Genomic DNA, 57,671 nt, shown 5'->3' on the forward strand with positions numbered 1-57,671 from the left:
GGCCAGCGGTGCCGGAAGCCAGTGCAAGCGCATGCTCGACACCGCAGCGTTTGGCAATCTCGGCCTCAAACGCATCTACCTCGGGGCCCAGCGGAGCGACCCAACCGGAGTGCAGCGCGCGGACGACAGCCTGCTCTTCTGCTTCAGTGACTGTCGCAAGCGAAAGAAAAATCCGCTCATTGGACTTATTAGCGGCGGAGTTTGTCATTACTACTGAACCTTTCGGACGCGGTTGAGAACCTCGATGAGCTGGTTGTACAGGCTGTCGCGAGCAAAACATTTCTCGCCTAGCTCGCGGTTGCGCTGTCCCGCTGCGCGCATTTCATCGCGGTCGGAGATGATCTCAGCGAATCGCTTGGCCGCTGTCGGAATGTCCCGAGAGAGACGCCAACCGGCGTCGTGCTCAGTCGCTGCTTCCTCCAGCCAACCACCGTGGTTGAACACCACCGGGCGCGATGCAGCCATGGCGTCGAAGACCTTGTTTAGCGAGTTACCCTCCAGACAGGGGTCATCGCGCAGCGGCGACAGTGCGATATCGGCGGCAGAGACATACTTCGCGACATCTTCCTTCGGCTGGCGGCCGAGGAACATGGCATCGGCATCGAGGCCAGCGTTCTTGGCGCGCTGGTACAACGCGTCTGAGTCACTTCCCTGTCCCAGCAGGACAAAGCGCACGTTCTCCACGCCATCACGACGCAGCTGCGCCGCCAGGTCAACAAGCCACTCCAGCTGGTAGGACATGCCAAAACCACCGGCATAGACGGCAACCACGTCATCGCCCCAGCCCTGCTCCTTACGGAAAGCCGCGCGCTGCTCGTTTGGAATATCAAAGCGCTCAAAGTCCGACGCATTCGGAATGACGGTCACACGCTTCTTCGGCGCCACTTCCTTAACACCATCGGCCATTGACGGCGACAGCGCCACGACCTCGCTCGATGCCGCATAAAACGCCTTTTCCAGCTGCTTGGCCAGGAAAATCGCCACCGGATTATTGAGGTACCCCAACTTAATCGGCACCTCTGGCCACAGGTCACGAATCTCCGCTACTAACGGCGCACGCTGGGTAAACTTCGCCACAATTCCCGGTACCGCCACAGTCAGCGGAGTCGAGGACGCGTAAACCACGTCGGCAGGCACACGTGCAGAAACCACGGAGGCACGCACCAGGAAGTTCAGAAAACTGGTGATACGCTCGCGCTTCGACATTTCATTGCGGTACGGAATCGCTAGACGACGCACGTGGATGCCATCAACAGTTTTATCCATGGCCTCATCGCGACCACAGATCATTGTCACCTCGTGGCCTGCGGCGGCCATTCGGCGGGCGAACTCGTAGGGACGGGAACCACCCGGCTCACCGGGGAGAACAAAGTGCTGGTGGATATAAGTGATTCGCATTGTTTAGCTTTCCTCGATTACGTCGACGGGGAGTTCTTCGTTGGTGGTTGATGGATTTTTCTGGTCTCCGCTTGGCTGCATCAGCGCCACTGCTGCAACAACGGCTGCTGCAAAGTAGACAATTGCGCTGGTCCACGCGAGGCCGAGGGCATCTCCGAGGAGAATGCCAATCGGGTAACAAACGACAGCGATGACTGCGGAAATGAGCTCCACTCGGCCGATTCGGCGGGGATTGTCGCTGCCAAGAATTTCACCGCACAGGTGTCGGTAGCAGCCGAGCACCACAGCCGCGATAGTCAGTGGCAGCACCAGCTCTTGGGCAGGCTCAAATTCATGGCCAAATACCGGCACGATGAGGAAGTAAAGCGCCACACCACCGAGCGCACCAAGTGCGCCGTACGCTGCAGTGACGATGCCAAGGTGTCGGAGCACACGAGACGGGGTGAGTTCGCGCCCCCTCTGGTCGCTGGTGCGCTGATCGGCGACCGACTGCGCGACCCAATACAGCGGCTCTGTCGCCGTCGCCACGACCACGAAAAGGCCTAACGACGCCGGCGAAGCCAGCGCCGGCAGTAAAACGCGCCCCAAGCGTGTCGTCGTCAGTGGCCCCAGACCCGATGCGATGAACGGGGCATTTGTACGAGCCGTCTCGACAACTCCGCCAACACGAGAATCGGTATACTCGCGTGACTTCGCCAGCGACCAGATTGCCAGGGGCAGCGCCGGGAAAATGTAGGCCGCAGCCCACCAGCGCCAGTCCTCGACTCCTGCAAAATACAATGCAGTGCTAATCAGCAGTACTGAGCCTTGGAAACAGACGAATACCGCGACGAAGAAGGACACCCGATGGCGGCTGATAGCCATGGCACGAACCATGGAAAATGACACGGTGACCAAGGCGACAACGCCGGCCATTGCCGTCCACGGCCCGTAGACGACACCTGCAATGACACAGGCAATCAGAGCGACCACAGCCATGGCAATCCCGCTCGGAATGAGACCGTGATCGTGATCATCGCGGCGCAGCAAAAGCCGGTCGGCGCCGAAACCGACAAATGGTGCCACGATATAGGCAAACTGCAAAACGGTGGCGACCTCACCTCGACCGGTGGGTCCTAGTACTCGCGCGGAAAGAATACTGACCACAAAAGCGACGATTGCGGCGAGCGCTGAAGCTGCCGAAATCGTCGCAACTGTCCGAACTCTTTGCGCCAGCTGCCCGGAACTAGAGGAGCTGGTGGTTGTCACGGTGTGGAGTCTTCCTAACTATTTTGTATTCAAACCAGTGTCAGCAAGTGCTTGCGCACCGCTGAGATGCACCGCAGTACTGTTTTCCGAGCCACCGTGCTCTGCAAGCCAACGACGTGCAGCATCGTGATCATGTGTGCACGGGAGAATCTGCGAATTCAGCTGTTCCGGCTCAACACGTACCTCAGTGATTAGCGGATGACGGTCACCAATCTTGGGAATCTCACGGTCATCGACCAAGTCCTCAGAAATCTTTTCACCGTCACGAAGACCCGTATAGACGATCTCTACGTCTGCGTCATGGAGCTTGATGAGGTTCTCCGCCAGCTCAGCAATCCTGACCGGCTTGCCCATCTCCAGCACCAGTGTTTCACCGGACTCTGCAATAACGGTAGCCTGCAGCACCAGCTGCGATGCCTCCGGAATGGTCATGAAGTAGCGCTGAACATCAGGATGCGTCACCGTAACCGGCCCGCCCTCTTCAATCTGACGCTGGAAAGTCGTGATGACCGAACCTCGCGAGCCAAACACGTTACCGAAGCGGACGGATGCCCAGACACCTTCATGGGTACGCCCCATTTGCGCAGTCAGGCGCTCCGCAGCACGCTTGGACTCCCCCAGAATCGAGGCCGGGTTCGCAGCCTTGTCCGTGGAAATATTAATAACGGTCGACACATTGGCCGCAGCCGCTGCATCCAGCACATTCTGAGTACCGATGACATTGGTCTGTACTGCTTCTGCAGGGTAGCTCTCCAGCAGTGGCAAATGCTTCAGAGCCGCAGCATGGTAGACAACATCGGGCTTGCGCTCGGTGAAGATCTGCGTCAGCATTTCCGCGTCACGGATATCAGCCAGGACGGTATCGGAGCCGTCGAGAAGCGCCGAACCCGTCAGCGACAGCTGCGTGGAATGCAAACCGCCCTCATCGCGATCCAGCATGATCAGTTCTGCCGGCTCAAAGCGGTGAACCTGTCGGCAGATTTCAGAGCCGATAGAGCCACCAGCACCCGTGACCAGTACCTTCTTACCGCGAATAATGGAAGCGACCCTGGATTCATCCAGGTGCAGCGGCTGACGGCCGATGAGGTCGGCGATGTTAATTTCGCGCACCTGCGAGGTAGCGACAGCACCACGGTGGCGCGAGTACTCCTCCACCGGCGGCAGAATGAGCAGACGCAGCGACGATTCCTCACAGATATGGTTGAGGACGTTGATGCACTCCGTGGACAGTGGTTCATCAGTAGCGATGATGACTGACTCCGCCGAAGTCCGCGATGCGACTTCGCTCAGCTGATCAATGCCACGAATCACGCGGAGACCATGGATGCGAGAAATATGGTTCTCGCCGTTGTCTTCGGGATCGACGATTCCGACCAAGTGGAAACGGTTCTCACGGGAGATACCGGAATCCGTAAGGCTGTTGATAAAGAACTTGGCTCGCCGGCCTGCACCGAGAACAATCAAGCGGTCATCCGTCTGGCGGGAGCCAAAGTTGTCGGTAATCCAGCGAGCGAGAGTACGGGTATAGATACTTGCCAAAGTTGCGACACAGCCACCGGCAAACGGAACGTACCACGCAATTTCCGGGAAGGTCTTCAGGATTTGTGCCAAACCAGTGGCTGCGGTAGCGCCGCCCATGCTGATGCTCAGCAGAACAATATCTTCAGTTCGACTGCCGGGCCATACGCGCTGCGGGTTGGTGTACTCCCCGAGCAGCAGGCCAAGCAGGACAATGACTACCACGGCGACAGCGACAACCAAAAAATTAGTGCCTGATATCTCGGAGAAAGATACCAATTCACCGCGGACGATTCCGTTAGCGGCGGACAGCGCAACCAGCCAGGCGAGTACATCAAATACACACCAGGCGAGCTGCTTCCAGTCTCGGATAAACATATTTAGGCCTTTTACTACTGGTTAAAATCTAAACGCACGACGCGTACCTCAGACTTGGCATAATATGCGATATGAACTACGTTTACAGCCCCCAATAGATATACCCACCCCTTCAATCGGGTAGCCAAAAAGCCACCCTTTTCACCCATCATTCTCCCTGGTAAAACAACGTTTCATCAACTATTTACCGAAGCTTCAATCTGTTTACATTCATATAACTAGCTGTACAAACTAACTTCTAACGTAACCACTTCCCGACGATTGCAATTAATGCAAAATCATCTCTTTATTGAGATACTTATTCAAGGAAGTATTTGCGTAAATACTCAAACAATCGTTTTTGACAAAAGGGTTACACTTTCCCCGTGAGTACCTCATCCATGCGTCGGACACGCTCCTTCATCATCCGGAAGCCTTGCCTAGCTGCACTGATTACTGCCGTTTCAGTTCTAACGGTGATGGCGCTGTTGCTTGCTACCCTGATGCTGGTTCAAAACCGGATGAGTCAGACACAGCAGGCCACACAGTTCTGGCAGGCCTATAAAAACGGCGTAGACCTGCCCAAATAAAAGCACTCTTACATGCGCCCCTATTAAATGCGCAACCAGTATGCGTATTATTGATATATGTCGTCGCCCGCCACACCAGAACCCCAATCCCCCACAACCAAACCGCCTTCTAAAGCTGGCAAGAGTCACCGCATGTCCTGGCATCGCAAGGCCGGTATGCCGGTACGCTGGTGGTTCGCTGCCATCATTGTGGCCGCATTATTCCACCCATTTGTCACCGATGGGCGCTGGCTGTTGGTGCACCTCTTTACCCTCGGCGCCGTCACCAACTCCATCCTTATCTGGAGCCGCCACTTCACCGAGAAGCTACTGAAAATCGACGTGCCCGATGGCAATCGACATATTCAGTTAGCAAGGATTTACCTGCTCAACGCGGGTATTGTCGCAACGGTCGTCGGCAAGCTGGGCGATTGGTGGCAAGTGACCACCGCCGGCGCGGCGGTCGTCGGCGTCGCCGTCGCATGGCATGCGATTTCCCTCGGACGCGACCTGATGGCGAAGCGCGATCGACCATTTGCCATTTCCGTCGCGCACTACGTCGCGTCCGCATGCCTACTCCCCATCGGCGCTGCGCTCGGCGCTATCCTCGCCTCCCCAAAGGGGGACACGCTTCACGACGACCTCCTGCTCGCCCACGAAGCCATCAACCTCATTGGCTTCCTCGGGCTCGCGGCCTGCGGCACGCTCATCACCATGTTTCCAGCGCTGTGGCGAACCCAGATGTCACCGCATTCCCGCCCGAAGCTGGCACTAGCAGTACAGCTCATAGGTATCGCGACTACCACAATCGGTGCACTGACCAGCATCAACTGGCTCGCTTCGGTTGGCATTGGCATCATCACTATCGGCTGGATCATCGCCGCTATCCCGTGGGCGCACAACGTCATGGCTGTCGCTAAAGACCCCCGCGACCGCCTCAGCTACCCGGCGCTGTCTGTTGCGGCTGCGGTCGTCTGGCTGATTGGCACACTCACAGTCGCCACAGTCAAGGCGCTTGACGACAGCTTCGTAATCTCATCCCTTACGCTGCCGCTGATAATCGGTTTCGGCGCACAATTGCTTATCGGCATGATGAGCCAACTCTTGCCCGCCACCATCGGCGGAGGTGCTGGCCCAGTCTCTGCCGGTATGAAGGAACTTGACCGCGCAGGTGCGTTCCGATGGGCGACTATTAATATCGGCCTGGCTCTGTGGCTGTTGCCACTGCCATCGTGGATCAAGGTGGCGGTGTCCGCGCTGGTCTCTCTTGCGCTGGTGTCGTACTTGCCACTTGTTGGCCGCGCGGCAAAGGCGCAGATTGGTGCATTGAAGGCGCGTCGACAGGCAATGGCGAACAAGGAGCCGTCGCCGAAGCCGGTCGAACTGCAGGCAACCGCGCGTCGCCTCGGAGCTCAAACCACCGCTGCCCTGGCAGTATTGGGGCTGGTGGTGACCGTCGGCGTCGCCTTGAGCGGTGGCGTCGGTAGCAGTGCAAGTAGCACTGAAGCTGCCAGCGATGTCACACCCACCGGGGAGACAGTCGAGGTCACCGTCACCGCCCGCGATATGACCTATAGCCCGAACGTCATCGAGGCCAATCCCGGTGACCGCCTGGTCATCACCCTGGTCAACGCCGACTCCCAGGTCCATGATCTGCGCCTGGCCACCGGCGAGGACACCGGACGTGTCGCCCCTGGCAACTCCGCCACCATTGAAGTGCCGGTTGTTCCCGGTGACATTGACGGTTGGTGCACCATTGCCGGGCACCGTCAGATGGGCATGACCCTCACAGTCAATACAGGTAGCACTGACCATTCAAACCACAATGGACATGGCAACCACACCGGACATGCCACTCCCGGCGCACTCGGCACAGTAGGCGAGCAACCCGGCCCGGATTCCCCCACCATCAACCCGCTATTAGAGCCCGCCGAGGACACCACAGTTCACCACGTCACGCTGCGGGCCAGCGAATTCACCGGTTATGCCGCCCCGGGTGTCGAGCAGCAGCACTGGGTCTACAACGGCAAACCGTTGGGTCCGACTCTGCGCGGCAAGGTGGGCGACGAGTTCGTCGTCACGCTCATTAATGACGGCACGATGAGCCATTCCATCGACTTCCACGCGGGCATTGTCTCGCCGGATGAGCCGATGCGAGACATTGCCCCTGGCGAGAAGCTTGAGTACCGCTTCCGTGCCGACCGCGCGGGCATCTGGATGTACCACTGCGCGACCATGCCCATGTCGATGCATATCGCCGCCGGCATGCACGGTGCGGTCATCATTGACCCGCCGAACCTCGCAGAAGTCGACCACGAGGTCCTGCTGGTGCAGTCCGAAAGCTACTGGGGCGAAGCCGGTCCCGATGCCGACAAGACCATGGTCGAGGACCCCGATATCTACAAGTTCAACGGCTACCCCGACCAGTATCTCACCCACCCAATTCGTATTCGCGCAGGTGAAACCGTGCGTTTCTGGGTACTTGCCGCAGGCCCCAACAAGGGCACGAGCTTCCACATCGTCGGCACGCAGTTCCACCGCGTGTACAAAGAGGGAACGCTTTTGCTTGACGACGGCGTGGGCGGCGCCCAAGCCCTTGACCTCGGTGCCGCGCAGGGTGGTTATGTTGAGGCCGAATTCCCGGAGCCGGGCACGTACCGCTTCGTTGACCACCAAATGGTGCATGCCGAAATGGGGGCGCGCGGCGACATAGTGGTGAACTAGTTCAAGGTGCTTCCAATAACTACAGGTGTGCCAGCTCACACCTGCAGAGACACCGGAGTTTACAGCTTGATTGGAGCATCCTCCGGCTCCACCGCGCGAGGCAGGTTGGACTCGCCCATCAGGTACTGGTCCACAGCCTCGGCGCAGGCGCGGCCTTCGGCGATAGCCCACACGATTAAGCTGGCACCACGGCCATTGTCACCGGCCACGAACACCGGACCGTCGAAGTTCTGCTCGATGTCGCTGCGCACGGCGAGGTAGTCGTCGTCACGCATCATCACACCGCGATCGGTGAACTGAATACCCAGCTCATGAGGCAGGCCCCCGCGCTCTGGGCCGGAGAAGCCCAGAGCGATGAGAACCAGGTCGGCGTCGAGCTCGAAATCCGTATCTTCCATGGGCACACGCTTTCCGTCAATGACCTCAACCTCGTTAGCAGACAGGCCGGTTACGTGGCCGTCCTCGCCGTGGAAGGAGACGGTGTTGACATTGAAGACGCGCTTGCCGAGAGTCTCACCGGTGACGCGGGCGTTGAGTCCGAGCGCCTCGGTAACCTCTGGTGGCTCGGAACCAGTGATGGTGTACTCGCCCTCTTCGTGAGCGGTGGCCACACGCCAGACCAGCGGATACATCGGCCATGGTGTCGACGCTGCACGGGACTTCGGGGCACGCGGGCGGATGTCGAACTGTGTGACGGACGCAGCGCCCTGACGCAGCGCGGTACCGAAGCAGTCGATGCCGGTGTCACCACCACCGATGACGACGACCTTCTTGCCCTTGGCATCAATTGGCGGGGTGTCTAGCTCGCCTGCGGCAACGCGGTTGGCGCCCGGCAGGTACTCCATAGCCTGATAGATACCCTCGAGGCCACGGCCATCGACGGGCAGATCACGGGGCAGAGTTGCGCCGGTAGCCAGAACAACTGCGTCGAATTCTGCCAGGTCAGCGGCTGTCGGTGAGACGTTGGTGCGGAACTCGGTGCCCTCGATCTCCATCTGCTCAAGGCGCCGGTCGAGGAAGCGCTGCTCCATCTTGTAGTCCGGCACGCCGTAGCGCATCAGACCACCAATCTTGTCGTCACGCTCGAAGACCGTGACATCGTGCCCGGCGCGAGTGAGCTGCTGTGCAGCCGCAAGACCCGCCGGGCCGGAGCCGATGACAGCAATGTGCTGGCCAGTGTCGAAAGTCGGCACAACCGGCTGCACCCAGCCCTCATCGAAACCTCGCTCGACGATAGCCAACTCGATGTTCTTGATGGTCACGGCATCGTCGTTAATGCCGAGCACACAACCACCCTCGCACGGAGCCGGGCATAGGCGTCCGGTCCACTCTGGGAAGTTGTTGGTGGCGTGCAAGCGCTCGAAAGCCTCGTGCCAGCGGTTCTGACGAACCAGGTCATTCCACTCCGGAATGATGTTGCCCAGCGGGCAGGCCGCGTGACAAAACGGCACGCCACAGTCCATGCAGCGGGTGGCCTGCTGTTGCACCTGCCCTTTGCGCTGTTCCTCGTAGACCTCTTTCCAGTCCATAAGGCGCAGCGGAACCGGGCGATGAGCAGGCTCTTCGCGCTGGAATTTCATGAAACCCTTCGGATCAGCCATTGCTTACTGCCTCCATGATTGCCTCGTTGATATCGGCGTCGTTGCCCTTTGCCTTCGCGACTACGTCGAGAATTCGGGCGTAATCACGCGGCATGATTTTGATGAACTGTGCGGATGGGAACCGAGTCTTGGAACCCGTGAGCTTGCGGTGCTTCGCCAGCGTGACCTCCAGCCAGCTGATGTCCTCATCACCCAGCGGCACGATATCGACCAACTCGGTGTTGATGTTCGCCCGCGTTGCCTCGTTATCCAGCAGGTAGGCGATACCGCCACTCATGCCGGCACCGAAGTTATGCCCCACTGGTCCTGCCACTACGACGCGGCCACCGGTCATGTACTCACATCCGTGGTTACCGATACCCTCGACCACGGCCGTCGCACCGGAGTTACGTACGCAGAAGCGCTCGCCGACGGTGCCGCGAACGAAGATCTCACCACTGGTAGCACCGAAACCAATGACGTTACCGGCAATGGTGTCGGTAGCCAGATCCGCGGTCGGCGGAGCCGAACGTGAAGGCCGGACCACAATCTTGCCGCCACACAGCCCCTTGCCCACAAAGTCGTTGGCATCGCCCTCCAGCTTGATGGTCACACCGGCCGGCAGGAACGCACCCAGCGAGTTACCGGCGGAACCGAGCAGGTTGACGACGATGGAGTCGTCGGCAAGCCCCTGCTTACCTGCGACCTTGGTGACTTCGTACCCGAGCCGCGTGCCCACGGAACGGTTCACATTGCTGATGGCGTGGTGCAATGCCACTGGCGTCGGCGCCAACCCATTCGCGCGCGCCGTGCGCAGTGCGGGCTGCGCTTCGTCGATGAGGCGCTCGTCCAACGCGCCCTCGAGGCCGTGGTCCTGCGCCTTCGTGCAGTAGGAATCCTGGTCCGCAAAGAAGGGGCTCTCCGCAACGTGCAGGATTCGCTCCAGGTCTAGCTTTGCGACGCGCGGAAGGTTGTCGAGATCCTTGCGCGGACGCAGGCACTCGGCATGTCCGACCGCTTCGTCGATGGTGCGAAAGCCTAGCTCAGCGAGGTATTCACGGACCTGCTGGGCGATGAAGGTGAAGAAGTTGACCACGTGCTCGGCACGTCCGGTGAACTTGCTCCGCAAGTTCGGATTCTGGGTGGCAATACCGACTGGGCAGGTGTCCAGGTGGCAGACGCGCATCATGACGCAGCCCTCAACCACCAGCGGAGCGGTGGCAAAGCCGAACTCCTCAGCACCCAGCAGCATCGCGACCACAACATCGCGGCCGGTCTTGAGCTGACCGTCGCACTGCACGCGGATGCGGTCACGCAGCCCGTTGAGCATCAGGGTCTGCTGAGTTTCAGCGAGCCCCAGCTCCCACGGACCACCGGCGTGCTTGAGGCTGGTCAGCGGCGAGGCACCGGTTCCGCCATCATGGCCGGAAATCAGCACGACGTCGGCATGCGCCTTCGACACACCAGCCGCGACGGTACCCACGCCCTGCTCAGAGACGAGCTTGACGTGAATGCGAGCCCGCGGATTGGCGTTCTTGAGGTCGTAAATGAGCTGCGCCAAATCCTCAATCGAGTAGATGTCGTGGTGCGGCGGCGGCGAGATTAGGCCCACGCCCGGGGTGGTGATGCGGACTTCCGCAATCCACGGGTAGACCTTGTTCGGTGGCAGCTGACCACCTTCGCCGGGCTTTGCACCTTGGGCCATCTTAATCTGGATGTCGGTGCAGTTGGACAGGTAATGGCTGGTCACACCAAATCGACCCGATGCGACCTGCTTGATGGCAGAGCGCTTCCAGTCACCGTTGGCCTCCATCTCGAAACGGTCCGGGTCCTCGCCGCCCTCACCGGAGTTGGACATGCCACCCAGGCGGTTCATGGCGATAGCCAGCGTCTCGTGCGCCTCCGCGGAGATGGAACCGTAGCTCATCGCACCAGTGGAAAAACGCTTGACGATGCTGGAAATCGGCTCGACCTCATCGATATCGATTGGCTCGCGGTCCGAGGCAAACTCGAGCATGCCACGCAGCGTAGCCAGCTGCTTCGTCTGCTCATCGACCTTGTTGGTGTAGTCGCGGAAGACCGCGTACTGACCAGTGCGGGTGGCATGCTGCAGCGTGTAGATGGTCTCCGGGTTGAACAGGTGGTACTCGCCTTCGCGACGCCACTTGTACTCGCCGCCGAGATCCAGCTCGCGGTGTGCTTGCTCTTCCGGACGCGGCAGGAATGCGCTGCGGTGGCGAGCGGCAACATCTTCTGCGACCTCGTCGAGGCCAATGCCCTCCAGCGGAGAAACAGCGCCGGTGAAGTACTCGTCCAAGAACTCCTGCGACAGACCGACGGTGTCAGCCAACTGAGCACCACGGTAGGACTGCAGCGAGGCGATACCCATCTTGGACATGACCTTCAGCACTCCCTTGGAGGCTGCCTTGCAGTAATTTGAGCAGGCCTGATCCAGCGTCAAATCACCGAGCTGATCCTTCATGCGCAGCTCATCGATGGTTTCGAAGGCCATGTACGGATTGATGGCATCGGCACCGAAGCCCAACAGCATGGCCATGTGGTGCACCTCGCGGGCGTCGCCAGCCTCAATGATGAGGCTGGCGCGCGTGCGAGTGCGTTCCTCCACCAGGTGGTGATGTACCGCAGAGGTCAGCAGCAGTGATGGGATGGGCGCAAAGCGCTCGTTGGACTCACGGTCAGACAGCACAATCAGTCGCGCACCACGGTCAATGGCCTCGGAGACCTCACGGCGAACGCGGCGGATAGCGTTGCGCAAGCCACGGCCACCGCGGGCGACCGGGTACAGGCCGGAGATGACCTCGGCGCGGAACTCGGAGTACTCCTCGTTCTTGCCCGCCTGGCACAGGGTGACAAAGTCGTGGTTGTCCAGGATTGGATGTTCGAGCCGGATGCGACGGGCGGCATCGGCAGTGGGCTCCAGGATGTTGGTCTCTGCACCCAGCAACGTATTCATGCTGGTGATGGACTTTTCGCGCAGCGAGTCCAGCGGCGGATTGGTCACCTGTGCAAACCGCTGCGAGAAGAAGTCGAACAACATGCGAGGACGGTTGGACAGCGCCGCAATCGGCGTATCCGAGCCCATCGAGCCTAGGCCCTCCGCACCGGTGAGGGCCATCGGGCGGATGATTAGGTCCACGTCTTCCTCGGTGATGCCGAAGACGCGCTGGCGCAACACCGCGCGAGCATGCGGCATGTACTGGTAGCGCTCTCGTGGCAGATCAGTGATGTCGACCAGCCCCTCTTTGACCCATTCCTCGTACGGACCAGTGGCGGCCAGTGTGGACTTAATCTCCTTGTCCTCAATGATTCGACCGGCCTTCATATCGACCAAGAACATCCGGCCTGGCTGCACGCGAGTTCGCTGCACAATCTGCTCCGGTGGGATGTCCAGGACACCGGCCTCGGAAGCCATGACCACCAGGCCCTCGTCGGTAACCCAGATGCGCCCCGGGCGCAGACCATTGCGGTCCAGGGTGGCACCGACGACCTGGCCGTCGGTAAAGCAGATGGCGGCAGGGCCATCCCACGGCTCCATCAGGCAAGCGTGGTACTCGTAGAAGGCGCGGACCTGCGGGCTGAGGTTATCGTCGTGCTCCCAGGCCTGCGGAACCATCATCATGACCGCATGCGGGAGACTGCGACCCCCGAGATGTAGGAGCTCCAGAGCCTCGTCGAAACGCGCGGTGTCAGAACCGTTGGGGTCGCACACCGGCAGTGCGCGATCGATGTTGCCCAGCTTGCCGGAACGAATCAGCGCCTCGCGGGCACGCATCCAGTTCTCATTACCGCGCACGGTGTTGATCTCACCGTTGTGAGCGACGTAGCGGTACGGGTGCGCCAGCGGCCAGGACGGGAAAGTGTTGGTAGAAAAGCGCGAGTGCACGATGGCGAGCGCAGAGGTGACTTCCTTCTGCTGCAGGTCAAGGTAGAAATCCTTTAACTGCGGTGTAGTCAGCATGCCCTTGTAGACAATCGTGCGGCTGGACAGCGACGGAAAGTACACGGTGTCGCCACCGGAGCCCTCACCAGCGCCCTGTTCACCCAGCTCGCGCTCGCAGCGCTTACGCAGGAAGAACATCTTGCGGTCGAGGTCAATATCGCTGAGCTGGCGGCCCTCGTGGTTCTTCGCGGTGACGAAGAGCTGACGCAGCACTGGCATAGCCTGGCGAGCCATTTGGCCAAGCCCCTCAGCGTTAATCGGCACATCGCGCCATGCCAGGATCTCAATGCCCTCTTCGGCGCAGATGTCCTCAATAGCGCGGATGGCGTCGAGAGTAGCCATGCGCAACTGCGGCAGAAATGCGATACCGGTGGCGTAGGTGCCAGCCGGTGGCAAAATGACGCCTTCTTTACTCAGCTCAGCGCGGTAATAGGCATCCGGAACCTGAATGAGAATGCCGGCACCGTCGCCAGTGGTCTTCTCGGCACCAGCAGCACCGCGGTGGTCGAGGTTGACCAGTGCCTGAATGCCCTTTTCCACAATGTCGTGGGTCTGGCGGCCGTAAATGTCGGCGACAAAGGCCACGCCACACGCATCGTGCTCGTTCGACGGATGGTAGAGGCCTTCCCTCTGGTGACCACGAGGCAATGTGGTCGTTGTTTCATTCAGAGTCATGGCTGTCATGGCTGTCATAGTTGTTTTCCCCTTATAGGTGCAATGTGCCAATTGGGGGACACGGGTTATCTATATTTCCAACTGCTTTAACAATGCACTTTCATCTAGGCGTATCGCAATACGTAATAAGGTAATTAAGGAAATTTATCCACCCCCGAAGGAGCTAGGCCGGCTTGCTATTTCGAATAAAACCGGGCTTTTACTACCCGTTTTAATCTCATAACCCCCTAATTGAGCCATCACCCCCGCAAACTGCGCACAGTTGTTCGATTCCTTGCCGAATCCCGCACATACCTAATCCGCTCTCACCGCTATGGTTAATCCATGCTCGCCAACCGTCGTCTCCGCTCACCACTGCAGGGCATCGCCCTCCTCGTCGGCGCAGTGGCAATCCTCAGCGGCTGCGCAGCTCCCACAGCCCCGACCCCAGAGAGCCAGTCGCACAGCCCCGCACCGGCACCCGCATTTACGCCCGAGCCAGCGGAACCCGCACCTGAGGCATCCCTCGCCCCTGAGGCTCCCGAGGCCCCCGACGCCCCCGACATCCCTGCGCCCGCCGCATCGCCTACCGACGGCATCCGTAGCGCCCTCAATCAACTGGAGATAAAAGGACGTGCGCCGAAAACCGGCTACACACGCGACCAATTTGGGCAGCGTTGGAGTGATGATGTCTCTGCAGAGTTTGGACACAATGGATGCGACACCCGGAACGACATTTTGAATCGTGACCTTATTAATAAGGAGTACAAACCAAATACTCGCGATTGCGTCGTCCTTTCAGGGCAATTACTCGACCCCTACACCGGCACGGTGATCGAGTTCCAACGTGGCCGCGACACTTCTTCCGCCGTCCAAATTGACCACGTCGTGGCTTTGAGCGACGCCTGGCAAAAGGGCGCACAGCAACTCTCACCCGAAGTCCGGCAGGACTTTGCCAATGATCCTATCAACCTCTTGGCTGTCGACGGTTCAGCTAATCAGCAAAAGCGGGATAGCGATGCCGCATCCTGGGTACCCGCCAACAAGCCATTTCGCTGCCAGTATGCCGCTCGCCAGGTGGCGGTAAAGCACAAATACAACCTGTGGGTCACCGAGTCGGAGCACGAAGCCATGAACCGCTGGCTCTCCACCTGCACACCAGCGGACGAGCCAGCATTGGCTGCCCTAACCCCGAATTAGGGCAACCCCTCCCAGCGCTCGCCAGTGCCACACCTCTAGGCTCGAGCGAACGAACATGTCGCCTATTTAGCTACGTGCTCGTAACCCACCCCTCGCAGTCGCGAACAATCCTCTGTTTCTAGAGGATTCTTAGCCCCCTAATTTCTGGGGGCGACCGCTATTCACTCACTGCCCGCCCCTCAAACAAGCCAGTTGAGATTCCCTGGGCCATACAGTGCCAAAGACGTCAATACCGAAATTGATTTTGTTACTGCAGTGTTATCATTTCGTTATAATCGTCCCTTTTGAGGGGTTCGTAACTGTTTGATAACGCTGTATCCTCGAATTCACACGCAAGAAGGTGTCCGCCGTAAAGCGCTGCGCACACCAACTGCATATTTCTACTTTTCTTCGCCGAAACTACTTTTTGTCGCGGCACGGGTTTGTTAAAGTCTGGTTGTTACAAAATCACACTATCGTGACTGGTGGTGTCAATGTGACTGAAGAGTCGCTTGGCGCTATTAATCGCTTGTCCATCATCTTGGAGGATTCTCACTCATGGCAGCTGAAATGAAGGCTCCGCAAGTACCACTTGGGCTCCAAATCAAGGCTCTTGCCCAGTCGGTTGCGCCACTCCTGCGTACCGGCGCCCTGCATATGACCCCGAAGACGGCACCGAAGATGCTCGACTACCTGCGTCGCTTGAAGTTTTCCGCCGCCAGCCTGATTTCCATGGGGGCGCTGCGCTACCCAGACCGCATTGCCCTTGTCGATGATGACGGCGAGCTGACCTACTCCCAGCTGCTGGACAACTCCCACGCACTGGCTCGCGCCTTGATGGACCGTGGCATGACCCAGAAGTCCAGCTTCGGCGTTATCGCACGTAACGGCCGCGGCATTATTCTGCCAATGGCTATCAAGGGATTCATCGGCTCCGAAATTATGCTGATGAACATCGGCTCCGGCCCGACTCAGATTCGCGGTGTCATTGACCAGAACAAGGCCAAGTTCCTCTTCGTCGATGACGAGTTCCTGGGCAACCTTCCGGAAGACCTGGACGATGTCACCGTCGTTATCACTTCCGTCACCAAGCCGGAGACCCGCAAGATCGCGCGCAAGAACTTCGTGTTCATGGAAGACCTCATCGAAGAAGGTCGTACGTCGAACACCAAGTTCGATCCGAAGCCAGAGCAGGGACGCATCATCATTATGTCCTCCGGTACCACCGGTATCCCGAAGGGTGTCCTGCGCAATGAGCCAAAGACGCCAGCAACTGTGGGCGCAATTGCCGAGCGCATCCCGTGGCGCCGCAACATGGTCATTCACCAATCTGCATCCATGTTCCACGCCTGGGGCTGGGCAAATGTGCTGATTGGTCTGGCTACTGGCTCGACCATTGTCACCATGCGCGTCTTCGACCCGAAGAAGGCTGTCGACCAGTGTGAACAGTACGGCTGTAACGGCATGATTTCCGCAGCCTTCTTCCTGCGCCAGATCAAGGACGTTCTGGATGAGGAGCCGAACCGCAAGATTGGCCCGTTCAGCTTCATCGTTTCCTCTGGTAACGCCATCCCAGGTTGGCTCGTATCCGCGCTGACTCACCGCTTCGGTCCGGTTATCTGTAACTTCTACGGCTCCACCGAGGCCGGTCTGTGCTCCATCGCATCTGGTGCTGACCTCGCAGCCCGCCCGGATTCCGCAGGTCGACCGGCAATTGGCGCCAAGGTTCGCATCCTGGATGACGACGGCAAGGATGTCGAGCCGGGTGAGGTCGGCATGATCCACACCGCTCAGGAGCTCTCCTTCATCGGTTACCTGAACAAGAAGGACAAGTTCACCACCGTCGATGGTCTGTTCCAGATTGGTGACCTCGGTCGTATCGACCAGGACGGTTACCTGTACATCTGCGGCCGCTCCGACGACATGGTGATTAAGGGTGGCGAGAACATCTTCCCGCGCGAGGTCGAAGAAATCCTCGGCCCAGTGCCGGGCATTGCCGACGTCTACTGCCACGGCTCCAACGAGAACGACGAGATTTTCGCTGACCTGTTCCTCTACGTTGTCCGCGAGGAAACTGAGGCAGGTAGGAATCTCAGCGAGGAGATGCTGCGCGAGTACGTCCGCGAAACTCTGGCAGAGCACTCCACTCCGGATCGTGTCTTCTTCGTCGACTCCCTGCCGCGCAACGCTATCGGCAAGGTTGTCCCGCGCGAGGTCAAGGCCATGCACGAGCGCCTGAACCTGGACGCTCAGTAAGAAGCTCGCAGTTAGGCCCGCGGGCGCACCTGGATTTCATCCACGTTTGCGTCCGCACCGGCATCAACGGCCAGACGTACTGCGGCTGCGATCGATTCCGGTCGCATGTACTTCGTGCCGTCGTAACGCCAATCCGCATCATCGCGGTGCCAATTCGACTGCAGCTGCACCTGCATATCGGTATCGACGCGCCCGGGGTGCACGGAGCTGACACGCACTGCGCCGCGTTCTTCCTCGCGCAGCGCATCGGTGAAGGCACGCAGCGCGAACTTCGACGCTGCGTACGGCGAAGTACCAGCTGACGCGCGGAACCCGGAGCCCGAGTTGATGGTCACCAACGTGCCCTCCGCCTTGCGTAGCGCCGGCAACAGCTGGCGAGTCAGGTCGGCGACGGCGACGACGTTGATGTCCATAATCCGCGACCAGTCCGCACGCGAAACATCCGCCACATCCCCATCGACGTACACACCCGCCGAGTGCACCAGCACATCTAGCCCGCGCTCACCGAGCGTCTCCAGCAACTTCGCCACTTCCGCGTTCACGGCGTCGGCATCACCCAGGTCAGCAACGAATACGCTTGCCGACGGCAACTGCGACGCCACCTTCTCGGCAGACTCAGCACTGGTAGCGCCCACAATGACGTGGTGATCACGGGAGAGATCCTTGGCAACCGCCAGGCCGATACCACGGCTTGCGCCCGTGACCAGGGCAATCTTGGTATCAGCGGCAATATCGATGCTCATGCACGGCTCCTTTATTTAGTCGGTATGTACTTGACTTTGGTTTTGGGCTTACTTCTTCGGCTTGGCCCCGCCCACCTGGTCGATGGGGGTGACCTGCAGGAAGTCGATGTTGACGTGGTTCGGACGGGTGGCTGCAAACACAATGATGTCGGCAATATCGTCGGCGGTCAGCGACTCAACGCCGTCGTAGACCGCTGCGGCCTTGGTCTCGTCGCCGTCGAAACGCACAAGTGAGAAGTCAGTGTGGACGCGACCCGGGTCGATTTCGGTGACGCGCACGCCGTCGGCGGCAACCTCCTGGCGCAGGACTTCCACCAGGGCGCGCTCCGCGTGCTTGGCTGCGTTGTAGCCGGCACCACCGGTGTAGACCTGACGGCCCGCGATCGAGCCAACGGTGAGCACAATGCCGCTAGTGGTCTTCAGTGCAGGCAACAGCGCGCGGGTAACACGCAGCGTTCCCAGCACGTTGACGTCGTACATCCAGCGCCACTTTTCCTCGACAGCGCCCTCGACCGACTCCATGCCCCAGGCGCCACCGGCGTTGTTAACCAGCACGTCAACGCGTGGTTCGGCCTTAGCCAGCGCCGCCACATCCTCATCGGAGGTGACATCGACCTTGTAGACCGTCGCTTCACCACCGGCAGCGCGGATCTCCTCCGCGACCGCCTCGAGCTTGTCCTCGCGGCGGGCTCCCAGCACAACGCGAAAACCTTCGGCTGCGAACTGCTTCGCAGTGGCCGCACCAATACCGGAGGAAGCACCGGTAACAACAGCTACTTTCTGGCCATTGGTTGAAGTTTCAGAGGTCATGGGGGCTCATCTCCTTGCTGCATGCGTCTACTGATATTCCCGACTGTAGTCATATGCCGCGCTCTCGTGCTGAAGACTGCGGATGCTTCACACCTGATGTTCCACGTGAAACCTAGATAAAACTGTTCAGGAATTTTTCCGATTCACCCCATACGCCGCCACCAAAACCGCGATACTGGTTTCATGTCTGACCAGCCTCACTTCCCACATCTTCTCTCTCCTCTCGATGTCGGTCCTCTAACTCTGCGCAATCGCATCATCATGGGGTCAATGCACTCCGGCCTGGAAGACCGCACCCGTGACATTCCCAAGCTGGCCGCCTACCTGGGGCGTCGCGCCGAAGGTGGCGTGGGACTCATCGTCACCGGCGGTTATGCTCCCAACATCGAAGGCTGGCTGACTCCAGCCGGTTCGATGATGGCGTCGAAGCGTATGGCGGACAATCACCGCCGCGTTACTGACCTCGTGCACTCCCACGGCAGCCACATTGTGCTGCAGGTTCTGCACGCCGGTCGTTACGGTTACAGCCCGCTGGCTCGCTCCGCTGACACCGGCCAGTCGCCAATTAGCCCGTTTAAGGCTCACCGCCTCACCGGTTTTGATGTCTCGCGCACCATCCGCGCTTATGTCCGCGCTGCGAAGCTCGCGAAGCGTGCCGGCTACGACGGCATCGAGATTATGGGGTCTGAGGGGTACCTGCTCAACCAGTTCCTGGCCGAGCGCACTAACCACCGCTCGGACAACTGGGGTGGCAGCGCCGAGGCTCGCATGCGTCTGCCCATCGAAATTGTCCGCCGCATTCGCGCCGAAGTGGGTGAAGACTTCCTGCTTCAGTACCGCATTTCGCTGCTTGACCTGGTGGAAGACGGCCAGACCTGGTCCGAGACCACCGAGCTCGCACAGCGTCTGGTCGAAGCTGGCGTCGATGTCTTCAACACCGGTATCGGCTGGCACGAAGCACGCGTTCCCACCATTGTCACGTCCGTGCCGCGCGCCGCATTCACAGATCTGACGGGTCGTCTCCGTTCGCTTGTCGACGTCCCGGTGGCAGCCTCCAACCGAATTAATCGCCCCGAGGTTGCGGAGAAGATCCTCGCTGACGGCAACGCGGACCTGATTTCCATGGCCCGCCCGCTGCTGGCTGACCCGGACTTCGCCATCAAGGCCGGCGATGGCCGAGCTGACCAAATCAACACCTGTATCGCCTGTAACCAGGCTTGTCTGGACCACACCTTCGCGGCCAAGCGCTCCACCTGTTTGGTCAACCCGAAGGCAGCCTACGAAACCGAGCTGGTTTCCGTGCCGGTTGCGAAGGACAAGGCCAAGCGCGTCGCCGTCATCGGCGCTGGTGTGGCTGGTCTCGCCTTCGCGGAGGCCGCAGCTCAGCGCGGTCACCACCCGGAGATTTTCGAGGCCGCCGACCAGATTGGTGGCCAGTTCAACCTCGCCGCACAAATCCCGGGCAAGGAGGACTACGGCGAGACGCTGAGGTACTTCTCCCGCCGCCTGGAGGTGCTCGAAGTTCCGGTTCACCTGAACACGCGTGCCGACGTCGACGAGCTCAAGACCAAGTTCGACCACGTAATTGTGGCCACGGGTGTCACCCCACGTATCCCGGGCATTGACGGTATCGACCACGAGAAGGTCATCCGTTACGACGAGCTGCTCTCGGGTGCGAAGCAGGCCGGCAACAAGGTGGCCGTCATCGGTGCTGGTGGTATCGGTGTGGACGTATGTGAGTACCTTACTCGCAAGCCGAACCAGACCATCGAGGCCTGGAAGGATGCCTGGGGCGTCGGTGACCCGGCGGAGTTCCGCGCGGGCCTGACTAAGCCGGGCACGGTCTCCGGCGCGGCTGAGGAGTTTGAGGTTGAGCGCGAGGTACACCTGCTGCAGCGCAAGACCTCCCGCATCGGTAAGGGTCTTGGCAAGACCACTGGCTGGGTTCACCGTGCGGAAATCAAGAAGGCCGGTGTTAAGCAGTACACCGGTGTAACCTACAACCGCATTGATGACGATGGCCTGCACATCACCATCGATGAAAAGCCACAGGTTATCGCGGTTGACAACGTGATTGTCTGTACTGGTCAGGTATCCAATCTGGACTGCCTGGGCGGTAAGGACCGCGAGAGCGTCACCGGTGATAACTCCAATGTCACCATTATCGGTGGCGCAGACGTGGCCGCTGAGCTGGACGCAAAGCGTGCCATCCGCCAGGCTGTCGAGGTCGCGCTAGCGCTGTAAGTCCTAGCACTGTAAGTCTACGCCTCGTAGCGGTCGGTGTAGGCGCGCTGCTCGAACTCGAAGCGGCCCGGGTGAGCCGGAAACTCGCCCGGGGCACCAATGGCCAACAGCAGCGCCACCGCCACATCGGTGTCACCGGCACCGATAGCTTCCTTGACCCCCTGCTCGCTAAAGCCTGTCATCGGAGAGCTGGCCCAACCAAAGGCACTGGCGGTGACCATGGCGAAGGAGGCCGCAATCATGGCGTCGCGGATTGCGAACTCGCGGGAGAGGCCCTTTTCCTCGCGGGCCTCGTGGAAGGAGATCATCGTGGCCTCCCGCTCGGCGGCGGCAACCTCATCCCACAGGCCAGCGGCCTTGTTGGCCTCGACCAGACGCGGAATACCGCGCTTCCAGCCGGTTGGCTCACCAATGAAGGCCAGCAGCAGCGGTGCGTTGGCAACCTGCTGCTGGCCACCTGCAGCTTCCACTACCTTCTGACGCACCTCAGGGTCCTCGATACGCACGATTGCGCGGGACTGAATGTTAAAAGCGCTGGGAGCTTCCAGGGATAGCTCGAGGAGGCGGCGCACGTCGGCGTCGTCAAGCGGCTCGTCAGCGTAGACGCGCGTGGCACGGCGGTTGCGGATGATGTTCTCAAATTCGGTGGCGAACTGGTCGCGCGGAGAATGCGAAGTCATGCATTAGAGATTAGCGGTTCGCCAACCTTCGAGTTCGAGTAGCCAGCGCTTCATTTCGCGGCCACCGGCATAGGATCCGAAGGACCCCGCTCCCCCGCTGGCGGGAACCACGCGGTGACAGGGAATCAGAATACCCAGTGGATTGGTGGCACAGGCCGACCCGGCGGCTCTAGCGGCACGGGGAGAACCGGCCATCTCGGCGAGCTCGCCGTAGGTTACGACCTGGCCATACGGTACATCGCGCAGTGCGGTCAGAGCACGAGCGCGGAAAGAATCCTGGGTGAATAAGTCGCAGTCCAGCGGCAGCGCGAACTCACGGCGCTGCCCGGCAAAGTACTCGCGGAACTGCTGCGCGGCCAGTTCCGCCACCGCCTGCGCTTCGGGGTCGGCGGCGCTGGGGTCGTCGTCAAGCACGGGGCCTAACAGATTGACTTCGACGACCCCGCGGACGGAGGTGGCGATTCCAAGCGCGCCAAAAGGCGTCTCCACCTGGGCAATCGCCATGAAACCTCCTACTTAGCCCTTGTTGGCCTGGAACCAGTCCAGCAGCTCGTCCCACTCCTTCTCGTGACCGGAGCGGAAGTACCCACCGTAGCCTACGCCCTTGCCACCAGCCGGCTGAGCCTGGCGCTTTTCAATCTTTTCAGCAGAGCTCATCACATTGGTGATTAGGTCTGCCGAGGACTCCTCAGTCCAATAGTCATCCGGAACGCGGATGGACAGGAACGGCTGCGTAGCCTTGGAGAAGCGGTTAGCGAAGTCGAACTCGGAGTCGTCGAAGAAGTAGCCTTCCTTACGAGCCCAGCGAGCCCACTGACGCATGACACCGTTCGGCGGCTCCACTGCCAGACGCCATGCCGATGCCGGGATGTGACCGGTGATGAAACCGCTGATTGGGCCGAGGATGTTGAAGGTGAAGAATGCGCGGACCTTGCCCGCCACGGACGGCACCTTGGAAATGCGCATACCGCGGCAGTTGACCAGCGCAGCTGCATCGTAGGTGCCCTCGGAGCCGGCGTAGGCGATGCCGTGACCACCAACCGCGTGGCCGACAGCGAAGTGCGGCATGTCCGGGTAGGTCTCCTTGGCCCACTCGATCACACCCGGAATGTCCTTGGTGATCCAGTCCGACATACGGATGTCTTCATTGTTCAGGTCAGTCTTCAGAGCGGACTGGCCAATTCCGCGGTAGTCATAGGTGATGACGCCGTAGCCCTTTTCTGCCACGGTCTCAGCGAAACGGTGGTAGAAACCCTGCGGCACACCAGTACCGGAGTGAACGGTGATGATGCCGTTCGAAATGTTCTCCGGGTTCTCCTTCGGACGGAACATGGTTCCGCGCAGCAGGACGCGGTCATTAGCCGGAATAATGATGTCCTGGCGAGGGCACGGCTCCGGCAACTTTGGGCTCTTCGCGGAAAAACCGATATTTCCTGTGGGAGTAGTTGAGGCTTCGGAGGTCATTTATGCAGTTCCTTCGAGTGGACTTAAACAGTGCATGATTTTGTATACACAATCTTAAAGTGTAAGACGCATCACTTTCAGCACTTTCGTGGAATTTAGCTCACTTTGGGTACTGCTGAGTCATTTGCTCCCCTACCGAGCGTTCTATCGAGCAGCCTCGCGCGCGTTACAACTGCACATCCCCATAGGCGCGTTCATCCTCAATTGGCTCCAAATGCGAGGAGATATGCACACCTGGGAAGCGCTCCCGCAGCTCATCCTCCATCGCGGTGAGCACATCGTGACCGTGCTCCACGCTCCACGCGCCCGGCACCAGCACATGGAACTCAATGAACTGCTGATGCCCCGACACGCGAGTGCGGATCTCGTGGACGTCGATACCCCGGCTCCGGTCGCGGTGCGAAGCCAGAATCTCGTCCACTGCCTCGCGGTCCTCGCCCTCCATGGCCTTATCCATCAGGCCGCCGCCGGAATCACGCAACAGCTTGTAGCCGGTGACCAGGATGTTTACCGCCACGGCCAGCGCGATCAGCGGGTCGAGCCACCACAGGCCGGTAATCCACACCAGCGCCACGCCAGCAAGCACGCCGACGGAGGTCCACACATCGGTCATCAGATGCTTGCCGTCGGCGGTCAGCGCCAGGGAGTTGTGCTGGCGCCCCGCCCTCATCAGAATCAGTGCCACGACACCATTAATCACCGAAGCAATTACGGTCACGATGAGGCCCAGGCCAATTTGCTCAATCGGCTGCGGGTTCACCAAACGCTCGATAGAGACATAAATAATGGCCGCCGCCGCCACGAAAATCATGGCACCTTCCAGCCCAGCCGAGAAGTACTCCGCCTTGGAATGGCCGAACTCATGGTCGCGGTCTGCAGGTCGCGCGATAACCTTGAGCACAATAATTGCGACAATTGCCGCAACCAGATTGACAATCGACTCCGTCGCGTCGGAAAGCAGGCCCACCGATCCAGTCAGAGCGTAGCCCCAAAACTTCAGCGCGATGGTGACGACCGCCGCCCCCACTGAAAGCCAACCAAAACGAGATAAATCCTGCATATGCAGGCACTTTACTCGCCCTCCCGGAGTCACTACCAGTTCTATGAGCACCGATTTCCAGTTCAATTTGCAGAACATTTCTGCAGGCCTGCCGTTCGCGTCGCAGCTTTCTTCGCTTGCCGACGCCGTGCGCGACCACGACGTGGTAGTCCAGGCCCCACCGGGCACCGGCAAGACCACGCTGGTTCCACCCGCGGTGGCCAACACCCTGGGCGGCCGCATTGTGGTCACGGCTCCCCGGCGCGTGGCGGTGCGCTCGGCGGCGCGGCGGTTGGCGCAGCTGTCGGGCACGAAGCTCGGTGCGGAAGTTGGCTACTCGGTGCGTGGCGACGCCAAGGTTTCCCGCGCCACCCGCGTGGAATTTGTCACTCCCGGAGTGCTGCTGCGCCGCCTGCTGCGCGACGGCGATGTGGACGCCAGCGCGGTGCTCATTGATGAGGTACACGAGCGCGGCTTGGATACCGATTTAGTGCTGGCGATGGTGCGCGACTTGCGGGATATCCGCGATGACCTGCGTCTTGTCGCTATGTCGGCAACGGTGGACGCGCCGAAGTTCGCGACCCTGCTCGGCGGCTCCACCCCGGCTCCCATCGTGGCTGCGGAGGCGGCAATCCACCCGCTGGATATTCGCTACTCGCCCTTCCCACAGCGACTGGATGCACGCGGTGTGACCGACGATTTCCTGCAGCACGTGGCAGCGCAGGCCAGGACACTGGTGGAGGAAGTCACCGGTGATGTCCTGGTTTTCCTCCCCGGCATCCGCGAGGTGGAACGCTGCGCAGGCTATATCGCCGACGCCTCAGATGCGACAGTGCTAACGCTGCACGGCCAGCAGAGCTCCGAGGAGCAGGACCGCGTGTTCCGTCGACAAGCGGGCGGTAGGCGCGTGATTGTATCCACCGCAATCGCGGAATCATCCGTGACCGTGCCGAGCGTGCGCGCCGTCGTCGACGCCTGCCTCGCGCGCGGACCGCGACTCGACATCGCACGCGGTTTCTCCGGCCTGGTCACCAGCTCGTGCGCTCAGTCCTCGGCGAACCAGCGCGCGGGCCGTGCGGGACGTGAGGGCCCGGGCATCGTGGTGCGTTGCATCTCCCAGTCGGAGTTCGCGTCCCTCCCCGCCTGGCCCGCGCCGGAAATCGAGGTCGCCGACCTTACCCAAGCGCTCCTCGATGCCGCCGCGTGGGGCACACCGGGGATGCAGGGACTCAAGCTTCTCGACGCCCCACCACCCCACCACGCGGAGGCTGCAAACCGCATTCTCGCTGGCCTGGGCGCTGTTGATGAGACCGGTGACATCACGGAGCTAGGCCGCACCCTGGCTACCCTGCCGGTGCATCCGCGCATGGGACGCGCGCTACTGACCGCCACAGCCATGATGCCGGAGCACGTCGACACGATTGCGCGCGCAGTGGAAAAACTCACCGATGCCCGCGGTCTGGCCAAGCAGGTGCGCCGCATTGAGCTCGAAACTGAAGCACCCGCCAACCTGCTGCCCTCGGACATCCCCGCGCTGGTCACCGCTCTGGCCTGGCCGGATTTCATCGGGCGGCGCCGCAGTGCGAACTCCGACGAGTACCTCTTCACCGGCGGCACCGCAGCGGAGCTGGCACGCGGTTCCGACCTGCACGGCCACGAGTGGATTGCGGCCGCCGACATCTCGCGGCTCTCCCATGGCCGCGCGATAATCCGCGCCGGTGAGGCAATCGATCTGGAGATCGCCATGCTCGCCGCGGGTCACCTCGCCCGCACGGAGACCACGGCGCGCGTCGAACAGGGCCGCGTTCGCGCCCGCGAGCGCGACCTGCTCGGCGCCATCGAACTTTCCTCCCGCCAGGTCTCTCCGACGCCCGAGCAGTGCATCGCCGCCAACTCCGCTTGGCTTGCCAACGCGCTTGCCGACGCCATCCCCAACCTCGACCGCGACACCGAACAGCTCCGCCGCCGCATGGCCTTTCTCCACACACATCGCGGTGACCCGTGGCCGGATGTCTCCCCCGCAGGGCTCGCGGCCCAGGCCGAGTTCCTTTTCGCTGGTGAGTTGGACCGTCCGACCCCACCCACATTGGATGCCGAGCACCTGCGCCGTCTGCTGCCCTGGCCGGAGGCCACGGACTTCGACAGGCTGGTGCCCGAGCGCCTGGAGGTCCCATCCGGTTCGAAGATTCGCCTGGAGTACCCGGAGGACCCCACGGACGAAGAGGCGCAGATTGTGCTGGCTGTGAAGTTGCAGGAGTGCTTTGGCCTGGCGGAGACCCCACAAATATTGGAAAAGCCGGTGACAATGCACTTGCTGTCACCGGCTCAGCGACCACTCGCGGTCACTGGAGACTTGGAAAGTTTCTGGAATGGCGCCTACGCTCAGGTCCGCTCCGAGATGCGGGGCCGCTACCCCAAGCACCCATGGCCCGAGAACCCGTGGGAGGAGCAGGCTACTGCGAGAACGAAGCGCCGTCGTTAAGCAACTGCCTGTACCCGCACGCGACTGGGATTGCACCAGAGGTAGATTGCGTAGCCCAGGCAGGTGAAGAAGAGCACGCCACCCATGATTCCCTGCATGTTGCCGTAGAACCACTGCCCCACGCCCGCGGCGTGACCGAAGTCGTTGCCCACGAAGACCTTGTACGGCGCCCACCAGTTGGCAATCATGAACAGGGTGCCGACAACGATGTGCCCAATCTCGCGGACGAAGAGCACCAGCGGCACGAAGACCATGACAATCGACCAGTGGTGGCTGACCGCGTACGGTCCGGCGAAGCTGACTGCCAGCGCAACGAAACCGAGGGCTGCGACCTCATAGCCATTGCGGTGGTAGATCCACGCCACGAAAGCGGCGGCGATGGCACCAAAGAGGAAGAAACCGTAAATGCCGACATCGAGCGCAGTGCCCTCCACCCCGGCGCGGGCGAGCAGACCGCTGAATGCCTGGTTGGCCTCATAGGCTGGGGCGCCACCGCGGTTGCCGGCGAAGAACTCATCTGTCCAGAAGTAGATGGACTCTTCAAAGCGCACAGCGAAACCAATAGCGACGGTCGCCAGGAACCAGCAGAAGCTCTTGGCCACGTCCGCAAAGTCACGGCGCATGAGGAACACCAGCGCATACGCCGCGGGGGTGATCTTGATACCCGCTGCGATACCCACGCCGAGTCCACGCAGCTTCTTGGGCAAAAAGCCCAGCACATCGGAGACCACCAGCAGCGCGAGGAAGACGTTAATCTGTCCGAAGAGCACGTTGGCGCGCAGCGGGTCGAGCAGCAACACAACACCGAGCAGGCAGGTGGCCATCAGCTTCGGGCGTTCAGAACCGAGGCGAGTGAAAACCATCCACAGCATCGCCCACACCGCTGCCATCGTGGCAAGCGTCCAGATGATCTGCAGGGTCACCGGTCCCGCCCAGGTCAGCGGGTAAAACAGCAGCGCCGCAAACGGTGGGTAGATGAAGCGGAAACCCGATCTGGTGGGAAACTCTGGTGAGTAGAGATCCTGGTCTCGTCGTAAAGCCCAGCCGGCGTCTTGGAAGACCTCGAGGTCCATCATGTAGGCAGTTGCCGCAAGATAGATGAAGTCGATGACAACGACCAGCGACACCAGCCCAAATACAATTGCTAAAATCCGTCGCTGCATAACGGAAAGCGTCGAGAGTCTGTCCATGAGCATGATTCGACACTACCGCACTGTTCTTCCTACTCAGGCCTTAGAGTGGGAGGTATGTTCGTGGAAAACTATCGCATGGTTCGCTCCGAGATTGACGACGCTTGCCGACGAGCCGGGCGCCAGCCCTCCGAGGTCCGCCTGTTGCCCGTCAGCAAGACTGTGCCTGTCGACGCCCTGGTGGAATCCTGGCCGGAGCTCGCGGCAGCCGGCTGCACTGGCCTGGCGGAAAACCGCGTCCAGGAAGCGGTGGCCAAGGCGGAGGCATTCCGGGAAGCTTTCGGCGAGAAGGCACCACATATGGCCATCATTGGTCCACTGCAGACGAATAAGGCCGGCCACTTGGTCAGCTGTGCCGATGAGTTTCAGGCTCTGGATCGCCCGAAGGTGGCCGGGGCGCTGCAGCGCCGCTTGGCTGATGCCGAGCGCACGCTTGATGTGCTGATTCAGGTCAATGTCTCCCGCGAGCCGCAGAAGTCGGGGCTGGCGCCGAGCCACGCAGCGGAGTTTGTCCGCATGTTCGGGCCCGATGGCGATTACCCGAACCTGCGTCTGCGCGGGTTTATGACCATCGCGGCCCAGAATGATCCGAATGTGCGCGAGACCTTCGCGGAGCTGCGCCAGCTGCGCGACAGTCTGCTCGGTGATTTGCCGGAGGGTGTCAGCCTCGATGAACTGTCGATGGGCATGTCCGGCGACTACCGCGACGCCATCGCTGAGGGGGCGACCACCGTGCGTGTGGGACGCGCGATCTTCGGTGAACGCGTGTATCGCAAATAGAGGCCGCGAAATAGAGGTAATCTCAGTGCCATGAGTTCTCATGTCTCCCCGTGCTCCCGTCGTCGTTTCCTCCTGGGAACTGCCGCCACTGCAGCTGGCGCACTCGTAGCCGCCTGTGCACCGAAGTCTGAAGTTGAGAAGGTCGCCGCTGCCGACATTCCGGTTGGCGGCGGTGTGGTTATCGGCAATTACGTCGTCACGCAGCCGGAGGAGGGCAAGTTCGCCGCTTTCTCCAGTTCGTGCCCGCACCAGAACGGTCGCATCACTGAGGTCAGCAATGGTGTGATGATTTGCCCGAACCACAACTCCCACTTTGATATTGCTACTGGTCAGGTTGTTTCTGGCCCGTCGCGTAAGCCCGCGGGCCAGGCGTCGCTATCGGCCAACGGCACTGAGCTGATTGTGGGTCAGAAGTAGGCTCCGGAAGCAGATTAGTAATCGGTGGAGTCAAGGCCTAAAAGGTCTGCGCCTGCCGGTGCCAGCTGGAATCGCAGCGGGCGGCGACTCGTCGGCGTTGCCAGCCCTTTCGCCTCTAATTCGGCGAGATACTTTCGGGCTGTCCGCTTTTCCTTACCGATGGTGTCTGCGACGTGTTCGAGCTTGATTCCATAATCGGGTCCGAACAGCCGAACCTGTGCCAGGACAAACAACGTGCCAATTTCGTTGTCTGTCAGCGACAAAGACAGTTCCTGCTCTGGCGAATTGGTTAGCTCCGCTATCCGCCGTTCAAGCCTCTCGCACTGGTGGGACTTCACCTGCAGCTCTTCCAGCAGATACTGCTGTGCATTCAGAATGACATCAGCCATCACCTCGACGAAGAATGTAACTTCGCCCCGGTTCATTGGGTCTTCCGTAGTGGTAAAAGCCTTGTAATACTTCGCTTTATCCTCAGCGAGTTGACGAGAAATAGTCAGCGCTGTGGCGGTTGAGAGTGTCTCCCGCAATGCCACTGACAGTAGGAAACGTCCCATCCGGCCGTTGCCATCATAAAACGGGTGAACGAATTCGAACATGAAATGGCTTGCCAAGAGTCGGATAAGCCGATTGTCCTCTGAGGAATTCACAGTTTCCAGGAACTCATTGAGAAGTTGGTGAATAGCAGCTTCACTCTCAACACCGCGGTGGACCTGTCGTTGCCCATCGGTAATTGTGACCGTTGATGCTCTAAAGAGTTCACCGTCTAACTCATCCTCGGCGGCAATTTCATCGCCGAGAAGTTGATTGTATTGCTGCCGGATTCCTGTGAGCGTTGTCGGAAACTCAATCCGCTCATCATTGGCCAGCCGAAAATAGAGCTGACTGAACTCATGGAACCGCTTGTGCTGGGTTCCGGAAGTGTTGTCCAACGCTTCGGCAACTTCTCGCCGTGTGGAGTGGATTCCCTCAATCTCATTGGTGGCTACCACCTCGGCCAGGAGAAGATTGAAGAGATAGTGCGTCCGCGCAGCACCCGGTAGGCGATTCCACAACTGTGAAATCTGCAGCTCTAACGACAGAATCTTTTCAACCTTGGCTGCGAGATCGCTTGTAATGCAGCAAAAGAGCGGCCACTGCCCCAGCGGAAAGTTCCACTGAATCGTCGACGGGGAGTCTTTGCGTAACTGGTATTCGCTCTCCACTGCCTGCTCCGCTTCATTCGCAGACATGTGGAAGATCCTCTTAAGCGGATAGTGCTTCACGACGAGTCTCCCCCCCCCCTCTCTTTCCAATGCTTTTTACATGATGCTTTCTACATATAGTGCCCTAAAAACTAACCCTTAATGCAAAAAACAGCGATTTTTTACATTAAGGGTTCTTTTCGTGGTGTCTAAATGCACTTCGCTGCCGGTTGTGCCCCTACCGCCGCGGCTTCAGCCCCGCCACAGCACAGGCGCCCGCGATGAAGGACAGCACCACCAGCCACGGAATCAGCCCTGCCCACTCGAAGCGGCTGAACACCATGCCGGATACCCAACCGACAATGGACGAGCCCGCGTAGTAGCTGAACAGGTACATGGATGAGGCCTCGGCGCGGTCGCGCTGCGCCACCAGCCCCACGCCGGACGAGGATAGCGAGTGCGCCACGAAGAACGAGGCCGTGAAAATCAGCACGCCCACAATCAGTGCGGGCAGCCACGGCAGCAGCGCCAGCCCCAGGCCTACGCACGCAGCCAGAGTCGCAATGGCGATGAGGCGACGGCGGCTCACCGTCTTCGCCCACACGCCCGCGCGTGCCGACGACCACGTGCCCGACAGGTAGAGAATAAATACGAACCCTGCCAGCGCCGGGGAGAGCCCGAACTTATCGCCCAGTCGGAAACCCAGGTAGTTGTACAGGGAGACAAACGAGCCCATAAACAGGAATGCCAGGGCGCAAAGCGCGAGGATGCGCGGGTCGCGCAAGTGCCGCGCAATGGCCTGCCCCTCCCCCGCAAACGACAGTTTCTTCGGCTGGAACCTGCGCTGCTGTGGCAGAAAATACCAGGTCAGGATGGCGAAGATGAACGCCACCGTCGCCGAGACCGCAATCGCCACCCGCCAGGAGGCGAACTCCAACACAATGGATGGGATGATACGGCCGAGGAGGCCACCGACCGTCGTGCCCGAGATATACAGCCCCATCACGCGACTGACATGGTCGGCGTGGACTTCCTCACTGACATAAGCCATTGCCACCGCGGGCACACCGGCAATGACAATGCCCTGCAACAGGCGCAGCGCAATCATCGAACCGATGCCCGGCGCGATTGATACCACGAGCCCCAGCAACGTTGCCACAAATGCGCTGATGACAATCACACGTCTGCGTCCAAAGCGTTCGGACAATATGGACACCGGGATAATCGCACAGGCCAGGCCACCAGTGGTGGCGGATACCGTCAGTGCGGCGGTGGCTGGGTCGACCGATAGCTCGTCGGAAAGCGTGGGCAGTAGCGCCTGCGTTGCGTAGAGCGCTTGGAACGATGCCAGGCCGGCGAAGAGCACGGCGACGAGCGCGCGGCGGAATCCAGGATCTTCTGGCCGTAGTCCTTCGATCTGTTCGGGGTTTTCGTTAGCGCTAGTCACTTGTCCTACGTTAGCCCTCCCTCCAAACCCCTCGCTGGATACCCGGATCTGAAAAACCTTTTTAATTCGCGCGCGGTATCGCGTTCGTTTTATTAGTTTCGTAGGCATGACTACTTCTCCTGCACAGCCGCAAAGTCGCAACCACGACCGCGAGTACGACATCGTCGTCTACGGTGCCACGGGTTTCGTGGGCCGCTTGATTGTGGACTATCTGGCTAACCACGCCGGTCAGACGAAGGTGGCGCTCGCGGGCAGGAATGCCCAGAAGCTTGCCGACGTCGCGGAGAACGCAGGCGTATCGGACTGGCCGGTCATTGTTGCGGATGCCGCCGACCAGCAGGCGGTGGCAAAGCTTGCGGCCAGTACAAAGGTGGTGCTGACCGTTGTTGGACCGTACGCGAAGTACGGTCGCACCCTGGTGGCCGAGTGCGCCAAGGCCGGCACTCACTATGTCGACCTGTGTGGCGAGGTGCTGTTCGTCCACGACTCCATCGCGAACAATCACGAGGTAGCGCAGCAGACCGGGGCGAAGATTGTCCACTCCTGTGGCTTCGACTCGATTCCCTCCGATGTCGCTGTCCGGGAGCTCCACGAGGCGGCCCACACCAAGCTCGGTGAGACGACCCTGCTGTTCAAGCATGTCAAGGGTGGTGTCTCCGGCGGAACTATCGATTCGGTTCGCGTTCAAATTGAACAGGCCAAGAAGGATCCCAAGCTGCGTCGCATCATCGCCGATCAGTACGCGCTGGCTGAGCCGGGCCCCGACCAGGGTAAGTTCGGCGTCGACCTGCGCCCGGCGCGCTTCCGCCGCCACTGGCGAGCTCCCTTCTTCATGGCGCCTTTCAATACCCGCGTTGTTCAGCGCTCAGCGATGCTGGCGGATTACGGTGATTCCTTCCGCTACCGCGAGCTGCTCAATGTCGGCCGCGGTCCGAAAGCTTTCGTGCGCGCGAATGCTTTCGCAGCTGTCTGCAGGTTGGCACTGGCAGCGCTGGCATTTGGGCCGACGGCCAAGCTTATCGATAAGAAGTTGCCGAAGCCGGGCGAGGGTCCGAGCGCTGAAGCACAGGCCGAGGGTCGCTTCACCATCGAGGCCTACACAGTCGATACCTCCGGCATTCACTGGCGCTCCAGGGTGTCGCTTGAGGAAGACCCAGGGTACGCAGGCACCGCCATGATGATTTCCAGCGCCGCCCTCGCACTCGTTCACGACGATCTGCCGGACACCACCGGCGTGCTCACTCCTACCGTCGCGCTTGGCGACGCTCTGTCCCGCCGTCTCCGCGTCGGCGGCATGACCATTGAGGCGGTGCAGGCTCGATGATTGGTGGCCTGACCGGTACTTTTGCGAATCTCACCCGCGGACCGAAGCTGCCGACTGTAGGTGGCGGTCGCGCGTTAGTGACCGGCGCTTCCTCCGGAATCGGTTGGGCATGCGCGGAGGCACTGGTCAGGGCCGGTTTCGAGGTCATTGGCACGTCCCGCAGAGGCGCCGAGGCACCACACCCCGAGGGCGTGCAGATGGTGGCGCTCGACATGTCCAGCGCAGACGATATCGCTGCCGTGGTCGCCCACGGGCCTTACGACGTCGTCGTTGCCAATGCCGGCGAGAGTCAGTCGGGCGCTTTCGAGGAACTACCCCGCGAAGCGCTTGAGCGCCTCTTCCAGGTCAATGTTCTAGGACAGGTGGAGCTGTTACAGCAGCTGCTGCCCGGCATGCGTGGGGCCGGTCGTGGCCGAATCGTACTGATTGGCTCGATGCTCGGCGGGCTGCCACTGTCCTACCGTTCTTCCTACGTGGCGACCAAGGCCGCTATCCGCGGCTTTGGACTCTCGCTGCGCGGTGAAGTCGCGCAGTTCGGTATCGGCGTGACCGTTGTCGAGCCGGGTGCCATAAACACCGGTATTTCTGCACGTCGGACGACATATAGCGATGAGGGTTCCGTTTACGCTGCTGATGTCCACCGCATGCTGACGAAGTTGAATGCCAATGAGGAAGGGGGCATTCCCGCTTCCGAGATTGCGGAGGTGGTCATGCGCGAGGTGGCTGCCGAGCGACCTTTGGCCCTGGTGGCGCGGGGGTCGTCGGCAAGCGTGGCTGTGCCCTTGATGCGGCGAATTCCGACGCAGGCGATGTTAACCATCATGCGTCGGGTGCATGGGCTGCGGTGAGTAAGCGTGCTATTCCGCAATGGCGCGCATTTCGACTGCCTGCGCGCACGCCTCCGAGGCTTCGTGGGCTAAGTTGATGGCCTCTTGCTCGTCTTCTACCTCGATGATCCAGAACCCCGAGGGGAAAGTCATCGCGTTGTAATACGGCAAATCGCTGTGCGAACCATCCGGTAGCACCGTCATGGCCTGCTCCGGCGGCACTAACCCGCCGGCCATAACCCAGTGGCCTTCGTCCTGGAGCTTCTGATTGAAGCGTCCAACGCGATCAAAGGCAGCGTGCATTTCCTCATCAGAGTCATACGCGTTGATATCTCTGCGGCCATGAACCGTGAAAAAGTACTGCACACCAAGCTCCTGGGTTTCGTTTTGCTAAGTGTAACAGATTAGGTGGGGTTGGACCCGGGATGTTTTGGAGAATTTTGGCTTTGGTTGCTGTTTACCCCCTTGACCGGGGTGGTACTACAGACGGTACTATCAAAGGTGTGGGGGACAAAATAGAAAAAGCGCGGGGGCGATCATGAAACATACAAAACACCGTGGCGCAGCGACCCTCGAGTCAACATTCAAAACCGAAATGGGAAAGCAAAGCCCTACCAGGTCAATCAAGTACTAGCCGCCGTCGACAAACTTCTACTCGAAGGAAAATAACAATGTCTTATCCTGCTGAAAAGTACACCTACCAGGTCTTCTGGTCAGAACCTGATCAAGAATATGTGGCGACGGTACTGGAGTTTCCTTCACTGTCGTGGGTAGCTGAAAACTCGTCGGAAGCGGAACAAAAACTTCGAGACCTCGTTACTGAGGTTCTTATGGATATGGAAGCCTCCGATGAAGCAGTCCCAGAGCCCTTCGGTCACCGTTCCTACTCGGGGCGATTCAACGTCCGAATCCCCAGTTCACTGCACCGGAAACTGGCAATGGCAGCTGCCCGCGAAGGAGTCTCGCTCAACGCTTACATAGCGCAGACACTCGCAGGCGCTGCATAGGTTTTGATTGGGCGTTTTGCGGGCAGGACCTAGTTTTCCTATTTCGCCATTTCCTGTTTCACAGCGGCGGCTCGCTGTGCCCTGATCTCCGCTACCTGCTGCTTGCGGGTATTGAACCCCATGCGCCACGGGGCGGCTAGGCCTGACTCGGGGGCATGCGGGTTATCGCGCCAAGATTTTCCCTCGTTATAGGCCTGCGCGCCCTCACGGTATGCGGCGGACTGCTCGGCAAAGGTTGGGTACGGCTGTTCAGCAGCCTGCCTGTCCTGCGCACCGACAGCTTTCATTTTCGCGCGCAGTTCCTTGATTTTGTCCTGAATCTTGTTGTTGTAGCGTTCCTGCTGCTCTGCAATATCGACGAGTGCCTGCTGCTCGGTGATGGGGTCGAACGAGTCTTGGCCTGCCTTGTCGTAGGCTTCCTTAGCGCGCGGGGTGCGCTCCCAATCACGCAAAGACGGGTTATAAACGCACCAATCTTCCTGGCCGTCGTCTTTGTAGATACTGCCGTTGTGATCCCAGTACTTCGTCATGCGTTTACTCTCCTGAGTGTTTCTGTGGGGATAATATCCCCCTCATGATTAAACCGGAACATCCCCGTCCACGCGGGGAAAACCTTGACACAGCGCAGGAATTCGAGCGCATGGTGGGAACATCCCCGCTCACGCGGGGAAAACATCCGATTGTCCTGGCTCTGCAGCAGCGTCCCGGGAACATCCCCGCTCGCGCGGGGAAAACTCGATGTAGGCGCGCATAATGCCACCCTCAGCGGGAACATCCCCGCTCGCGCGGGGAAAACCTGCGACTGCCCAGAAATCGTTATCGTTCTCAAGGAACATCCCCGCTCGCGCGGGGAAAACTCCAGCCCACGGATATAAGGCAACGTCCCCCACGGAACATCCCCGCTCGCGCGGGGAAAACATGTACGCGGCAGGGCCGTACAACTGCCACACCGGAACATCCCCGCTCGCGCGGGGAAAACCTGTTCCGTGTTGCTGCACGGGCAGGCCTTTTCTGGAACATCCCCGCTCGCGCGGGGAAAACGGGGTTTATTGAGGAGCCAGCCGCGTCGGAGTAGGAACATCCCCGCTCGCGCGGGGAAAACTGGTTGGACAGCCACTCGGTTCTCACGCTCTCCGGAACATCCCCGCTCGCGCGGGGAAAACGCAGGTATTTATCGGCGAGCATCTGTTCCAATGGGAACATCCCCGCTCGCGCGGGGAAAACAGTAGGTCGCCGGGCATGGCTTTTCGGATGGTGGGAACATCCCCGCTCGCGCGGGGAAAACATGCGATTGACGCGTTCACCTCGCTGTCATCGAGGAACATCCCCGCTCGCGCGGGGAAAACTGGCTGATGTTTGGCGTTGCTTCCCTGCTCTGGGGAACATCCCCGCTCGCGCGGGGAAAACACGCCATCAATCAACCGCGCCCCAGCAAACTGCGGAACATCCCCGCTCGCGCGGGGAAAACCGACGAGATACGGGGCACCGTCAGCAATGGTGAGGAACATCCCCGCTCGCGCGGGGAAAACCGGATGCGGGACGGGGATGGGTTGATACCCCTGGGAACATCCCCGCTCGCGCGGGGAAAACGCTGTTGGTGGCGCGCTGAATGCGGTGCCGGAGGGAACATCCCCGCTCGCGCGGGGAAAACCTATGGGTGTGTACAAGCGTCCGACCCGAAATAGGAACATCCCCGCTCGCGCGGGGAAAACGTGCCACTGTGGGCGCTAATGGACAGTTGGATGGGAACATCCCCGCTCGCGCGGGGAAAACGCGCCTTGGCTTGACTGTGGTTCCCCTGCTTGCGGAACATCCCCGCTCGCGCGGGGAAAACCGCGGCATCATCGCCAGCGATAAGCCAGATACGGGAACATCCCCGCTCGCGCGGGGAAAACGCACGCAGACGCGACGCAATCTCCAAAGCTCCGGGAACATCCCCGCTCGCGCGGGGAAAACCATGGGTGGCTGATGGTGTCCGTGCTGCCGACAGGGAACATCCCCGCTCGCGCGGGGAAAACCAGCGCCACGCACCCCGATGGACAACAACACCAGGAACATCCCCGCTCGCGCGGGGAAAACGGCGTGATGGGCAGAAGCGGCAGACTCCGAGCAGGAACATCCCCGCTCGCGCGGGGAAAACCGGTTTCCGCTTCGTTGATCCATGACCCGAGGTGGAACATCCCCGCTCGCGCGGGGAAAACCAGATGTCTGCGCTGATCGTGGTGTGCGGGCCGGGAACATCCCCGCTCGCGCGGGGAAAACACTTCTTCACCAGCAAAATTCGGTTCCCAGTGAAGAATTTTATATTACTCAGAACGACGAGCGTGTCGAGCACGACGCCGTTTAGCTGGATTTGACCACCCAGGCTTTAATCCGACATCGCCTTTAGCCTCATTTTTGAACGGGCGCCGAATCAGGGACAGTCCTTCAACATCAACTACTTCCCACTCATGCCGATGCACCTTGTAGGCATACCCTTGTTCGGCATTCCAATCCGGATAAACCATAATTGCACGACCGCTGCCGACCATTTCGATGACGAGTCCCCACAAGATGTCACGGAGACGAGAGTTAACTTTCCCAACAAATACACCTGGGGAGATTTCCTCAAGCCATCGAGTTAAATGGCCCCGCAATCCGGCAGGACAGCTCGTCAAAACTATTGTCACCATGGTGGTTCTCCGGAGGAGTAGTTTGTACCACCTTTAATCGTGCCGCGGCTGTAATCCCACAACTCGATAACTTCGCCGAATTCCTCGTTTTCAAGAGGCTCTTTCATTAAGAGCTTTAGGTCCTTAACGCAGCGCGAAATAACTTTTTCTTCACGAATCCGATCACGCACATGTCGCCTAACCGTAGTGCTTAGTGTTTGAGTATCAACCTCGGTTCCAAGCTCAGAAACCACAGTAAAAGCAACTGGAATCGTTATGTCTGCCTTATACAAATCCGCAATGTCATAAACAAATGCGCGGTCGTGCCCCGTGTGCACAAACCCCAAGCCAGGACTCATTCCCAGGGAAACTATCACGGCATGCACGACACCGTACAGGCAAGAATGTGCTGCTGAGAGGGCCTGATTGATTGGCGTGCCATCCGAGAAATCGTCAGGGCGGTATTCACGGCGCGACCACTCAACCCCGGTTATCTTTGACCATTCCCTATAAACCGAACGAACCCGAGCACCCTCTCGGCCCCGTAATTGCTGCATATTTAGGGATTCCACATCCTCACCGGAAAAACGCATCCCATACATTTCACGCGCAACCGCTAGTCGGGTTTTTCGGTTGCTCACTAGCTTTGCCTGCTGTTCCAGAAGCCGGGTCGACCGACCTATCGGTCGGCCATGCGCGTAATATCGCACACCGTTTTCTCCCACCCAGACAATTGTCGAACCGGCATCTGCAATAACCACCATCGCCTGATGCGTAACCCGTGTACCAGGGCCCAACATAAGCACTCCCAGTGCTGCACTGGGTATATGCATGACGCCCTGGTCGTCAGTCGCAGTGAGAGAATTAGAATCTCGACCGATGGTGCAGTGCTCAAGATAGAGAAAAGAAATCCGGTCTTCAGCCCTCGCCAATTCGATCGGTTTCGACGGACGCGCTCCTGGAATATTGGCCATGCCTAGTCACTTTTGGAAGTCATTGGAGCAACAGTCAGCAATCCACACCCATAGCCCTTTGCTTTGCCAATTCCGTTTGTCAAAACACGGCGGAATCTCTCAGCATCAGCTACCTCGATGGCTCCATCGAACTGTGCCCGAGCGATCGTGACCATCCGTCCCTGCCTACGGAACTTCACTACTTCCCTACCTGTAACGGAAACAGCTAAATCATCATTGGAGGTGTCATGGCTATCTGCATGTGAAAACTCAGTCGGTAGAAATCGCACACCCATAACTTCAGCGCGTTCTAACAACCAATTTCGCTGTTGGGCTGCAGTTACATGCGCAAGTCTCTTAGACTTACCCGTCTGAGGGTCACGCACTGACTTCACAGGATTCGCTGCCAACCTAAAACGAAATCGCTTTCCGACGGAAATACTTCCCAAGACCGGTTCGTATTCACGTATCGCCCACGATACTTGATTTTCCCAGCCTGCTTGCTGCTGTAGATGCTCAAATGATGGCTTTTCAGGACTCACCACGTACAGTGCAAGGGAATGGGCTTCCCGGTCAACTCGCCACAAAACACGACCATCATGGCTGACTAGGTCACTATTTGGCGGAAAAGCTGACAGCACTGCGGCATGCATGGCCTCTGGGCTGGCTAACAACTTACGAGTCCCCCGCCGTTGCGGATTGAGAAACATGCGTGAAAGGTACATCGACTAGTCACCTCCCAGCAACGACATCGGATCGTGAGAAAACACAGGACGCTTTCCTTCTTTATTTTCAATCTCTAGCCATCCATGAACCACTGGTCGCATCTCGTGTTTTCGTTCTCGTGGATCAAAGCTGACTGGAGTATCCGGAATTAGCTCATCGTAGGTCTCACCATCACGCATATCTCTAACAATTGGCAGCGAAACTACTTCTGGCTGACGTTTCCGATACCAAGTCGATGCTTGCCAAGGAGCCTCACGCAGAGCGTCTTCCAGTGGCTTTTCCTCAATTCCTAGAACCATTCTTCCTGTCGGTTGGAATGCACGGCGGCCTAAGTAGAGGGGGAAAGCTGGTCGCTGTACCGCGTCGGCAAGCCCTTCAAGGACGCTGCGTGGACCTTCAATTCCAACAATGAAGATGGCATCAGTGAGGTAATCACGATACGTCAGGGGCTTGGATTTGTTGTTGCGCCAATCAATTTCAGTCTGGAAATCTCGCTCGACCTTTCCAATCTGATCAGTGCGAACACCAAAGCCGAGTGACGCCAAATCTTCAATCGCATCAGTACGGCGACGTCCGCTTGCAGCTGCAAGCAAACCCACTACCCCGCTTTTCGTCGGCTCTCTCCGAGTACCACGGTGATTGAATCGACTCGAGTCTCCCCATGCTTGCATAGGTCCAGCGAGCCTCAAGAGGAGAACCGACATTAGAACTCAGCCTTCTCCATGACAGCCTGCTCAACTAAATTGACTAAACCAGCCATGTCAGTGCGATCGCCAAAGACATTCAACTTTTCCATTGCGGCTTCAGTAGCTGCGCCACCAGTGGCAAGGTATGCACCTCCGAGTGGATGAGAATCGTATGCACCGTCCTGCTCGGCGGCATACTCTGCCAGCTTGATGGATGCGTTTTCTGTGCGGCCACGAGTGGCTTCCACTGGGTCTTCAAAAGCTTCTGACAGATTGACAGGCTGATCATCACGAACTTGAACCACGATCAAATCTGGTCGCGTTCGGTTAGCAAACGTGTTCTGCTTACCAGTTGGCATCGAAAGCGCAAATGCCTTGAGTAGCGCACCAGCAGCTTCCGATGCCGCCTCCTTTGACCCCAAAGACTGAGCCAGTTCACTAGCGTTGACCGTTGCGTAACGGTACAGCGTAGACGAGGTGAACTCCACCGTGCCGATCATGCCAGCACCAGCGTTGTCCTCTGCTGCGTTGTCATCAACCGCAGTGAAGTAGTCAAACTCTGTAACTGTCGGATGAACAGAAATAGCATGATTGAACTGGCACGTTGCATCAACATTGAGGTCTGGAGCATCAGCCAGCATGCGACCGAAGAGTGCAATGTCGACTGAATGCTCGTTATTTAATGCTTCCTTCGCTTCCTTCGCAGGAATTTTTGCGGGATCATCCTGGTACCGAATTGCCAGATCAGCTAGCGCTTTGATTTGCGCGCGGGACACAAAAAGCAGGTACTCAGTACGGATACGCGTATCTTCCTCGCCCTTCTTGGGCTTTGCCTGCTTCAGCTTTGTCTTCTGCAGAACACTGAGCGCTAAATGCTCAGCACTTTCTTCCAGCTCCGGAGCCTGCGAAATGATTTCCGCGGCAATCAATGACGGACTGAAGCGAGTACGCTGTCCCAACTTATCTAGGTCAAGTAAGTTCTCGAATTCCTTACGCGCTGCGCGCTTCCAAGCTTGGCTGGAAACTCGGGCCCGTCGTACACCGCCGTAGTTGGCAGTCTTTGGACTGCCGGTGTCATCTCGGTTGAGGTTTGATGGCGGAACAGTTTGGAGCGCGTGAATATCAATGTAGATGGTCATGATGTGCCTTTCTGTTGTTACTAGTTTTCTACTGCGCGGTCATGGTCATCGATTTCGGATTGCGGAACTCTGTTCATATCCCGGGCCCAACGAAGTCGCACACGGCGAGCTGAATCTGAATAGGTCAACGCCACCAAATCATTAGCCAACTGGCCGTAATCCATCGGAATGCTGTAACTCCTCAGCATCTGAATTAGTCCGCGTAAATGGTGAACCAACTCACCGGTTGTCTGTGCAGTAAGCACCGCGTTAAAGCGTCGCTCAATACCCTTTTTCTGGTTTTCACCTGCTACTTGATGAAGACGACAAATGGCCGTTCCGAATCCTTCGTTGGCCTTATGCATGGATTCACTTCTCGATTGCTGATGAAGTGCAAAAAATGCCAATGCAAGGTGCGCTGCAGTTTCATAGACGCCGGGTTCATCTCGAGGGCCTTCAAGCTCCGCCGGGAAAGAATTGAATACCTCTGACCACACCTGGGGCTGCTCTGCCAGCGGCGCGCTCAGTGAGCGGCGGAGCACTGCAAGCGAGGCACGAGCTTCCGAGGTTTCGTTGGCCAGACCGCCTGCTAAGCTTTGTGCTTTGCCGGCAACAAACCTGTACAGCAGGGAGCTGCGCGACTGCGACTTATTCATATCTGCCATTGTTACTTAACTCTCTCTCCAGGATTTCGTTCTTCCGGCCGTGGCAGAACTTTTCCGAGACCTCGTCGGAACCACAGCTCAGCGTGCCCCACGTTGTACTGACGCTCATCAACCTCACGACCTGACCATGCGCTGTCGGGCACACCCGCTATCAACTCTGCAGCCTTCGTGGTTGCTAAGTTCCGCAATTGATCGCTCCACAGCGCAAGATGACTATTTAGGTCTGTTTCTGGTGTGAGTCCATTAATCCACTGGCGGAATACTGGGTCTACATCCGAGTAGAAGGACCCCTCTGCACTAAAGCCTGCAGCCCCGCGTTCGCCACCAGATGCAATGGCCAAATTATTGGCAAATTTTCGCAATTCGGCTGCTGTATCTTGTGTTCGGTTTGCGGCCAACAACACGAATTGGACGGTTTGTTTATCGGCAGCCAAAAGGGCAGGGAACGCCAGGTTGTCTGTTAATAGGCGGTTGTACGAAGCCATTTGAGGACCATATTCGTAACCAACCATCCGAAGACTCAACCGGTAATTCTGCGGCACAATGCCACTGCGACGACCTGTACGAGTCTTCAACGCTTCCATGACACCGGCGGGCTTTGAAACTGTTACTTCGCTACCAGTGCGCCCCTTGGTCGTATCAACGTCCGCTTCAGGTAGCACAGCCGAGAGTCCTCTCCAAAGCGCGCGATCAGGATTGATGGCCTTTGGCATGTAGATATCTTCTTTGGCCTTCTTCGATTGCGGCTCGCTATAACGCCATGGAGACATCATTTCGAGTGCATCTTGATACAGATAGTCCACCGGATCGCCATTGCAAACAAGTGCTCCGGTAACCATGCCATTTTCCACATGAAGACGGATACGTCGCTGTGGCCACGTCATAAGAGTGAGTTGGCCTTTTGGAAGCGGTTCGGCCGAGACTGCCGCTGTCGGAACCGGCAATTCCCATATAGGAGCACCGGCCCAGGCAGCGGGATTGTGATCAACGATATTTAGCAGCAGCGTTTCAAGGAGACTATGTCCTTCGAGTACGGTCCCGCCTAACCAGCCTGCCCAACCAATGCCAATGGGATAACCTTTCCCGCCTTTGACGCGAGGGTCACCGACTGCACCTGATTTAATTCCCGAGAAATCAAAGGCTAGGCAATGAACCAGCCAACGACCTGCTTCCGCCAATGGAAGTGGCTCAATTGCTGAGCGCCGGTAAAAGAGGTCACCTAGCTCTGGTGAGTCCGGAATAATTGCTTCAAGGCTCTTCCATTCCCCACTTTTTGTAGCCAACGAAGGAGTTTGCATGAAAGGGGCTTCCCGATCGAGCAAATCGAATCGGTGCGAATATTCATCCAAATAGTTGTTAATCTGCTCTAACGGCAGCTTTTTGTCCTCCCATGCTGCCGCCCATTGTTTACGGTTTTCCTTGACATCTTCTCCAAAGTTGAATGCGCGATAAAGAACCGCAAGAGCCACCCGCAAAACCGCAAAATCCTGCGCTGGCGACTCACCAGAGATCCGTTTTAACTCACCAGCCTGCGCAAAGATATCTCGAAGGCCTAATTCCCGACCACTGCCATCGTGTCCCGTGACTTTAATCCAGGGCTCATCGAGCAGATTAAAACTCGGCTCAGCTCCGCTCACTGCGACTCCTTTTCTCGAATGGACCGCAAACCATAGTTCATATCGTATGAAAAACTAACTTCGTTCACATGGCATTCCCCACTTTCATCCAAAGGGAATGGAAGAAGTCCCTTTAGCCAAGAGCTGAGTTGCCAAGAAGGGCTACCAAACCGCTCCAATTCAGCGATGAACTCGTCCACTCCCCCGACTTGCCAAAAAGGAAGCGAAATAGTGCATTTGGCAACTTCACGTGCTAACTCGTCGTCAACTCCATTGGCATCACTCAGTGACTCACCACCGCGATTTTCCAGCCACGGCAATGAATAGAGTTCGCTGCCTCGCTGTTCCACAAGAACTACTTCGATTGACTCTTCGATGTCTCTGACCTGCGACTGTCCACGAAACTCTTCTTCCGACCCATGCCGGAACCACAGGCTCATCTCTTTTTCGTTTGGCGATGGACCGAGCGACCGTTGCGCTTTTTCAGCAAGCTTCTCTCCACTTTCTCGCTGCTCCTGCACCGCCGCATCCCAGTCTTCTCGCCAACTGACTGGACACTGTGCGTCTATGTCATACGTTTCACGAACTATCCCTGCGACATGATCTGGCGATATAAACTGCTTCCGCCCCATCAAAGCTGAAGCCGTCCGCATCAACAACGCAGTGCCATAAATCCGTTTACTACCGCTCACAAACTCTGGAGCATCGCTATCCCTAATCTCAGTGACCCCGAAGAGCACCAGTCGTGGCGCTTGAAGTCGCTCCGGACGGTTTTTACGGCCATGACGGTGGAGGCGACCCGCCCGCTGAATTAGCAAGTCCGAAGGCGCAAAATCACTGAACATAATGTCAAAATCCAAGTCAAGAGACTGCTCGACAATTTGTGTTGACACCACTACTCCCCGTCGTGGACGCACACCAGACTTGCCATATTTGGCAACAAGTTCTTCTTCTTTAGCCCGTCGATCTGCCGCAGCGAAGCGTGAATGAAGCAAAAATACTTCCTCATCAGTGAAGCTGCCGTCAGCAAAAATTTCGTCGTAAAGCGTTTGGGCACGCTGAACTGTATTACACACGACTACAGCGCAACCGCCATCACGAAGCTCTTCCGTCAACATCGAAACTACAGATGAGTCGTCACAGTATTCGAGTGACACAACCTGTCTGCGAGAAGAAGCTTCTGGCTTACGGATAGATACGCCGTCAGCATTGACAAAGGTCAGAAGCGGATAAGCCCGTTCATCTTTGGCAACTTCCATCTCGCCAAGAATCTTGTTGGAAATTTGCGCATTTTCTAACTGTGCAATTCCCGAGGCGTAGGCCTCCATCAAATGAAAACGAGTATCCGGTGGAAGCGTTGCCGACAACGCAATGACTGGAACTCCATATGCACCACACCATTCCAATGCGCGGTACAAATACTGCTGCATGTAAATGTCTGCAGCATGCACCTCATCGAGAATCAATACCTTTCCGGCAAGCCCCAGATGCCGCAACATGATGTGCTTCGACTGCAGCGCCGAGAAAAGGAACTGATCGATTGTGCCAACAGTAAAGTCTGCCAGCGCTGCAGTTTTTCGAGATCGTAGCCACCAATGAGCCTCAACTGCAGGCTCTTTAGAATTGGCACCATATTCTTCGTCATAAATAGCCGAAAAACTCTGTGACGGAAACTTAAGACCTTGGAATTCATCATTAAACTGCGCGCGACTATGTGTGAGCATCGCAGAGGCCAACTGGTCTTCCGCAATCGCACGATCGAGCCACTTCAAAACACGAGAAAACATGGCATCTGATGTGGCGCATGTAGGCAACGCGACTTGCACACCACCACAGCCGAACTTGGCTGCAAATACTTCCGCGGCCGCAAGCGCAGCCTCCGTCTTGCCTTCACCAGTCGGTGCTTCCAACAGCAACAGACCTGGTTTATCCACTTCCTCAGCAAGTTTTACTGCGTCAAGCTGAACTGGGTATGGGGTGGCACCAGCGGGCAGGTCAAACCGAGCGCGAAATAGGTCATCCGCACTACTTTCCGGGCGAGGATCCCACGGATCAGGAAGATTTAACTTGTTGATTGCATCATCGCTTCTGTTTGTCGACGGTGCATCAGACATCGACAGGGGGAATAAATCAGTATTCGAAGCAAGCCAGTCAGCCATGACCACAATGCCCGTCAGCAACATTTGCGTTGACGCTGACAGTCCTTGTTCTCGGCGTTGTTCAAAATAAGTCGCCGTTAAACCTGCCCTTGTGGCCATGACGTCGAAGAATTCAAAACGAATCTGTTGCCACTTTTCATCTTCGAGCTCCTCAACGAAATCTTCGGCAGAATGCAGCAGATTCTCATCGGGAAACTTGCCGTGATGGCCACCAATTGGTGCAACATATGTGTCGGCAGCATCTTCATCGAATCCATGGTTTTCCACCAACCAAACCCACAATGTATATGCGCCGACAGCCCCGTGGGGTGCTCCACGTAATTCTTTGGAGGAAAGTGTTGTCGCAGCGCCTAGCCCATACGAGCACACTCGGTCATACAGTTCGGGAACTTTGACGGAGAAAGAATACGATGCTTTCCCAATATCGTGACACCCAGCGTAAAAAGCCAACCATGCACGCGCCTGCCCCTTCGAGCCGAATTCATCGGTAAGTACTTGCCTTAGTGATTCCGGCAACCACTCATCCCAGAGATAAAAAGCCACATCCTGGGAATCATTTAAATGTTGCGCGAGACTCAACGCTTCTTCGCGTTGCCAATCCCATTTAGCCCACTGCAAGCGGGCTACTTCAGACAATGCATCTGCCAAGTTCGAGTCCATGTTCGACATAACGACTCCGTCCGGCCGAACCCTTATCCGGCCTCTGTTCTAATCTCGAAGATAACTCAGATATTAGTTTCATTCAACATGGAAAATACCCCCTTTGGTACCCCACATAATCAAATGTTCATATAATTTGATCGCTCTCTACAAGTGCAGCACAGACATAAGAAAATCCCCGCTTCCGCGGGGATAACATCGCCCCTCATAATCAAATCGGAACATCCCCGCTCACACAGGGAACCCGAGGGCGACAGAACCTACCCTAACCTCTCCGGAGCCTCCGCCAGGCCCAATCCACAATCACGAAGCCAACGAGCGTCACACCGAACAGTGGCGCAGCCACTGAATACGCAATCAACAGCGCCACAACAGCCGCTGCAACACCCGGGCGAATATCCCGCCAGCGCGTCGGTGCCGGGAACCTGCCCGGACGACCACCACGACCGCGCCCAAACCACATGGCGTAGCCGCGCACAATCATCGCCAACAGAGCAACACCGATAAGCGCCAGGACCAGCTGATTCACCCACCCGAACAGGATGCCCATGTGCGCGTTAATCAGCCACTCGGTCAGCTTCGCCGGCAGCGGCCAGTCTGCAAAGTGAATCCGATCGACCATCGCTCCGGTCGAGCCATCAACGGTGACGGTCTCAATGCCCATCCGCCATTCCTCACGGGCTTCCTTGGCTATCCACACCGTGCCAGCTTCCGGTGGAGTCAGCTCGACCTTCCCGGACAGGCCCTCGGCACGCGCGAGGTTCATAACACTATCTGCCTCTGACCAGTCATAATTCGCAGGGGCAGTCGCAGTCACAGCTGGTTTCGGTGCGTACCAATCCATGGTCTCGCGTAGCTTTGCGATGCCCGTTCCAGCCACCCACGACCACGTCAAGCCAGTGACGGTCAGGAACAAAAGTCCAACACTAACTGCCACGCCAACATTCGCGTGACGACGCATATGATGCGCCCTCTTACTTGTTCCGTGTGTCCGCTTGCGGCGCGAACGGTCCCACCAAAGCCAAAGGCCACCAATAGCCAGTGCACCCATCCAGGATGCTGCCGTTTCGGAGTATAGGCGACCAAAGTTGCTATCAATCCAGAGCCTGCGGTGCCCTTCCGAGATCCACGCCCGCAGTGGCAGCGCCGCCGAGGAGCCGTATTGCACCAGATCACCCTTGATGCTCAAGTCGCCTGGGTCGACAAACACCGCATGTCGGTAGGACTCCGACTTCAGCTGCTCATCGTTGAACATAACTCGCGTTGTCTGCCCCGGCTTTTCCGGGACCTGCACTGCGGTCACCGGCAGCTCAGGATGCACGCGCTGCGCGACCTCAACCTGCTTTTCCAGAGGCTGTGCGGGAAGGCTTGAAGTTGCAGTTAGTTCTTCGTGGTAAACCACCTTTTCTATGCTCGGGGCGAGGGCATATGCCACGCCTGTGATAGCTGCAATAACGAGTAGCGGCGCAACGAGGATGCCTGCAACGACATGGATTCGGTGCAGTAATGCTCGTGGCCCACCATTTTTCTGAGTCTTTGCGACGGGGTTTGCGGCTGGTACTCCAGCGGCATCGCCTGTGGCTAGTGAAGTCATGCTCTATTAGTCGGACGAACCGCCTCAGTTGTTCCCCAGCAAGCTCACTTTTATTAATTCCAGGGGTAACCATTTGGCCACGTGCCTCGTTGAAGGCCACCTCGTGCGCAACTATCCGTCGTAAAGCCCGCGTACCCTCGAACACATGGCTTATCCAGACGTGTACCACGCCAATGACAACCGCTATGAAACGATGCCATACAACCGCTCCGGCAACACCGGCCTGAAACTTCCAGCCATTACGCTGGGGCTTTGGCATAACTTTGGTGATGACCGGCCGCTCGAGACGCAGCGTGAGATCCTGCGCACCGCGTTCGACCACGGCGTCACGCACTTTGATCTCGCCAACAATTACGGCCCACCGCAGGGTTCTGCGGAGGCAAACTTCGGTCGCATTATGGCCAAGGACTTCGCTCCCTACCGCGATGAAATGATCATTTCCTCCAAGGCCGGTTGGTACATGCAGGATGGTCCCTACGGCTTCGGCGGTTCGCGGAAGTACCTCGTGGCCAGCTGCGATGCCTCGCTGAAACGCATGGGCCTGGACTATGTGGACATTTTCTACCACCACCGCCCCGACCCGGATACGCCTATCGAGGAAACCGTCGCCGCCCTCGACTTCCTCGTCCGCTCGGGACGCGCGCTCTACGTCGGCGTGAGCTCCTACTCCCCCGAGCTGACTCGCCGTGCGCAGAAAATCGCCCGTGAGCTGGGCACTCCGCTGACTATTCACCAGCCGAGCTACTCCATGTTCAACCGTTGGATCGAGGACGAGCTGCTGGCAACCTGCGCCGACGAAGGCATGGGTGTCATCGCCTTTTCCGCGCTTGCGCAGGGGCTTCTCACCGACCGCTATCTGGATGGCGTGCCGGAGTCCTCGCGTCTCGGGGCGCACAAGATGAACTCGGGGTTCCTCAACGACGACACGCTCACCGCCATCCGTGAGCTCAACGCCATTGCTTTACGACGAGGCCAGTCCCTGGCACAGATGGCCATCTCGTGGGTTCTTCGCCGTGACGAAGTGACCTCCGCCCTAATTGGGGCTTCGTCGGTGGAGCAGCTGAAAAACAGCCTCGGCGCCCTGGACGCTGCGCCGTTTAGCGATGAAGAACTCGCGGAGATCGACAAGTGGGCCGTCGACCGCGGGATCAATCAGTGGCAGGGCGCTACGGAGTCTGTGTAGGACTAGGCCTTGAGGCTTCTTAGGACACTTTTTGAGGGTCTCCCTCGATTTCTCTAATGATGAACTCGAGGTAGGCCTTCATAAAGCGGGTCGCGCTCTGCGCTTGTTCAGAACCTGGGCTAATAGATCGAACGACTCTGAAATCGGAGATAAAAGCATCGTTTGTGATGACTTCAACGTGAACCGAATCTCCATTTTGTGCACCACAGGGTAATGTCTCCATGATTTCAGACCCCACAACCGAACAAATCTTTTCTTCCAGTGCCAGCTGGTTTGTCTGAACATTGTCGGACAAGAAATCTCCTCGACGCAGAGATGGATGATTGAAATTTAGCCAGTACTTTCCAGTTCGTGGATAACGAAGATAGAAAACGCCATTACCACGGAGATTGATGCGATCTAAAAACTTCTGATTCAAACGAATCCGAATCCGACGAGGACCATTTTCAACATAGAAGTATTTATCAAAGTCAGGAATCTCGCCAAAAACCTTCGCAAATTCATCAATCTGCTTCCTCGCGGCCATAGTTAGAGGCTTATTTTCCTCAACGAAGGTCGCGTCCAGATTTTCAGCAGTTCGCTCAATGCCAATTCCAGTCTTTTCTCCCTTATTAGTTGAAGTCGCCTCTACTGCTGTTAGCCGAGCTAGTTGTACCACTTTTTCAAAGCTTTTATGCCACTGCTTAGCTGTAAGCTGAGTTGACCCCGAACCGTCGTAGTTTCTCAGCATGCTTAAAGCGTTTACTCCCGTATTGCCAATTGGGGCTAGCCATGGGTTCAAATCGCCCACAACTAATTCTTGATTGATTTCGTCGATGGTATCGCCGATTTCGGTGCCATCATGGTCACCTTCTTCATCGTCGCTGTCATCAGTTTGAAGTACAAGTTGCAGCTTTGGTGGATTAGAATCGGACAAATCTTCAGTTATTTCATTAGCCAACTTGAAGTCAGTGACCTGAATACACAGCAGCCAGTAAAGATAGAGCAAATCATCATCATTCTCGAATACCTTTGAAATATCACTACCGGAATGATTCGCATTTTCCGTAATTAGCTTCAAAAGCAACATAGAGTTTGCCACGCGCTTAATCGAGCGGGGATTGGAAAATAGCAACTTCTGCGAGAGTTCAGCGAATTTATCCGCATTCTTTAAAGTTCTTCTTTTCCCAGATTTTAGGTCCGCAAGCAGTGTCACAATCAGTGCTTCAATTTCGTTACCTGGAGAAGGGACATTAAAGGGAACCTGGATGATTTTATCGAAAAACTGCTTGGCTTTCGCTTCATCCATTGACTCACCATAGATTGCACGCGCACCCTTTTGCACGACGTCAAAATCAATCGCTAGGATGAACACACAGTTCTCTGTCTCAAAGAACAGTTTGATAGTCTCCATAATTTGGACAGCACGAACTGGTGGCAAACGGTCTAAATCATCAACAAATATCGCGAACGTTTTAGTCCCAGAGATACTTTCTAAAGTTTCGGAAAATACCTCTTTGAAATCCTTCTGGAGTTCGCTCTGTCCCTGAAACGCTTCTTCTGTTAGATCGAATAGCGCCCCTGCTGCGACACTTAGCAAAGTTGAACTTGCGCTACCTTTGACCCCGCTATCCAACAAGAACTTCTCGGTATTTTTTCTTACAGTTGGGCTGATCGCACCAAGAACCCTTTTAACCTTATCTGGAACACTTTTCTTAATCTGGTCTTTTTGGAATTTTTGACTTACTCGAAATAGCTGTTGATATACTTCTGCCGCGAATGCTGCTGGAATGTCCTCCTCTGCTGCAATATGAGCAAACTTCCACGTTTCAATTTTTATCGATGTGACGTTGTCATCGTTTAACTCGTTCTGGACAAGCTGAATCATCGTAGATTTACCACTTCCCCAGCCCCCCTGAATTGCTAGGGTCATCGGCGTAGGACATGATTGGATAAATGATGCTAAACCTTTTGCTTTATCAGTAAAGCTTAATAGATCTTTCTCCGCCGGAATATCTGTGCGTGCGATACTCAATAACTCAGACATGGCTCAATACCTTCCCTCGGTCTTTTAAATTCTTTAGACTGCGGACGTGAACAATCTTCTTTGATGATATTAAATTGGGTACGTATCTTTCGGTGATTTAATTGACTTTTCCAATACGCATTAACTCAGCAGAAACCTCGCTACACCATCTCCGGCAGCACATACTCAATCAGCTCATCAATCTGTTCTTCCGCATCGCGTTTAGAGGTGCGGAAGTTGATGCTGACGTGATTGATGCCGAGCTGTCGCTGGGAGTGCAGCAGTTCGATGAGCTTGTTGCGGCCAAGGCGGTACCCGAAGTGACCGCCCTGCGCAGGCGCGTCGGGGTCTTCATGCAGGTCGATCCACAGTGATTCCAGGAAGGGCTTGAACACGTCCTCACCACACTCCTTGGCCACCGCCTCCTGCCAGTGCGCGATGTTCTTCTTCTGCATTTCCAAACCCTTGTGGTACATGAACCACCCGTCGGTATGCGCAGCCTTCCACTCCAGGCTCTGCTGACAGGAGCCGGTGGCCAACAGCGGAACTCGACGGGCCAGCGGCTTGGGCACCACATCGGATCCGCCCATCTTGCCCTCGGACCATCGGATAGGCCGGTAGGTAGTGCTGAGGGCCTTTTCATAGACCTCGATGTGCTCGCGGAAACGCTCACCGCGCTTGCCTTTGTCCTGGTTAAAGGCAGGGAATTCCTCGGGTCGGTCGCCGGTGGCAACGCCGAAGAGGAAACGGCCGTCGGAAAGCCTGTCCAGCGTGGCAGCGCGCTTGGCCATCACCAACGGATGCTGGAAAGGCACGACGATTGCACCCGTTCCGAGCGCGATGTCGCTGGTGTGTGCAGCGATGTAGCTGAGGTACATCCAGGGGTCGTAGACCTGGCCGACGTCGCCGAACGTTTCCACGCGCAGCGGAATGTCGCGTGCCCACACCGCCGCGATGCCTGCGCGTTCGGCTTTCTGAATCAGCCGAATCTGATTGCTCAGCGCGTCCTTGGGTTCGGCTTCGGCGTCCTGCTCGATGGGCAGGCTGAGCCCCACCGTGAGTCGGCCCGGCGCGAATGTGCGCTGGTAACCGGGCAGTTCGTCGATGGGCTTGTCCGAAAGATCAAACAGCGAGCTCATGGTGCTCCACGGTAGTACAGCTGCCGCCGCGAAAACCGCGGAATTTTTAGTTTTGCTCAGTGTATTATCGGTGAATGGACTCCACGACTAGTAACTTCCTCACCACGAATCACCACTCGGACAAGACAGCGATTGCCTATTCGCTACACCAGCACCGCGGTTCCAACCTCCCGATCTTGGTGCTGATTCATGGTGTGTGCCATTCGCGACATGCCTGGAATGACGTAATTACGCACCTAGTCAACGATTTCCGCGTCATCACTGTGGATCTTCCTGGGCATGGCGAATCGGGGCGGCCAACACTCAAAACCTCCGCCAGCGAGGACATGGGCAAGCGCATGCTGGCCGAACTGCGCGCTTTCTTGGATGAGCTATCCACCACGCTTCCCGGCGCCGATGCAAAACCGCATATCGCAGGAAACTCTCTGGGCGGTTACTTCGCCCTTGAACTTGCACGTCAGGGATATGCCGCATCGGCGGTGGCTTTTAACCCCGCCGGCTTTTTCCACGGCAAACTCGACCAAATCCGCACTGCCAGCCAATTCCTGGTTTTGTATGGCACTGCCAAGGTGCTTCGAAAGCTGCTTCCGACAATGGCAAAAACAAAAGTGGGTCGTACGGCGATGTTCGGAATGTTTTCCGCACGCCCCTGGAAATTGTCGCCTGAGCAGGTCAGCCGGGATGCCGCGGGGCTGCTCAAGAACAATATCTTCCTGTCCGCGCTCGACACTGAGTTCTCTTTTTCCGCCGACACCGGCCAGGCAGCTCAGACGTGCTATTGGGGCACCACGGATCTGACTCTCATTCGAGGCTGGAAGCGTCATTACGACGTGCTTCCCAATGCTGAGCTCCACCTACTACCCAAGCTCGGCCACGTGCCCATGGTCGATGATGCTCGACAAGTCGCGGCTGCCATTATGGCCAGTGCACAGCCGCGACCGTAGCTAACGACTGAGCACATAGGCTCCATCGTCGAACTTCCTGGTCTTGGCCCTAAACAGCCATGTCCAGCTCGGCCATACGGCCGGGGCATTGCCGTGGGCGTCGCGATACCAGGAACCGCAGCCGGTAATCCAAACTGTCGTCTTCACCCGCTCCCGCACCCAGTCATTCCATTTATTAAATGCCTGCTCGCGGACTTCCGCGACGTTCACCCCGGCACGCTTTTTGGCTTTGAGCATTTCGACAAAGTACTTCACCTGCGACTCGATCATGTAGATCATGGACGAATGCCCAAGCCCTGTGGCAGGTCCCATGATCATTGTCATATTGGGGAAACCTGGCACGGTGGCCCCCTTGTAGGCACTCATGCCCTCACGCTGCCATTTAGTAGCTAGGGACTGTCCACCTCCGTCGTGTATCAGGTCGAACGCCGGAGAGTCCGTCACATGGAATCCGGTGCAAATAATTAGCACGTCAATCGTGCGCTCAGTGCCGTCGACAGTAGTAATTGAATGCGGACCGACCCGGTCGATTGGACTCGTGACAAGCTCCACATTGTCCCGGGCGATTGCGGGGAAATACGTATTCGAAATCAGCATCCGCTTGCAGCCGATAGTGAATTTCGGCGTGAGCTTCTCACGCAATTCGGGATCTTTCACCTGCATGCGAAGCAGTCCCTGCGACGCAAGCTTAATTGGCACCATGAAGCGGCTATCCCGCGTTAACCCGGGAATTTGGAGCTCGCGGAAAAACCAATCTTGAGCCCGCATAACTCGGCGTAGCCCTGGGAGTTTACGAAGCGCGGTACGTTCAATACTGGTGTAATTCCGATCCAGGCGCGGAATCACGTAGGGCGCGGTGCGCTGGTACACATCAAGATGGCCAACAATGGGCGCAATCTTGGGGATGATCTGAATCGCCGAGGCACCAGTGCCGATAACTGCGACTCGCTTATTGCGCAGGTCGACTTCGTGATTCCAGCGCGAGGAGTGGAAAACGTCTCCGGAATAGGTCTCAATGCCCTGGATGTCAGGCATACGCGGCTCGCATAGTGCGCCCACCCCCAGCACCAGCTCTTTGGCCGCCCATGTTGTTCGGGCACCAGAATCGATGTCTTCGGTTACTACCACCCAGCGGGCAGCGTCGTCGTCCCAGCGAGCATCAACCATCTCAGTTTTAAAGTGAGCGCTGCTGTACAGCCCATGATTCCTCGCAACCTCGCGCTGATACTGATAAATCTCGGGCTGCGTGCCAAAGCTGCGGGACCAGTCGAAGTCCTGAGCAAATGAAAGTGAATACAGATGGCTCGGAACATCGCAGGCAGCTCCAGGGTAGGAGTTATCCCGCCACGTTCCACCGAAATCATGACCGCGGTCAATGATGTGGAAGTCGTTAATCCCCTCTTTTTGCAGAGCAACGGCCGTTGCCATTCCGGAAAAGCCGCCGCCAATAATCAACACATTCGTTTGTTTATCGAAAGTATCCATGGGGCAAGCTTAGTCATTGCCACCGAATCACCCAACCGAACCGTCGCCGCACTCGCAGTTAAACTGGGACCATGCTTGAGGATGTCATCATCGTCGGAGGCGGCCAAGCTGCCCTCGCTACCGCCTACTACCTGTGCAAACACGGCATTGATCCGCTCATCCTGGACAATCAGCCCGCACCTGGCGGCTCCTGGCGCAATGTCTGGCCCTCGATGACACTCTTTTCTACCCCAGGTTTTTCCAACCTTCCGGGCATCCAGATGCCCGATTATGACGGCTTTCCGCCCGCTTCCCATGTGATTGATTACCTCAGCTCCTACGAAAAGCGCTACGAACTGCGCGTTCAGCGCCCGGTTAACGTCACCCACGTCACCCACAACGGCACCTTCCACCTCACCAGCGATGCTGGCGACTTCGAATCCCGCCAGCTCATCGCCGCCACCGGCAACCGCCCCTTCGTCCCGCACTACCCCGGCACGACCTCCGCAAAGCAGTGGCATTCGGCCAACTATCCAGGCCCCAAACCCTTCGAAAGCTCCCGCGTTGCCGTTGTCGGCGCGGCGAACTCCGGCGCCCAAATCGCCGCTGAACTGATACTTTCCGACATCGACACCACCTGGTTCACCCGCCACGAACCGCGCTGGATGCCCGACGACGTCGACGGCCGCGTCCTGTTCAAACGCAACCGTCAGCGAGCACTCGCCATCGCACGTGGCGAACCCGACCCCGGCCCCTCCGACAGTATCGGCGACATCGTTGTCCTACCGTCCGTCCGCAAAGCCCGCGACTCCGGTGCCCTCACCTGGACACCCATGTTCTCTTCGCTTGACGACGTCCACGCGGACCACCTCATCTGGTGCACCGGTTTCCGCCCCGCGCTCGGCCCCTTCCGCAGCGTCGACTCCGACCTCATCGAGTTCGTCGGCTACGGTGACTGGGTTGGCCCCGGTGCCGCCACGATTATGGGTGTCGGCCCCTTCGCTAAGCGCGCGGCTGAGCGGGTGGCTGCCCGCCTGTCAGCATGACCTGCATCAACATCATGTCCAACCAACGCCCGTTCTTCGTCCCCACCTGTGGCAACAGTCCAACACGCTGAAAGCCGTACTTTTTATGCAGCGCAATCGACCCCTCATTACTGCCGTCAATTGCTGCAACCAAAACATGCTTTCCCGCCTCCCGGGCAGCATCAATGGTTTTGTTCAATAGTGCCCCGCCAATGCCCCGGCCCTGAAAGTTCGGATGCACGTAGATGGAGTTTTCCACCGTGTACCGAAACCCATCGAAGTCACGGAAGTCACTAAAGGTGGCATACCCAGCGACTTCGTCGTCAAGCGTGGCGACGAAAACCGGGTAGCCCTTGCCCCAGTGCGCCTCCAGCCATGCGATGCGATTCTCCGCGCTGACCGTGTCATCGTTCCAGATGGCGACGGTGTTAATCACGGTCTCGTTGTAGATTTCCGCGATTGCCGCGGCGTCCTCCCGCGTTGCTTGCCGAATGATCATGGTTTTGCCCCGTTTTCTGCGCTGGTTTCTACACTCCGCCTTTATAAATGCGAGATTATCAAGCTTCCGTTTTCGAACGGGTGTTTTATTTATATTTTTCCGCAACCCTCCAAGCGCCACCCGCAAACAACCTGGTAACAAACACTTTTATGGCTAACCAACATCTACAAAAACCATTCAAAATCTCTCATCATTTCTCTTTACAAACCAGAACGGCACCTGTACGATAGCAAGTAAGTTCGAAAGAAGGCCGACAACCATTGGAACACCAGGGGGATCCAATGAAGTCCGAACAAGTACCCGAACCATATTGGGCTCATGAAAATCCTGAAGATGAGCTCTCAGCACTCGCGCGGGCTACCAACCGCGCCCACCTTGAGTTGATTGAAGCCTGCTGCCCTGCAGGCGATGATGACGTTGAAAACCATGCCGCTCGCATCAGCGTTCGCCTGGGAATCACCCGCAGTGAAGCACTGCGTATCTGTGACATTGGCCTGTTGCTGGAGAAAATGCCTCAGCTAGCGGCCTACGCCCGGGAAAGCTGCGCATTATCTATGCGGCAACTCGGCATCATTGCACATGGCGTGGTCGGCATCGAGCCTGATCAAATACCCGATGCGGAGAAGAAAATTCTGGCATTGGTTACACCACGGAAGCGTCGTCAAGCGATGATTGGTCCGCGCACGCTCACTACCAAGATTGGTGATATTGCTGCGGATTTGGATGACCGTGCTCGCGCCGACGGCACAATTCCCACTATTACCGATACTGAATCGGTGACTCTGGTGGAACGTCCCGACAGCTACTCCCAAATCATTCTCACGCTGCGCCCGGACCGCGCCTACTTCGCCATGTGCGCAATTGAAACGGTCTTCCGCGCGAATGAAGAAATGACGCAGGCGGATGCATTTGTGGATCTAATCCACCAGCGCACCAATGCGGAGGTTGTGCTCAATGTTTTCCGCGAGCCTCACAGTGATGACGCCTGGCTGGACGGCGCCGGCTGGCTCGGCGCGCTGGTCACGGAAGAGTGGATGCAAAAGGTGACGCATGTCCGCCTCTCAGCAGACAGCGCCACCAATGGTTACCGCCCAACCCCAGCGCAGGTTGCCCGCGTCCACGGTCGTGACGGCACGTGTCGCTTCCCGGGCTGCGAAGTCCCAGCGTACAAGTGCGATATTGACCATATCGCACCGTACAACCAGGAAGACCCCGAAGCCGGTGGCCCTACCGACACGCAGAATCTGCACTGCCTCTGCCGGAAGCACCACAACCTGAAAACCCACAAGCTCTGGGATATCACGGCTTATGAGGACGGCTCAGAGGTGTGGTCCTCTGCCGACGGCGTTACCGCGGCGACCGTCCCGGCCGGACCGTTAGCCGGGTTCGGGCGACAGACTTTTGACAAGCGCGCTACTCAGAAGACGAAAGCACGCCATGACCACTACATGAAGTGGTGGCTGTCATTCGCGGCAGTGCCAGATCTAGTCTTTGATGATGGGGAG

The 57,671-nt window shown here is 58.0% G+C and carries 45 protein-coding genes and 1 CRISPR repeat array (2 of these 46 cut by a window edge); of the genes, 15 read left to right on the top strand and 30 right to left on the bottom strand.

Annotated features, from left to right (window positions below):
• The 4 genes in view from ADA16_RS10040 to ADA16_RS10055 are tightly spaced (at most 18 nt apart) and all read right to left on the bottom strand, a layout consistent with a single transcriptional unit that may run on beyond the window.
• A protein-coding gene (locus tag ADA16_RS10040) for a DegT/DnrJ/EryC1/StrS family aminotransferase (RefSeq protein ID WP_048761630.1) crosses the window boundary here: on the bottom strand, positions 1–208 show its beginning. 971 nt of this gene lie to the left of the window's left edge; only the first 208 of its 1,179 coding nucleotides appear in the window; the start codon lies at positions 206–208; its stop codon lies off the left edge, out of view.
• Positions 209–210: 2 nt separating this feature from the next.
• Positions 211–1,398, bottom strand: coding sequence for a glycosyltransferase family 4 protein (locus tag ADA16_RS10045; RefSeq protein ID WP_048761632.1), 1,188 nt, complete (start codon positions 1,396–1,398; stop codon positions 211–213).
• Positions 1,399–1,401: 3 nt separating this feature from the next.
• On the bottom strand, positions 1,402–2,646 hold the full coding sequence (locus ADA16_RS10050) for a lipopolysaccharide biosynthesis protein (RefSeq protein WP_048761635.1): 1,245 nt from the start codon (positions 2,644–2,646) through the stop codon (positions 1,402–1,404).
• A gap of 18 nt (positions 2,647–2,664) precedes the next feature.
• On the bottom strand, positions 2,665–4,542 hold the full coding sequence (locus ADA16_RS10055) for a polysaccharide biosynthesis protein (protein WP_048761638.1): 1,878 nt from the start codon (positions 4,540–4,542) through the stop codon (positions 2,665–2,667).
• 365 nt (positions 4,543–4,907) lie between these two features.
• On the opposite strand from ADA16_RS10055, the gene ADA16_RS10060 reads away from it, so the two are divergent.
• The gene (locus ADA16_RS10060; RefSeq protein ID WP_152680758.1) at positions 4,908–5,111 is read left to right on the top strand and encodes a hypothetical protein; all 204 of its coding nucleotides are present in this window, start codon (positions 4,908–4,910) and stop codon (positions 5,109–5,111) included.
• Between the two features lie 132 nt (positions 5,112–5,243).
• Positions 5,244–7,814 carry a multicopper oxidase domain-containing protein gene (locus ADA16_RS10065; protein WP_065421355.1) on the top strand — a complete coding sequence of 857 codons (2,571 nt, stop codon included), beginning with the start codon at positions 5,244–5,246 and terminating at the stop codon, positions 7,812–7,814.
• Between the two features lie 59 nt (positions 7,815–7,873).
• Here the strand turns inward: ADA16_RS10065 and ADA16_RS10070 are convergent, their stop codons facing one another.
• Both ADA16_RS10070 and gltB read right to left on the bottom strand, forming a co-directional pair.
• The gene (locus ADA16_RS10070) at positions 7,874–9,415 is read right to left on the bottom strand and encodes a glutamate synthase subunit beta (protein WP_048761646.1); all 1,542 of its coding nucleotides are present in this window, start codon (positions 9,413–9,415) and stop codon (positions 7,874–7,876) included.
• Positions 9,408–14,039 (bottom strand): glutamate synthase large subunit, encoded by a 4,632-nt coding sequence (gene gltB, locus ADA16_RS10075; protein WP_239659444.1) that lies wholly within the window; start codon positions 14,037–14,039, stop codon positions 9,408–9,410. The genes ADA16_RS10070 and gltB overlap by 8 nt, the downstream gene beginning before the upstream one ends.
• A 315-nt stretch (positions 14,040–14,354) precedes the next feature.
• Between gltB and ADA16_RS10080 the strand changes: the two genes are divergently transcribed.
• Together ADA16_RS10080 and ADA16_RS10085 are read left to right on the top strand one after the other, a co-directional pair.
• Entirely contained in the window at positions 14,355–15,209 is an 855-nt protein-coding gene (locus tag ADA16_RS10080; RefSeq protein ID WP_048761649.1) for an HNH endonuclease family protein, read from the top strand.
• A 537-nt stretch (positions 15,210–15,746) separates the two neighbouring features.
• Complete coding sequence (locus tag ADA16_RS10085) at positions 15,747–17,444, top strand: AMP-binding protein (RefSeq protein ID WP_048761652.1); 1,698 nt, start codon at positions 15,747–15,749, stop codon at positions 17,442–17,444.
• Positions 17,445–17,455: 11 nt separating this feature from the next.
• Here ADA16_RS10085 and ADA16_RS10090 read toward each other — a convergent pair whose 3' ends face one another.
• Together ADA16_RS10090 and ADA16_RS10095 are read right to left on the bottom strand one after the other, a co-directional pair.
• A complete protein-coding gene (locus ADA16_RS10090; protein WP_048761654.1) occupies positions 17,456–18,187 on the bottom strand; it encodes an SDR family oxidoreductase in 732 nt (243 codons plus the stop codon).
• 48 nt (positions 18,188–18,235) lie between these two features.
• Positions 18,236–18,997, bottom strand: coding sequence for an SDR family oxidoreductase (locus tag ADA16_RS10095; RefSeq protein ID WP_048761657.1), 762 nt, complete (start codon positions 18,995–18,997; stop codon positions 18,236–18,238).
• A gap of 183 nt (positions 18,998–19,180) precedes the next feature.
• On the opposite strand from ADA16_RS10095, the gene ADA16_RS10100 reads away from it, so the two are divergent.
• The gene (locus ADA16_RS10100; protein WP_048761660.1) at positions 19,181–21,241 is read left to right on the top strand and encodes an FAD-dependent oxidoreductase; all 2,061 of its coding nucleotides are present in this window, start codon (positions 19,181–19,183) and stop codon (positions 21,239–21,241) included.
• Positions 21,242–21,258: 17 nt separating this feature from the next.
• On the opposite strand, the gene ADA16_RS10105 is transcribed toward ADA16_RS10100, so the two are convergent.
• From ADA16_RS10105 to ADA16_RS10120, 4 genes are all read right to left on the bottom strand, one after another.
• The gene (locus tag ADA16_RS10105) at positions 21,259–21,921 is read right to left on the bottom strand and encodes a nitroreductase family protein (RefSeq protein ID WP_048761663.1); all 663 of its coding nucleotides are present in this window, start codon (positions 21,919–21,921) and stop codon (positions 21,259–21,261) included.
• A gap of 3 nt (positions 21,922–21,924) precedes the next feature.
• A complete protein-coding gene (locus ADA16_RS10110) occupies positions 21,925–22,425 on the bottom strand; it encodes a methylated-DNA--[protein]-cysteine S-methyltransferase (protein WP_048761665.1) in 501 nt (166 codons plus the stop codon).
• 12 nt (positions 22,426–22,437) lie between these two features.
• A complete protein-coding gene (locus ADA16_RS10115) occupies positions 22,438–23,385 on the bottom strand; it encodes an alpha/beta fold hydrolase (RefSeq protein WP_048761670.1) in 948 nt (315 codons plus the stop codon).
• 166 nt (positions 23,386–23,551) lie between these two features.
• Entirely contained in the window at positions 23,552–24,445 is an 894-nt protein-coding gene (locus tag ADA16_RS10120) for a cation diffusion facilitator family transporter (protein ID WP_048761673.1), read from the bottom strand.
• 43 nt (positions 24,446–24,488) lie between these two features.
• Between ADA16_RS10120 and ADA16_RS10125 the strand changes: the two genes are divergently transcribed.
• Positions 24,489–26,906, top strand: a complete 2,418-nt coding sequence (locus ADA16_RS10125) for an ATP-dependent RNA helicase (RefSeq protein ID WP_048761676.1) — start codon at positions 24,489–24,491, stop codon at positions 26,904–26,906.
• Here ADA16_RS10125 and ADA16_RS10130 read toward each other — a convergent pair.
• Positions 26,903–28,102 carry a glycosyltransferase 87 family protein gene (locus ADA16_RS10130; RefSeq protein WP_048761677.1) on the bottom strand — a complete coding sequence of 400 codons (1,200 nt, stop codon included), beginning with the start codon at positions 28,100–28,102 and terminating at the stop codon, positions 26,903–26,905. The two genes, ADA16_RS10125 and ADA16_RS10130, sit on opposite strands and share 4 nt — an antisense overlap.
• Before the next feature lie 51 nt (positions 28,103–28,153).
• Between ADA16_RS10130 and ADA16_RS10135 the strand changes: the two genes are divergently transcribed.
• Positions 28,154–28,876 (top strand): YggS family pyridoxal phosphate-dependent enzyme, encoded by a 723-nt coding sequence (locus ADA16_RS10135; RefSeq protein ID WP_048731951.1) that lies wholly within the window; start codon positions 28,154–28,156, stop codon positions 28,874–28,876.
• Positions 28,877–28,906: 30 nt separating this feature from the next.
• The gene (locus ADA16_RS10140; protein WP_048761680.1) at positions 28,907–29,293 is read left to right on the top strand and encodes a Rieske (2Fe-2S) protein; all 387 of its coding nucleotides are present in this window, start codon (positions 28,907–28,909) and stop codon (positions 29,291–29,293) included.
• Between the two features lie 14 nt (positions 29,294–29,307).
• Here ADA16_RS10140 and ADA16_RS10145 read toward each other — a convergent pair whose 3' ends face one another.
• Complete coding sequence (locus ADA16_RS10145) at positions 29,308–30,522, bottom strand: Fic family protein (RefSeq protein WP_239659441.1); 1,215 nt, start codon at positions 30,520–30,522, stop codon at positions 29,308–29,310.
• Between the two features lie 190 nt (positions 30,523–30,712).
• Positions 30,713–31,921, bottom strand: a complete 1,209-nt coding sequence (locus ADA16_RS10150; protein ID WP_048761682.1) for an MFS transporter — start codon at positions 31,919–31,921, stop codon at positions 30,713–30,715.
• Positions 31,922–32,027: 106 nt separating this feature from the next.
• On the opposite strand from ADA16_RS10150, the gene ADA16_RS10155 reads away from it, so the two are divergent.
• Together ADA16_RS10155 and ADA16_RS10160 are read left to right on the top strand one after the other, a co-directional pair.
• Positions 32,028–33,245: a saccharopine dehydrogenase family protein gene (locus ADA16_RS10155; RefSeq protein ID WP_048761684.1), complete on the top strand. Its 1,218-nt coding sequence runs from the start codon at positions 32,028–32,030 to the stop codon at positions 33,243–33,245.
• The gene (locus ADA16_RS10160) at positions 33,242–34,093 is read left to right on the top strand and encodes an SDR family NAD(P)-dependent oxidoreductase (RefSeq protein ID WP_048761686.1); all 852 of its coding nucleotides are present in this window, start codon (positions 33,242–33,244) and stop codon (positions 34,091–34,093) included. Before ADA16_RS10155 ends, ADA16_RS10160 begins: the two co-directional genes overlap by 4 nt.
• 9 nt (positions 34,094–34,102) lie before the next feature.
• Here ADA16_RS10160 and ADA16_RS10165 read toward each other — a convergent pair whose 3' ends face one another.
• Positions 34,103–34,438: a YciI family protein gene (locus ADA16_RS10165; protein ID WP_048761689.1), complete on the bottom strand. Its 336-nt coding sequence runs from the start codon at positions 34,436–34,438 to the stop codon at positions 34,103–34,105.
• 305 nt (positions 34,439–34,743) lie between these two features.
• Between ADA16_RS10165 and ADA16_RS10170 the strand changes: the two genes are divergently transcribed.
• Positions 34,744–35,079, top strand: a complete 336-nt coding sequence (locus tag ADA16_RS10170) for a type II toxin-antitoxin system HicB family antitoxin (protein ID WP_048761690.1) — start codon at positions 34,744–34,746, stop codon at positions 35,077–35,079.
• 38 nt (positions 35,080–35,117) lie between these two features.
• Here ADA16_RS10170 and ADA16_RS10175 read toward each other — a convergent pair whose 3' ends face one another.
• The 10 genes from ADA16_RS10175 to ADA16_RS10210 all read right to left on the bottom strand — a co-directional run bounded on the left by ADA16_RS10175 (position 35,118) and on the right by ADA16_RS10210 (position 47,907).
• Complete coding sequence (locus ADA16_RS10175; RefSeq protein WP_048761693.1) at positions 35,118–35,609, bottom strand: hypothetical protein; 492 nt, start codon at positions 35,607–35,609, stop codon at positions 35,118–35,120.
• A gap of 55 nt (positions 35,610–35,664) precedes the next feature.
• Positions 35,665–37,341: direct repeats of the CRISPR family, unit length 28 nt; unit sequence GGAACATCCCCGCTCGCGCGGGGAAAAC.
• 44 nt (positions 37,342–37,385) lie between these two features.
• A complete protein-coding gene (gene cas2e / locus ADA16_RS11055) occupies positions 37,386–37,751 on the bottom strand; it encodes a type I-E CRISPR-associated endoribonuclease Cas2e (protein ID WP_082150703.1) in 366 nt (121 codons plus the stop codon).
• Entirely contained in the window at positions 37,745–38,704 is a 960-nt protein-coding gene (gene cas1e, locus ADA16_RS10180; protein ID WP_048761696.1) for a type I-E CRISPR-associated endonuclease Cas1e, read from the bottom strand. Before cas1e ends, cas2e begins: the two co-directional genes overlap by 7 nt.
• Before the next feature lie 2 nt (positions 38,705–38,706).
• Complete coding sequence (gene cas6e, locus ADA16_RS10860; protein ID WP_082150704.1) at positions 38,707–39,408, bottom strand: type I-E CRISPR-associated protein Cas6/Cse3/CasE; 702 nt, start codon at positions 39,406–39,408, stop codon at positions 38,707–38,709.
• A 3-nt stretch (positions 39,409–39,411) separates the two neighbouring features.
• On the bottom strand, positions 39,412–40,113 hold the full coding sequence (gene cas5e / locus ADA16_RS10185; protein WP_048761697.1) for a type I-E CRISPR-associated protein Cas5/CasD: 702 nt from the start codon (positions 40,111–40,113) through the stop codon (positions 39,412–39,414).
• Positions 40,113–41,234, bottom strand: coding sequence for a type I-E CRISPR-associated protein Cas7/Cse4/CasC (cas7e, locus tag ADA16_RS10190; RefSeq protein ID WP_053084319.1), 1,122 nt, complete (start codon positions 41,232–41,234; stop codon positions 40,113–40,115). Before cas7e ends, cas5e begins: the two co-directional genes overlap by 1 nt.
• Before the next feature lie 20 nt (positions 41,235–41,254).
• A complete protein-coding gene (gene casB / locus ADA16_RS10195; protein ID WP_161797600.1) occupies positions 41,255–41,869 on the bottom strand; it encodes a type I-E CRISPR-associated protein Cse2/CasB in 615 nt (204 codons plus the stop codon).
• Positions 41,870–41,880: 11 nt separating this feature from the next.
• Positions 41,881–43,515, bottom strand: a complete 1,635-nt coding sequence (gene casA, locus ADA16_RS10200; RefSeq protein ID WP_048761702.1) for a type I-E CRISPR-associated protein Cse1/CasA — start codon at positions 43,513–43,515, stop codon at positions 41,881–41,883.
• Positions 43,512–46,322: a CRISPR-associated helicase/endonuclease Cas3 gene (locus ADA16_RS10205; RefSeq protein WP_048761703.1), complete on the bottom strand. Its 2,811-nt coding sequence runs from the start codon at positions 46,320–46,322 to the stop codon at positions 43,512–43,514. Before ADA16_RS10205 ends, casA begins: the two co-directional genes overlap by 4 nt.
• A gap of 256 nt (positions 46,323–46,578) precedes the next feature.
• Entirely contained in the window at positions 46,579–47,907 is a 1,329-nt protein-coding gene (locus ADA16_RS10210) for a PepSY-associated TM helix domain-containing protein (RefSeq protein ID WP_048761705.1), read from the bottom strand.
• Between the two features lie 145 nt (positions 47,908–48,052).
• Here ADA16_RS10210 and ADA16_RS10215 point away from each other — a divergent pair, with 145 nt between their 5' ends.
• Complete coding sequence (locus ADA16_RS10215; protein ID WP_048761709.1) at positions 48,053–49,090, top strand: aldo/keto reductase; 1,038 nt, start codon at positions 48,053–48,055, stop codon at positions 49,088–49,090.
• 19 nt (positions 49,091–49,109) lie between these two features.
• On the opposite strand, the gene ADA16_RS10220 is transcribed toward ADA16_RS10215, so the two are convergent.
• Positions 49,110–51,116 carry a KAP family P-loop NTPase fold protein gene (locus tag ADA16_RS10220; RefSeq protein WP_082150706.1) on the bottom strand — a complete coding sequence of 669 codons (2,007 nt, stop codon included), beginning with the start codon at positions 51,114–51,116 and terminating at the stop codon, positions 49,110–49,112.
• A 140-nt stretch (positions 51,117–51,256) separates the two neighbouring features.
• The gene (locus ADA16_RS10225) at positions 51,257–52,234 is read right to left on the bottom strand and encodes an LLM class oxidoreductase (RefSeq protein ID WP_048761714.1); all 978 of its coding nucleotides are present in this window, start codon (positions 52,232–52,234) and stop codon (positions 51,257–51,259) included.
• A gap of 74 nt (positions 52,235–52,308) precedes the next feature.
• On the opposite strand from ADA16_RS10225, the gene ADA16_RS10230 reads away from it, so the two are divergent.
• The gene (locus tag ADA16_RS10230; RefSeq protein ID WP_048761717.1) at positions 52,309–53,178 is read left to right on the top strand and encodes an alpha/beta fold hydrolase; all 870 of its coding nucleotides are present in this window, start codon (positions 52,309–52,311) and stop codon (positions 53,176–53,178) included.
• Here the strand turns inward: ADA16_RS10230 and ADA16_RS10235 are convergent, their stop codons facing one another.
• Positions 53,179–54,663, bottom strand: a complete 1,485-nt coding sequence (locus tag ADA16_RS10235; RefSeq protein ID WP_048761720.1) for a flavin-containing monooxygenase — start codon at positions 54,661–54,663, stop codon at positions 53,179–53,181.
• Between the two features lie 71 nt (positions 54,664–54,734).
• Between ADA16_RS10235 and ADA16_RS10240 the strand changes: the two genes are divergently transcribed.
• Positions 54,735–55,688 (top strand): NAD(P)-binding domain-containing protein, encoded by a 954-nt coding sequence (locus ADA16_RS10240; protein WP_048761722.1) that lies wholly within the window; start codon positions 54,735–54,737, stop codon positions 55,686–55,688.
• On the opposite strand, the gene ADA16_RS10245 is transcribed toward ADA16_RS10240, so the two are convergent.
• Positions 55,645–56,166: a GNAT family N-acetyltransferase gene (locus ADA16_RS10245; RefSeq protein ID WP_048761726.1), complete on the bottom strand. Its 522-nt coding sequence runs from the start codon at positions 56,164–56,166 to the stop codon at positions 55,645–55,647. The two genes, ADA16_RS10240 and ADA16_RS10245, sit on opposite strands and share 44 nt — an antisense overlap.
• 281 nt (positions 56,167–56,447) lie before the next feature.
• Between ADA16_RS10245 and ADA16_RS10250 the strand changes: the two genes are divergently transcribed.
• Positions 56,448–57,671, top strand: the 5' portion of a protein-coding gene (locus ADA16_RS10250; RefSeq protein WP_048761727.1) for an HNH endonuclease signature motif containing protein. The gene runs 6 nt beyond the window's last position; the window shows 1,224 of its 1,230 coding nt (coding positions 1–1,224); it begins with the start codon at positions 56,448–56,450; its stop codon lies off the right edge, out of view.

It is taken from the genome of Corynebacterium vitaeruminis, from assembly GCF_001054325.1.
In the GTDB taxonomy this organism is placed as follows: Bacteria; Actinomycetota; Actinomycetes; order Mycobacteriales; family Mycobacteriaceae; genus Corynebacterium; species Corynebacterium vitaeruminis_A.

Coding starts and splice junctions, on each gene's coding strand:
- ADA16_RS10045 (WP_048761632.1), bottom strand. CDS start 1,398: ATGCGAATCACTTATATCCACCAGCACTTTGTTCTCCCCGGTGAGCCG.
- ADA16_RS10055 (WP_048761638.1), bottom strand. CDS start 4,542: ATGTTTATCCGAGACTGGAAGCAGCTCGCCTGGTGTGTATTTGATGTA.
- ADA16_RS10065 (WP_065421355.1), top strand. CDS start 5,244: ATGTCCTGGCATCGCAAGGCCGGTATGCCGGTACGCTGGTGGTTCGCT.
- ADA16_RS10070 (WP_048761646.1), bottom strand. CDS start 9,415: ATGGCTGATCCGAAGGGTTTCATGAAATTCCAGCGCGAAGAGCCTGCT.
- gltB (WP_239659444.1), bottom strand. CDS start 14,039: ATGACAGCCATGACTCTGAATGAAACAACGACCACATTGCCTCGTGGT.
- ADA16_RS10080 (WP_048761649.1), top strand. CDS start 14,355: ATGCTCGCCAACCGTCGTCTCCGCTCACCACTGCAGGGCATCGCCCTC.
- ADA16_RS10085 (WP_048761652.1), top strand. CDS start 15,747: ATGGCAGCTGAAATGAAGGCTCCGCAAGTACCACTTGGGCTCCAAATC.
- ADA16_RS10090 (WP_048761654.1), bottom strand. CDS start 18,187: ATGAGCATCGATATTGCCGCTGATACCAAGATTGCCCTGGTCACGGGC.
- ADA16_RS10095 (WP_048761657.1), bottom strand. CDS start 18,997: ATGACCTCTGAAACTTCAACCAATGGCCAGAAAGTAGCTGTTGTTACC.
- ADA16_RS10100 (WP_048761660.1), top strand. CDS start 19,181: ATGTCTGACCAGCCTCACTTCCCACATCTTCTCTCTCCTCTCGATGTC.
- ADA16_RS10105 (WP_048761663.1), bottom strand. CDS start 21,921: ATGACTTCGCATTCTCCGCGCGACCAGTTCGCCACCGAATTTGAGAAC.
- ADA16_RS10110 (WP_048761665.1), bottom strand. CDS start 22,425: ATGGCGATTGCCCAGGTGGAGACGCCTTTTGGCGCGCTTGGAATCGCC.
- ADA16_RS10115 (WP_048761670.1), bottom strand. CDS start 23,385: ATGACCTCCGAAGCCTCAACTACTCCCACAGGAAATATCGGTTTTTCC.
- ADA16_RS10120 (WP_048761673.1), bottom strand. CDS start 24,445: ATGCAGGATTTATCTCGTTTTGGTTGGCTTTCAGTGGGGGCGGCGGTC.
- ADA16_RS10125 (WP_048761676.1), top strand. CDS start 24,489: ATGAGCACCGATTTCCAGTTCAATTTGCAGAACATTTCTGCAGGCCTG.
- ADA16_RS10130 (WP_048761677.1), bottom strand. CDS start 28,102: ATGCTCATGGACAGACTCTCGACGCTTTCCGTTATGCAGCGACGGATT.
- ADA16_RS10135 (WP_048731951.1), top strand. CDS start 28,154: ATGTTCGTGGAAAACTATCGCATGGTTCGCTCCGAGATTGACGACGCT.
- ADA16_RS10140 (WP_048761680.1), top strand. CDS start 28,907: ATGAGTTCTCATGTCTCCCCGTGCTCCCGTCGTCGTTTCCTCCTGGGA.
- ADA16_RS10145 (WP_239659441.1), bottom strand. CDS start 30,522: ATGTCTGCGAATGAAGCGGAGCAGGCAGTGGAGAGCGAATACCAGTTA.
- ADA16_RS10155 (WP_048761684.1), top strand. CDS start 32,028: ATGACTACTTCTCCTGCACAGCCGCAAAGTCGCAACCACGACCGCGAG.
- ADA16_RS10160 (WP_048761686.1), top strand. CDS start 33,242: ATGATTGGTGGCCTGACCGGTACTTTTGCGAATCTCACCCGCGGACCG.
- ADA16_RS10170 (WP_048761690.1), top strand. CDS start 34,744: ATGTCTTATCCTGCTGAAAAGTACACCTACCAGGTCTTCTGGTCAGAA.
- ADA16_RS10175 (WP_048761693.1), bottom strand. CDS start 35,609: ATGACGAAGTACTGGGATCACAACGGCAGTATCTACAAAGACGACGGC.
- cas2e (WP_082150703.1), bottom strand. CDS start 37,751: ATGGTGACAATAGTTTTGACGAGCTGTCCTGCCGGATTGCGGGGCCAT.
- cas1e (WP_048761696.1), bottom strand. CDS start 38,704: ATGGCCAATATTCCAGGAGCGCGTCCGTCGAAACCGATCGAATTGGCG.
- cas6e (WP_082150704.1), bottom strand. CDS start 39,408: ATGTACCTTTCACGCATGTTTCTCAATCCGCAACGGCGGGGGACTCGT.
- cas5e (WP_048761697.1), bottom strand. CDS start 40,113: ATGTCGGTTCTCCTCTTGAGGCTCGCTGGACCTATGCAAGCATGGGGA.
- cas7e (WP_053084319.1), bottom strand. CDS start 41,234: ATGACCATCTACATTGATATTCACGCGCTCCAAACTGTTCCGCCATCA.
- casB (WP_161797600.1), bottom strand. CDS start 41,869: ATGAATAAGTCGCAGTCGCGCAGCTCCCTGCTGTACAGGTTTGTTGCC.
- ADA16_RS10205 (WP_048761703.1), bottom strand. CDS start 46,322: ATGTCGAACATGGACTCGAACTTGGCAGATGCATTGTCTGAAGTAGCC.
- ADA16_RS10210 (WP_048761705.1), bottom strand. CDS start 47,907: ATGACTTCACTAGCCACAGGCGATGCCGCTGGAGTACCAGCCGCAAAC.
- ADA16_RS10215 (WP_048761709.1), top strand. CDS start 48,053: ATGGCTTATCCAGACGTGTACCACGCCAATGACAACCGCTATGAAACG.
- ADA16_RS10220 (WP_082150706.1), bottom strand. CDS start 51,116: ATGTCTGAGTTATTGAGTATCGCACGCACAGATATTCCGGCGGAGAAA.
- ADA16_RS10225 (WP_048761714.1), bottom strand. CDS start 52,234: ATGAGCTCGCTGTTTGATCTTTCGGACAAGCCCATCGACGAACTGCCC.
- ADA16_RS10230 (WP_048761717.1), top strand. CDS start 52,309: ATGGACTCCACGACTAGTAACTTCCTCACCACGAATCACCACTCGGAC.
- ADA16_RS10235 (WP_048761720.1), bottom strand. CDS start 54,663: ATGGATACTTTCGATAAACAAACGAATGTGTTGATTATTGGCGGCGGC.
- ADA16_RS10240 (WP_048761722.1), top strand. CDS start 54,735: ATGCTTGAGGATGTCATCATCGTCGGAGGCGGCCAAGCTGCCCTCGCT.
- ADA16_RS10245 (WP_048761726.1), bottom strand. CDS start 56,166: ATGATCATTCGGCAAGCAACGCGGGAGGACGCCGCGGCAATCGCGGAA.